Origin of the sequence: Curtobacterium sp. MCLR17_007, from assembly GCF_003234655.2 — a bacterium.
GTDB lineage: Bacteria > Actinomycetota > Actinomycetes > Actinomycetales > Microbacteriaceae > Curtobacterium.
Genome location: NZ_CP126271.1, coordinates 899893 through 955846 on the forward strand (window position 1 = coordinate 899893; position 55954 = coordinate 955846).

Annotated in this window: 58 protein-coding genes and 1 riboswitch (2 of these 59 running past the window's edge); of the genes, 35 read left to right on the top strand and 23 right to left on the bottom strand. The window is 69.5% G+C overall.

Translation table 11 applies throughout. The annotated features are described in order from the left end of the window. The 5 genes from DEJ13_RS04395 to DEJ13_RS04415 form a co-directional block, all read left to right on the top strand. A protein-coding gene (locus DEJ13_RS04395) for a Gfo/Idh/MocA family protein (protein WP_111107263.1) crosses the window boundary here: on the top strand, positions 1-575 show its 3' portion. Its footprint begins 478 nt before the window's first position; only the last 575 of its 1053 coding nucleotides appear in the window; the start codon falls outside the window, past its left edge; it ends in the stop codon at positions 573-575. A gap of 3 nt (positions 576-578) precedes the next feature. Next, positions 579-1448, top strand: a complete 870-nt coding sequence (locus tag DEJ13_RS04400; protein WP_111107264.1) for a sugar phosphate isomerase/epimerase family protein — start codon at positions 579-581, stop codon at positions 1446-1448. After that, positions 1445-2605, top strand: a complete 1161-nt coding sequence (locus DEJ13_RS04405; protein WP_258374124.1) for a transaldolase family protein — start codon at positions 1445-1447, stop codon at positions 2603-2605. The genes DEJ13_RS04400 and DEJ13_RS04405 overlap by 4 nt, the downstream gene beginning before the upstream one ends. Further along, a complete protein-coding gene (locus DEJ13_RS04410) occupies positions 2602-3813 on the top strand; it encodes a Gfo/Idh/MocA family protein (protein WP_111107265.1) in 1212 nt (403 codons plus the stop codon). Before DEJ13_RS04405 ends, DEJ13_RS04410 begins: the two co-directional genes overlap by 4 nt. Positions 3814-3941: 128 nt before the next feature. Further along, positions 3942-4349, top strand: coding sequence for a tautomerase family protein (locus DEJ13_RS04415; protein WP_111107266.1), 408 nt, complete (start codon positions 3942-3944; stop codon positions 4347-4349). A gap of 27 nt (positions 4350-4376) precedes the next feature. On the opposite strand, the gene DEJ13_RS04420 is transcribed toward DEJ13_RS04415, so the two are convergent. The 4 genes from DEJ13_RS04420 to DEJ13_RS04435 all read right to left on the bottom strand — a co-directional run bounded on the left by DEJ13_RS04420 (position 4377) and on the right by DEJ13_RS04435 (position 6909). Further along, entirely contained in the window at positions 4377-5135 is a 759-nt protein-coding gene (locus DEJ13_RS04420; RefSeq protein ID WP_056122312.1) for a GntR family transcriptional regulator, read from the bottom strand. Positions 5136-5244: 109 nt separating this feature from the next. Beyond that, positions 5245-5703, bottom strand: a complete 459-nt coding sequence (locus DEJ13_RS04425) for an SRPBCC family protein (RefSeq protein ID WP_111107267.1) — start codon at positions 5701-5703, stop codon at positions 5245-5247. Positions 5704-5741: 38 nt separating this feature from the next. Next, positions 5742-6377, bottom strand: a complete 636-nt coding sequence (locus tag DEJ13_RS04430) for an exonuclease domain-containing protein (RefSeq protein ID WP_056122307.1) — start codon at positions 6375-6377, stop codon at positions 5742-5744. Between the two features lie 70 nt (positions 6378-6447). After that, positions 6448-6909, bottom strand: a complete 462-nt coding sequence (locus DEJ13_RS04435) for a hypothetical protein (RefSeq protein WP_111107268.1) — start codon at positions 6907-6909, stop codon at positions 6448-6450. A 134-nt stretch (positions 6910-7043) separates the two neighbouring features. Between DEJ13_RS04435 and ychF the strand changes: the two genes are divergently transcribed. From ychF to DEJ13_RS04450, 3 genes are all read left to right on the top strand, one after another. Then, positions 7044-8117: a redox-regulated ATPase YchF gene (gene ychF, locus DEJ13_RS04440; RefSeq protein WP_111107269.1), complete on the top strand. Its 1074-nt coding sequence runs from the start codon at positions 7044-7046 to the stop codon at positions 8115-8117. A 72-nt stretch (positions 8118-8189) separates the two neighbouring features. After that, positions 8190-8786 carry an LON peptidase substrate-binding domain-containing protein gene (locus DEJ13_RS04445; RefSeq protein WP_056123845.1) on the top strand — a complete coding sequence of 199 codons (597 nt, stop codon included), beginning with the start codon at positions 8190-8192 and terminating at the stop codon, positions 8784-8786. A 295-nt stretch (positions 8787-9081) separates the two neighbouring features. Beyond that, positions 9082-9543 (top strand): DUF8821 family protein, encoded by a 462-nt coding sequence (locus tag DEJ13_RS04450; protein WP_111107270.1) that lies wholly within the window; start codon positions 9082-9084, stop codon positions 9541-9543. A 3-nt stretch (positions 9544-9546) separates the two neighbouring features. Here DEJ13_RS04450 and map read toward each other — a convergent pair whose 3' ends face one another. After that, a complete protein-coding gene (map, locus tag DEJ13_RS04455) occupies positions 9547-10317 on the bottom strand; it encodes a type I methionyl aminopeptidase (RefSeq protein ID WP_111107271.1) in 771 nt (256 codons plus the stop codon). Positions 10318-10350: 33 nt separating this feature from the next. Between map and DEJ13_RS04460 the strand changes: the two genes are divergently transcribed. Then, positions 10351-10617 carry a helix-turn-helix transcriptional regulator gene (locus DEJ13_RS04460; protein WP_111107272.1) on the top strand — a complete coding sequence of 89 codons (267 nt, stop codon included), beginning with the start codon at positions 10351-10353 and terminating at the stop codon, positions 10615-10617. Here the strand turns inward: DEJ13_RS04460 and DEJ13_RS04465 are convergent. Both DEJ13_RS04465 and DEJ13_RS04470 read right to left on the bottom strand, forming a co-directional pair. Beyond that, positions 10601-10984 carry a HepT-like ribonuclease domain-containing protein gene (locus DEJ13_RS04465; RefSeq protein WP_056122290.1) on the bottom strand — a complete coding sequence of 128 codons (384 nt, stop codon included), beginning with the start codon at positions 10982-10984 and terminating at the stop codon, positions 10601-10603. The two genes, DEJ13_RS04460 and DEJ13_RS04465, sit on opposite strands and share 17 nt — an antisense overlap. A gap of 9 nt (positions 10985-10993) precedes the next feature. Further along, entirely contained in the window at positions 10994-11458 is a 465-nt protein-coding gene (locus DEJ13_RS04470; protein WP_082518019.1) for a helix-turn-helix domain-containing protein, read from the bottom strand. Between the two features lie 108 nt (positions 11459-11566). On the opposite strand from DEJ13_RS04470, the gene DEJ13_RS04475 reads away from it, so the two are divergent. Further along, positions 11567-11896: a hypothetical protein gene (locus DEJ13_RS04475; RefSeq protein ID WP_111107273.1), complete on the top strand. Its 330-nt coding sequence runs from the start codon at positions 11567-11569 to the stop codon at positions 11894-11896. A 114-nt stretch (positions 11897-12010) separates the two neighbouring features. Here the strand turns inward: DEJ13_RS04475 and DEJ13_RS04480 are convergent, their stop codons facing one another. Beyond that, on the bottom strand, positions 12011-12298 hold the full coding sequence (locus DEJ13_RS04480) for a hypothetical protein (RefSeq protein WP_056122284.1): 288 nt from the start codon (positions 12296-12298) through the stop codon (positions 12011-12013). Positions 12299-12635: 337 nt separating this feature from the next. Further along, the gene (locus DEJ13_RS04485; RefSeq protein ID WP_056122279.1) at positions 12636-13412 is read right to left on the bottom strand and encodes an isocitrate lyase/PEP mutase family protein; all 777 of its coding nucleotides are present in this window, start codon (positions 13410-13412) and stop codon (positions 12636-12638) included. Between the two features lie 110 nt (positions 13413-13522). On the opposite strand from DEJ13_RS04485, the gene DEJ13_RS04490 reads away from it, so the two are divergent. After that, positions 13523-14710, top strand: a complete 1188-nt coding sequence (locus tag DEJ13_RS04490) for a MalY/PatB family protein (protein ID WP_111107274.1) — start codon at positions 13523-13525, stop codon at positions 14708-14710. A gap of 4 nt (positions 14711-14714) precedes the next feature. On the opposite strand, the gene DEJ13_RS04495 is transcribed toward DEJ13_RS04490, so the two are convergent. Next, positions 14715-14918, bottom strand: coding sequence for a hypothetical protein (locus DEJ13_RS04495; protein ID WP_146245259.1), 204 nt, complete (start codon positions 14916-14918; stop codon positions 14715-14717). 293 nt (positions 14919-15211) lie between these two features. Here DEJ13_RS04495 and DEJ13_RS04500 point away from each other — a divergent pair, with 293 nt between their 5' ends. From DEJ13_RS04500 to DEJ13_RS04510, 3 genes are read left to right on the top strand one after another with little or no spacing between them, the layout of a single operon-like run. Beyond that, on the top strand, positions 15212-16984 hold the full coding sequence (locus DEJ13_RS04500) for a YcaO-like family protein (protein ID WP_111107276.1): 1773 nt from the start codon (positions 15212-15214) through the stop codon (positions 16982-16984). 6 nt (positions 16985-16990) lie between these two features. Then, positions 16991-18115: an MFS transporter gene (locus tag DEJ13_RS04505; protein WP_111107277.1), complete on the top strand. Its 1125-nt coding sequence runs from the start codon at positions 16991-16993 to the stop codon at positions 18113-18115. A gap of 29 nt (positions 18116-18144) precedes the next feature. Beyond that, positions 18145-18678 (top strand): DUF2087 domain-containing protein, encoded by a 534-nt coding sequence (locus tag DEJ13_RS04510; protein WP_111107278.1) that lies wholly within the window; start codon positions 18145-18147, stop codon positions 18676-18678. Positions 18679-18728: 50 nt separating this feature from the next. Here DEJ13_RS04510 and DEJ13_RS04515 read toward each other — a convergent pair whose 3' ends face one another. Then, positions 18729-19211 (bottom strand): GNAT family N-acetyltransferase, encoded by a 483-nt coding sequence (locus DEJ13_RS04515; protein WP_111107279.1) that lies wholly within the window; start codon positions 19209-19211, stop codon positions 18729-18731. A 68-nt stretch (positions 19212-19279) separates the two neighbouring features. Here DEJ13_RS04515 and DEJ13_RS04520 point away from each other — a divergent pair, with 68 nt between their 5' ends. Further along, entirely contained in the window at positions 19280-20161 is an 882-nt protein-coding gene (locus tag DEJ13_RS04520; RefSeq protein ID WP_111107280.1) for a LysR substrate-binding domain-containing protein, read from the top strand. Positions 20162-20188: 27 nt separating this feature from the next. Here DEJ13_RS04520 and DEJ13_RS04525 read toward each other — a convergent pair whose 3' ends face one another. From DEJ13_RS04525 to DEJ13_RS04540, 4 genes are read right to left on the bottom strand one after another with little or no spacing between them, the layout of a single operon-like run. Further along, positions 20189-20446 (bottom strand): hypothetical protein, encoded by a 258-nt coding sequence (locus DEJ13_RS04525; RefSeq protein ID WP_111107281.1) that lies wholly within the window; start codon positions 20444-20446, stop codon positions 20189-20191. Beyond that, entirely contained in the window at positions 20443-20925 is a 483-nt protein-coding gene (locus DEJ13_RS04530; protein ID WP_056122264.1) for an FBP domain-containing protein, read from the bottom strand. The genes DEJ13_RS04525 and DEJ13_RS04530 overlap by 4 nt, the downstream gene beginning before the upstream one ends. A 55-nt stretch (positions 20926-20980) precedes the next feature. Continuing rightward, positions 20981-21724 (bottom strand): M56 family metallopeptidase, encoded by a 744-nt coding sequence (locus tag DEJ13_RS04535; protein ID WP_111107283.1) that lies wholly within the window; start codon positions 21722-21724, stop codon positions 20981-20983. A 25-nt stretch (positions 21725-21749) separates the two neighbouring features. After that, positions 21750-22124 carry a BlaI/MecI/CopY family transcriptional regulator gene (locus DEJ13_RS04540; protein WP_056123839.1) on the bottom strand — a complete coding sequence of 125 codons (375 nt, stop codon included), beginning with the start codon at positions 22122-22124 and terminating at the stop codon, positions 21750-21752. Positions 22125-22240: 116 nt separating this feature from the next. Further along, a riboswitch (glycine riboswitch) is annotated at positions 22241-22344 on the top strand. A gap of 168 nt (positions 22345-22512) precedes the next feature. Here DEJ13_RS04540 and gcvT point away from each other — a divergent pair. From gcvT to DEJ13_RS04580, 8 genes are all read left to right on the top strand, one after another. Beyond that, entirely contained in the window at positions 22513-23628 is a 1116-nt protein-coding gene (gene gcvT / locus DEJ13_RS04545; RefSeq protein ID WP_111107284.1) for a glycine cleavage system aminomethyltransferase GcvT, read from the top strand. 4 nt (positions 23629-23632) lie between these two features. Next, the gene (gcvH, locus tag DEJ13_RS04550) at positions 23633-24010 is read left to right on the top strand and encodes a glycine cleavage system protein GcvH (protein WP_111107285.1); all 378 of its coding nucleotides are present in this window, start codon (positions 23633-23635) and stop codon (positions 24008-24010) included. Beyond that, entirely contained in the window at positions 24007-26961 is a 2955-nt protein-coding gene (gcvP, locus tag DEJ13_RS04555; protein ID WP_111107286.1) for an aminomethyl-transferring glycine dehydrogenase, read from the top strand. The genes gcvH and gcvP overlap by 4 nt, the downstream gene beginning before the upstream one ends. A gap of 463 nt (positions 26962-27424) precedes the next feature. Continuing rightward, positions 27425-29059 carry a peptide ABC transporter substrate-binding protein gene (locus tag DEJ13_RS04560; RefSeq protein WP_056122250.1) on the top strand — a complete coding sequence of 545 codons (1635 nt, stop codon included), beginning with the start codon at positions 27425-27427 and terminating at the stop codon, positions 29057-29059. Positions 29060-29269: 210 nt separating this feature from the next. Further along, entirely contained in the window at positions 29270-30199 is a 930-nt protein-coding gene (locus DEJ13_RS04565; RefSeq protein WP_056122248.1) for an ABC transporter permease, read from the top strand. Further along, entirely contained in the window at positions 30189-31139 is a 951-nt protein-coding gene (locus DEJ13_RS04570; RefSeq protein WP_056122246.1) for an ABC transporter permease, read from the top strand. The genes DEJ13_RS04565 and DEJ13_RS04570 overlap by 11 nt, the downstream gene beginning before the upstream one ends. After that, positions 31136-32878 carry a dipeptide ABC transporter ATP-binding protein gene (locus DEJ13_RS04575; protein ID WP_111107288.1) on the top strand — a complete coding sequence of 581 codons (1743 nt, stop codon included), beginning with the start codon at positions 31136-31138 and terminating at the stop codon, positions 32876-32878. Before DEJ13_RS04570 ends, DEJ13_RS04575 begins: the two co-directional genes overlap by 4 nt. A gap of 62 nt (positions 32879-32940) precedes the next feature. Continuing rightward, on the top strand, positions 32941-33435 hold the full coding sequence (locus DEJ13_RS04580) for a PH domain-containing protein (RefSeq protein ID WP_056122240.1): 495 nt from the start codon (positions 32941-32943) through the stop codon (positions 33433-33435). Positions 33436-33524: 89 nt separating this feature from the next. Here the strand turns inward: DEJ13_RS04580 and DEJ13_RS04585 are convergent, their stop codons facing one another. From DEJ13_RS04585 to DEJ13_RS04595, 3 genes are read right to left on the bottom strand one after another with little or no spacing between them, the layout of a single operon-like run. Next, positions 33525-35672 carry a dipeptide ABC transporter ATP-binding protein gene (locus DEJ13_RS04585; protein ID WP_111107289.1) on the bottom strand — a complete coding sequence of 716 codons (2148 nt, stop codon included), beginning with the start codon at positions 35670-35672 and terminating at the stop codon, positions 33525-33527. Continuing rightward, positions 35665-36603 (bottom strand): ABC transporter permease, encoded by a 939-nt coding sequence (locus DEJ13_RS04590; protein ID WP_082517893.1) that lies wholly within the window; start codon positions 36601-36603, stop codon positions 35665-35667. The genes DEJ13_RS04585 and DEJ13_RS04590 overlap by 8 nt, the downstream gene beginning before the upstream one ends. 3 nt (positions 36604-36606) lie before the next feature. Beyond that, positions 36607-37590 (bottom strand): ABC transporter permease, encoded by a 984-nt coding sequence (locus DEJ13_RS04595; protein ID WP_056122234.1) that lies wholly within the window; start codon positions 37588-37590, stop codon positions 36607-36609. A gap of 259 nt (positions 37591-37849) precedes the next feature. Between DEJ13_RS04595 and DEJ13_RS04600 the strand changes: the two genes are divergently transcribed. Next, the gene (locus DEJ13_RS04600; protein ID WP_181437065.1) at positions 37850-39565 is read left to right on the top strand and encodes an ABC transporter family substrate-binding protein; all 1716 of its coding nucleotides are present in this window, start codon (positions 37850-37852) and stop codon (positions 39563-39565) included. A 63-nt stretch (positions 39566-39628) separates the two neighbouring features. Here DEJ13_RS04600 and DEJ13_RS04605 read toward each other — a convergent pair whose 3' ends face one another. Continuing rightward, positions 39629-40198, bottom strand: coding sequence for a PH domain-containing protein (locus DEJ13_RS04605; protein WP_111107291.1), 570 nt, complete (start codon positions 40196-40198; stop codon positions 39629-39631). A gap of 242 nt (positions 40199-40440) precedes the next feature. Next, positions 40441-41190 (bottom strand): CPBP family intramembrane glutamic endopeptidase, encoded by a 750-nt coding sequence (locus tag DEJ13_RS04610; protein ID WP_111107292.1) that lies wholly within the window; start codon positions 41188-41190, stop codon positions 40441-40443. A gap of 139 nt (positions 41191-41329) precedes the next feature. Between DEJ13_RS04610 and typA the strand changes: the two genes are divergently transcribed. The 7 genes from typA to DEJ13_RS04645 all read left to right on the top strand — a co-directional run bounded on the left by typA (position 41330) and on the right by DEJ13_RS04645 (position 49450). Next, a complete protein-coding gene (typA, locus tag DEJ13_RS04615) occupies positions 41330-43252 on the top strand; it encodes a translational GTPase TypA (RefSeq protein WP_056122222.1) in 1923 nt (640 codons plus the stop codon). Between the two features lie 136 nt (positions 43253-43388). After that, positions 43389-44579, top strand: a complete 1191-nt coding sequence (locus tag DEJ13_RS04620; protein ID WP_181437066.1) for an amidohydrolase — start codon at positions 43389-43391, stop codon at positions 44577-44579. 101 nt (positions 44580-44680) lie between these two features. Beyond that, positions 44681-45226, top strand: coding sequence for a hypothetical protein (locus DEJ13_RS04625; RefSeq protein ID WP_111107294.1), 546 nt, complete (start codon positions 44681-44683; stop codon positions 45224-45226). Between the two features lie 19 nt (positions 45227-45245). Further along, positions 45246-46508: a PIG-L family deacetylase gene (locus DEJ13_RS04630; RefSeq protein ID WP_111107295.1), complete on the top strand. Its 1263-nt coding sequence runs from the start codon at positions 45246-45248 to the stop codon at positions 46506-46508. A gap of 37 nt (positions 46509-46545) precedes the next feature. Beyond that, a complete protein-coding gene (gene fdxA / locus DEJ13_RS04635; protein WP_056122211.1) occupies positions 46546-46863 on the top strand; it encodes a ferredoxin in 318 nt (105 codons plus the stop codon). Between the two features lie 13 nt (positions 46864-46876). After that, on the top strand, positions 46877-47995 hold the full coding sequence (gene dapC, locus DEJ13_RS04640) for a succinyldiaminopimelate transaminase (RefSeq protein ID WP_111107296.1): 1119 nt from the start codon (positions 46877-46879) through the stop codon (positions 47993-47995). A gap of 159 nt (positions 47996-48154) precedes the next feature. Next, positions 48155-49450, top strand: a complete 1296-nt coding sequence (locus DEJ13_RS04645; RefSeq protein WP_111107297.1) for a citrate synthase — start codon at positions 48155-48157, stop codon at positions 49448-49450. 201 nt (positions 49451-49651) lie between these two features. Here DEJ13_RS04645 and dapD read toward each other — a convergent pair whose 3' ends face one another. Further along, positions 49652-50620 (bottom strand): 2,3,4,5-tetrahydropyridine-2,6-dicarboxylate N-succinyltransferase, encoded by a 969-nt coding sequence (gene dapD, locus DEJ13_RS04650; RefSeq protein ID WP_258374125.1) that lies wholly within the window; start codon positions 50618-50620, stop codon positions 49652-49654. A gap of 121 nt (positions 50621-50741) precedes the next feature. On the opposite strand from dapD, the gene dapE reads away from it, so the two are divergent. Next, positions 50742-51824: a succinyl-diaminopimelate desuccinylase gene (gene dapE, locus DEJ13_RS04655; protein WP_111107316.1), complete on the top strand. Its 1083-nt coding sequence runs from the start codon at positions 50742-50744 to the stop codon at positions 51822-51824. Beyond that, positions 51809-53059, top strand: a complete 1251-nt coding sequence (locus DEJ13_RS04660; RefSeq protein ID WP_258374126.1) for a putative hexosyltransferase — start codon at positions 51809-51811, stop codon at positions 53057-53059. Before dapE ends, DEJ13_RS04660 begins: the two co-directional genes overlap by 16 nt. On the opposite strand, the gene DEJ13_RS04665 is transcribed toward DEJ13_RS04660, so the two are convergent. Next, a complete protein-coding gene (locus DEJ13_RS04665) occupies positions 53038-54195 on the bottom strand; it encodes an AI-2E family transporter (RefSeq protein WP_111107298.1) in 1158 nt (385 codons plus the stop codon). The two genes, DEJ13_RS04660 and DEJ13_RS04665, sit on opposite strands and share 22 nt — an antisense overlap. A gap of 127 nt (positions 54196-54322) precedes the next feature. On the opposite strand from DEJ13_RS04665, the gene DEJ13_RS04670 reads away from it, so the two are divergent. Together DEJ13_RS04670 and DEJ13_RS04675 are read left to right on the top strand one after the other, a co-directional pair. Then, the gene (locus DEJ13_RS04670) at positions 54323-54493 is read left to right on the top strand and encodes a DUF3117 domain-containing protein (protein ID WP_017887054.1); all 171 of its coding nucleotides are present in this window, start codon (positions 54323-54325) and stop codon (positions 54491-54493) included. Positions 54494-54576: 83 nt separating this feature from the next. Continuing rightward, the gene (locus DEJ13_RS04675) at positions 54577-55326 is read left to right on the top strand and encodes an AAA family ATPase (protein ID WP_111107318.1); all 750 of its coding nucleotides are present in this window, start codon (positions 54577-54579) and stop codon (positions 55324-55326) included. A gap of 36 nt (positions 55327-55362) precedes the next feature. On the opposite strand, the gene DEJ13_RS04680 is transcribed toward DEJ13_RS04675, so the two are convergent. After that, positions 55363-55954: the 3' portion of an O-methyltransferase gene (locus tag DEJ13_RS04680; RefSeq protein WP_056123827.1), read on the bottom strand. It continues 41 nt past the right edge of the window; the window shows 592 of its 633 coding nt (coding positions 42-633); the start codon falls outside the window, past its right edge; its stop codon occupies positions 55363-55365.

The following is a 55954-nucleotide window of genomic DNA, read 5'->3' on the forward strand; positions in this document are numbered from 1 at the left end:
GCAACCCGACCACGCCGCCGAACTTCAGCGAGTCGATGCTCATCCACGACTCGGTGATCCACGAGATCGACATCATCCCGTTCATCACGGGCGAGGCGATCACGAGCGTCGAGGTGAAGAAGCCGCGCCGGAACTCCCTGGCGCCGGCGGACCTGCCCGAGCCGCAGTTCGTCCTGTTCACCACCCAGTCCGGCACCATGGCGATCGTCGAGATCAACGTGAACGCGCAGTTCGGGTACCAGGTGACGACCGATGCCGTGTTCGAGTCCGGCGTCGCCTACATCGGGCGTGAGACGTCGCTCAACCTCGTGTCGCAGGGCGTCTCCGGACAAGGCGTCACGCCGTCCTTCGTCGAGCGCTTCGGGGCCGCCTACGACGAAGAGGTCCAGCGCTGGGTGAACGCCGCGCGCAGCGGTGGCATCGACGGCCCCAGCGCCTGGGACGGTTACACGGCGTCGGTCGTGGCCGAGGTCGCGGTCCGCGCGCAGCAGACCGGCGCACTCGAGACGGTCACCTACGCCACGGCGAAGCCGGCGTTCTACGACACCGCCGACACGGCGCCGCAGGGGGCGTAGCCCGTGCCGAAGATCGCCCTCGACCCCACGCCGTTCCACCACGACCTGTCGCTGCTCGAGTTCCCGCAGAAGGTGGCCGACCTGGGGTACGAGTACCTGCAGCTGACCCCGCACCGTGACTTCATCCCGTTCTTCCGGCACCCCAAGGCCGACGACGACCTGGTCGACGCGTTCGCCGCCGCGTGCGCGGACGCCGGGGTGCAGGTGGCCAGTGTGCTGCCGGTCCTGCGCTGGTCGGGCCCGGACCGCGAGACCCGCGAGACCGCGGTCAAGCAGTGGAAGCGGGTGATCGAGATCACCAAGCGCCTGGGCGTCGACACCATCAACACCGAGTTCTCCGGCCGTCCCGAGCGCGCAGAGGAGTCCGAAGCACAGTTCTACTGGGCGATGGAGGAACTCCTGCCGATCATCGAGGACGCCGACCTGCGCGTGCTCATCGATCCGCATCCCGACGACTTCGTCGAGGACGGGCTCGAGGCACTCCGGGTCATCCGCGGCCTGAACTCGAAGCACGTCGGGTTCGTCTACGTGGCCTGCCACACGTTCCACTACGGCGGGGACATGGACGCCGTCATCGACGCCGCGGGGGACTCCCTGGGGCTGGTGCACGTGGCCGATGCCTTCGACCACCGCCGGTCACACGGGCTCCGCTACATCACGAACCCGCCGGGCAACGCCGTGCGCGTCCACCAGCATCTGCCGGTCGGACAGGGCGACGTCGACTTCGACCGGTTCTGGGCAGCGCTCGACCGCGTCGGGTTCTCGGCACGCCCGGACACCGTCGCGGTGTCGAGTGTCTTCGCCGAGGACGAGAACGCCGACCAGGTCTCCCGCGCGCAACTCGACACGATCACGAAGGGACTGCATCGATGACGACGGCACCCACGACCGCACCCACGGCGGCAACCGCGGCAACCGCACCGACGGCGGACACCCGCGCCGCGACGGCGACCACCGACCCCCGTCCCGTCACGCTGCAGGCCGCCGAGCAGACGCCGACCGCCCTGTGGAACGACTCCGCCGACCCGCGCGAGCTGTCCACCGCCATCCACCGGTACGGCGCCGTCGGGGCCACGTGCAACCCGGTCATCGCCTACACCTGCATCAAGCAGGACCCCGACACGTGGGTGCCGCGCATCCGGCAGATCGCGGCGGAGCACCCGACCGCGGGGGAGTCCTGGATCGGCTGGAAGGCTGTGGAGGAGCTCTCGATCGCGGCGGCCGCGCAGCTCCTGCCAGCGTTCGAGGCCTCCGGCGGGCGCAACGGCCGCCTGTCGATGCAGACCGATCCGCGCCTGCACCGCGACCAGGACGCCCTGGTCGAGCAGGCCGTGCGGTTCTCCGGCCTCGCGCCGAACATCATCGTGAAGATCCCCGCGACGAAGACCGGGATCGCCGCGATCGAGGAAGCCGCCTACCGCGGGGTCTCGATCAACGCAACGGTGTCGTTCACGGTGGCCCAGGTCGTCGCCGTGGGCGAGGCCATCGAGCGTGCCCTCGACCGACGTGCTGCCGACGGACTCCCCGAGCAGGAGTTCGGCCACGTCGTCACGCTCATGGCCGGGCGCCTGGACGACTGGCTGAAGACCGCCATCAAGCGCGACCACGTGCTGATCGACCCCGGGTACCTGGAGTGGGCCGGTGTCGCCGCGGTGAAGCACGCGTACCGGGTCTTCCAGCAGCGCGAGTTCCGCTCGCGGGTGCTCGTCGCTGCGTTCCGGAACGCGCTGCAGTGGTCCGAGTTCCAGGGCGGCGACCTGGTCGTCTCCCCGCCGTTCCAGTGGTCCGAGGACATCAACGACAACGCGGTCCCGTTCCGCCCGGACGCCATCGACGACGAGGTCCCCGCCCACGTGCTCGACGCCCTGCGTGCGGCGACGCCCGAGTTCGCCCGCGGGTACGACGTCGACGGCATGACGATCGACGAGTTCGACCGGTTCGGCGCCACGGTGACGACCCTGCGCCAGTTCCTGGACGCCGACGCGCAGCTCGACGCCCTGGTCCGCGACGTGCTCATCCCGGCGGCATGAACCCGACGAGCGGCCCGACGACGATCGGCGTCGGCCTGATCTCCGTCGGCTGGATGGGGCGGCTGCACTCGCGGGCGTACCGGGCGCTGCCCGACCACTTCCCGGAACTCGGCGTGCAGCCGCGGCTCGTGCTGGCGGCCGACCCCGTTCCCGAGGCTCGCCACCAGGCCGTCGACCGTCTCGGCTACGAGAGCGCCGTCGCCGACTACCACGAGGTGCTCGCCGACCCCGAGGTCGACGTCGTCTCGATCTGCTCGCCGAACTTCCTGCACCGCGAGATGGCGGTCGCCGCGGCGGCAGCCGGCAAGCCGTTCTGGATCGAGAAGCCGATGGGCCGGTACGCCAGCGACTCGCGTGCGATCCACGACGCCGTCCAGCGCGCCGGGGTCATCACGAGCGTCGGGTTCAACTACCGGCACGCCCCCGCGATCGAACGCGCACGCGAACTCGTCCGGAGTGGTCGACTCGGCCGGATCACGAACGTCCGCGGGTCGCTCCTGGCGGACTACTCCTCCGACCCCGACGCACCGCTGACCTGGCGCTTCGAGCGCGAGCGCGCGGGCTCGGGCGTGCTCGGCGACCTGCTCTCACACGGTCTCGACCTGGCGCAGTACGTCGTGGGGCGGATCGCGAGCGTCACGGCCCTGGCCGAGACCGTGATCACGGACCGGCCGGTACCCGGTGCCGGGATCGTCGATCGGTCTGCTGCCGCCACGGGGGAGCGCAAGCCCGTCGAGAACGAGGACTACGCCGCCCTGCTCTTCCGCTTCGCCGACGGTGCCGTCGGCACGATGGACTCCAGTCGGGTGATGCACGGGCCGCACGCCGAGTACACGTTCGAGGTGTACGGCACCCGCGGCTCGGTGCGCTGGGACTTCCAGCGCCTCAACGAACTGCAGGTCGCCCTCGACGGGCAGGACGTCGACGGGTACGTCACGCACTTCGTCGCACCCGGCGACGGCGACTTCGCGCGGTTCCAGCCCGGAGCCGGCACCGCGATGGGCTACGACGACCTGAAGACCATCGAGGCGGCGCAGTTCATCGCGAGCGTCCGTCGCGGGGAGCAGCTCGCGCCGTCGGTCGCCGACGGCCTCTCGGCCGCGTCGATCGTCGAGGCGGCTGAAGCCTCGCTCGTGGACGGCGCCTGGCACGACGTCGCGCAGGTCGACGGAGCACTCACCTACGCGGCGGCGACCCCGGTGATCTAGACGCACCGCCACGACGGACGGGAGGCCCGGTGCCAGCTGGTACCGGGCCTCCCGTCCGTCATCGCGATCACCGGGCCACCCGACCGTGGTACTTTGTCAGGACAAAGTCCCGAACCGCAGGAGGCACCATGCCGCTCGTCCGCATCGACCTGACCACCGGCCGCACCCCCGAAGCCGTCCGTGGGATCGCCGACGCGATCCACACGGCCATCGTCGACGTGTACGGCATCCCGCCCCGCGACCGGTTCCAGGTCATCACGGAGCACCCGGCCCAGCAGATCATCGCCGAGGATGCCGGACTGGGCTTCGAGCGCACCGAGGGCGTCGTCATGATCCAGGTCTTCACGCAGCGCGGGCGCAGCGACGACGCCAAGCAGGAGCTGTACCGGGCGATCCACGATCGTCTGGCCGCGGCCGGGGTCGTCTCCGAGGACGTGTTCATCGGCTACGTCGAGAACGGTCCCCAGGACTGGTCCTTCGGGTTCGGTCGGGCGCAGTACGTCACCGGCGAGCTCGGGGTGCCCGCCTCGGCGTGACGGCGGCCCGAGCCGGCCGCTGCCGGCTCACTTGTCGACGAGGGTGACCTCGAACGAGTACCGGTCGGGGCGGTAGCAGTGCACGCCGTACTCGACCGCTCGACCCGAGGCGTCGTACGCGGTGCGGCTCATCGTCAGGACGGGGTCGCCGTCCTCGATCTCGAGCAGGCCGGCTTCGTCACCGGTGACCGCGCGGGCCCCGATCCGCTGCTTGGCCACGCGCATCGTGACGCCCCGGCCGCGCAGCAGCTGGTACAGCCCGTGCGTCTGCAGGTCCTCGTCGGTGATCTCGAGGAACTCCGGTGGCAGGTAGTTCTCGAGGATCGCCATCGGGACGTCCTCGGCGAAGCGCACGCGGCGGATGTGCGCGACGAGCGTGCCGGGATCGACACCGAGGGCCTCGGCGACGATGTCCGACGCGGGGACGTCGTCACGGGTCAGGAGCTTCGTTGCAGGCTGCTGGGACCCCTGCGCCAGGTCGTCGTACAGGCTCGTGAGCTCGACCTTGCGCGTGACGGGACCGTGGACGACCTGCGTGCCGATGCCACGACGGCGTACCAGCAGCCCCTTGTCGACGAGGTCCTGGATCGCTCGACGGATCGTGGGGCGCGACAGGCCGAGGCGCTCCCCGAGGGCGATCTCGTTCTCGAGCCGCGCGCCGGGGGGCATCGCGCCGGAGCGGATCGACTCCTCGATGCGCGAGGCGACCTGGAAGTACAGGGGCATCGGACCCGACCGGTCCAGGTCCATGAACAGGTCGGACGGCAGCTGGCCTTCGTTGGTCATCGCGGTCCTTCAGGGAGTGCGTGGTGCAGACGGGAGCACGCGGCATCGGCGCCGCGGACATTGTCGTGACAATACCACCGGGCCTCGGCACGGCCGGGTGCTGCACCCGTCAGTGCTCGACGGCGGCCTTGAGCTTCGCGAGTCCCCGGTCGAAGTCGCCCCCGAGGAGCTTGTCCATGTCGATGAAGACACCCATGACCCGGGACATCAGGTTCGTCGGGCTCGTCATCGTCCAGACCACCCGGGTGCCGCTGTCGACCTCGTGCAGTCGGAAGGCGGCAGCGCTGGTCGAGCGGAACGGGGCCGTGAACCGCAGGTCGACGTCGATCTCGGTGGGAGCGGTCCGTGTGAGTTCCATGGTGCCGGCGCCGGCTTTCCGGTTCCCCTTCCAGGCGTAGGACGACCCGACCGCACCGGGTGTGCCGCTGTACGTGCGCTGCAGCGCCGGATCCTGGCCTTCCCACGGAGACCACTGCACCCAGCGGTGGAAGTCCGCCAGGTACGGCGCGATCTCCGCCGGGCGAGCGGCGATGACGGTCTCGCGGGTGATCGTGCTGGTCTCGGCCATGGGCAGAGGGTAGCGGCGGCGCGTCCGCAGCGGGAGGGTCAGTCGGCGAAGATCATCGGGCGGTTCGACAGCCGCACCTGGTTCGCCGGACGGGGCTTCTCGGCCCGCACCCGCACGGGGTCGATCGTCACACGGGTGGCTGCGCCGAGCGCTTCGACGGTGTCGGCGTCGTGCCGGCCGGCGGCGTGCACGACGATGGCGGCGCAGGCCTCGGCGTCAGCGGCTGCGTCGTGGTGCTGGAACCCCTCGAAACCGGCGGCCATCGCGGCGACCGGCAGCCGGTAGGAGTCGAGCGTGTAGGTCTTGCGCGCGACCTGCAGCGAGCACAGGGAGTGGTGCTCGCCGAGTTCGATGCCCGTTGCCGAACACCCGCCCGCGATCACGCCCATGTCGAACCGCGCGTTGTGCGCCACCAGCACGTCACCGGCGGCGAACGCCACGATGTCCGGGTACTGCTGCTCCCAGGTCTTGGCGCGGACGACGTCCTCGGCGACGATGCCGTGGATGCGTGTGTTCCACTCGAGGAAGGCGTCGTGCCCGAACGGCGGCCGGATGAACCACGACGCCCGCTCGACGACCCGACCCGACCGGACCTTGACGAGGCCGACGGAACAGGCGCTTGCGGGCGAGCTGTTGGCGGTCTCGAAGTCGATCGCGGTGAAGTCCAGTGACACGTTCCGATGGTCGCACGGGGTTCCGACATCGCTCGAACCGACTGCGGCGTTGCGTCAGGCGACCGGTCGGTCAGCGTCGTCGGGCTCGTCGCGTCCCACGTCGACGGCGGGCTGTCGTCCGCCAGGTCGCCGCCCGCCGTGCCCGTTGCGCCGCCCACCACGGGTCGAGGATCGTCCCCACCAGCTCGAACGCCACCGCCGCTGCGTCCAGACGCCACCGCGGATCAAGCTGCTGCACGTGCGCCGTGAACGCCGGGGCGAAGTCGTCCGTCACCGCGGGGAACGCCATCTCGGCCGGCGGGGTCGCTGCCCGCCAGCGGTCCTCCGCCGCGTGGTCGATCGCCGCGTCGTCCGGGTCGTACTCCACCAGGACGTCGGCCTCGAGCTCGGCCAGCGCGTCGTGCAGCGCCTCGAGCTCCCGCGGCGGCAGCGACTCCAGCGCCGTCACCGTCTCCGGGGCGAAGTACCGCCGTTGCTCCCGTGCGTCGAGTCCCACCGAGTGGACCCCCAGCCCGTCGCGTTCGAACCACATGACCGTCCTCCGTCCGTTCGTCCCCGCGACCAGGCTGGCACGTCGGGCGCGGACCTGTGTGCCAGCAGCGCGGTTCCGGACGGACTGGAGGCCCGGTCGGCTCCGGCGGGCAGCCGCCGGTAGGCTCTTCTTCCGTGGCTCTCACCATCGGAATCGTCGGTCTCCCGAACGTCGGCAAGTCGACCCTGTTCAACGCCCTCACCAAGAACCAGGTCCTGGCGGCGAACTACCCGTTCGCCACCATCGAGCCGAACGTCGGCGTGGTGAACCTGCCGGACGCGCGGCTCGACCGGCTGGCCGAGCTGTTCCACTCCGACAAGACGGTGCCCGCGCCGGTGTCGTTCGTCGACATCGCCGGCATCGTCAAGGGCGCCAGCGAGGGCGAGGGCCTGGGCAACAAGTTCCTGGCCAACATCCGCGAGGCCGACGCCATCGCCCAGGTGGTCCGTGGCTTCGCCGACGACGACGTCGTGCACGTCGCGAACAAGGTCTCCCCGAAGGACGACCTCGAGGTCATCAACACCGAGCTGATCCTGGCTGACATCGAGACCATCGACAAGGCGCTCCCGCGCTACGAGAAGATGCTCAAGCTCAAGCAGGCCGAGCCGATCGTCCTCGAGACGGCGAAGGAAGCCCGCGCCGCGCTCGAGCAGGGCACGCTGCTGTCCGCGACCTCGATCGACCTCGAGCCGATCAAGGAGCTCGGGCTGCTCAGCGCCAAGCCCTTCATCTTCGTGTTCAACGTGGACGAGGCGATCCTGACCGACCAGTCCCGCAAGGACGAGCTCTCCGCGCTCGTCGCCCCGGCCCAGGCCGTGTTCCTCGACGCCCAGGTCGAGTCCGAGCTCATCGACCTCGACCCGGCCGACGCCGCCGAGCTGCTCGAGTCCACCGGCCAGACCGAGTCGGGGCTCGACCAGCTCGCCCGCATCGGTTTCGACACCCTCGGGCTCCAGACCTACCTGACCGCCGGGCCCAAGGAGTCGCGGGCCTGGACGATCGGCAAGGGGTGGAAGGCCCCTCAGGCTGCCGGCGTGATCCACACCGACTTCGAGAAGGGCTTCATCAAGGCCGAGGTCATCTCGTACGAGGACCTCATCGAGACGGGCTCCATCGCCGAGGCTCGCTCCGCCGGCAAGGCCCGCATCGAGGGCAAGGACTACGTCATGCAGGACGGCGACGTCGTGGAGTTCCGCTTCAACAACTAGGCGTTCTTCGCGGTGTGCACGAGCGCTCTCTGGGCACCTGTGAACTTTTTGTCGTCGGTGCTTCACTGGGTTATGGCCGTCTCACCGATGTTCCCGCTGGGATCAGTGCTGTTCCCATTCGTGCCCATCCAGCTGCGGATCTTCGAGCCTCGGTATCTCACGCTGGTCGGCCGCTTGCTCGACGAGGATGAACCCGAGTTCGGCGTCGTCCTCATCGAGCGCGGATCAGAAGCCGGGGGTGGCGACCAGCGCGCCTCGGTCGGGACGATGGCGCGTCTCGTGAGCGCCGCCGCGGGCGCCGACGACCTGTTCATCGTCGGCCTGGGGACCCGGCGGTTCACGGTCGAACGTTGGGTCGACGAGGATCCGTTCCCGCGGGCCGAGCTTTCGATCCTGCCGGATCTCGAATGGTCCGAGACGCTCGCACCCCTGCGGGACCAGGCAGAAGCAGCTGTTCGCCGCTTGATCGTTCGCGCCGCGGGGGCCCAGTCGGATGACGACATCGAGCTGTCGGACGATCCAGTCGCAGCCGTCTGGCAACTGGCGGCGATCGCCCCGCTGGGTGATTACGACAATTACACCCTGTTGAGGTCGACGACCTTGGGTGGTCTCCTGCGTCAACTGATCGATCTGGTCCTCGAGGCCGAGGAGCTCTGGTCCGCCGAGTGAGGCTTCTCACCACCGTTCACCACCTCTGGGGTTCCGCGGCAACTCATGCTGGTCGGCCCAGGTGTCTCTGCTTCGCATGGACATGCAAAGGTCATGCTTCGGATGGTCGGAACTCGGTGGAGTTCCGCTGCAACAACGAGGGCTGTCCCGGTGTCAGGAGCCGGAGACCGCTCCGTCGTCCCCTACGGAAGTTCGTTCTGCGTTCTGACGAATCCGGTTCGCTGCGCTCGGCGTCCGCGGACCGGATTCGTCACCGCGCATCTGCAACTGCCGTCCGCAGCGGTACGGTGACGCCATGACGTACACCGTGGACTTCGTCGACGTCTCCACCACGGGCCTCGAGACCTCGCCGGTCGCCGACGCCCTTGCCGGTCTCCGCGCCAACGAGGCCCGGTACTACAAGAACAAGTACGACCACGTGTTCGTCACCAGCACGGTTGACGAAGCCCCCGAGGTCCTGGCGTACATCGAGAAGGTGCTCAAGGACGAGCGGGACATCGTGATCGGGTCGCCCGCGCTCGAGGTGTCGGCCTTCGAGGTCGGCGGGCTGCGCATGGCCTACGTCTTCTACGAGTCCGGCCTGGCCATCAACGTGATGTACGCGATCGAGGACGGCGGCAAACGTGCGGTCGGGTTCAAACTCTCGATGGGGATGGAGGTCCCCGAGGAGCTCAGCTCGTTCAAGTTCGCCCGGCAGCGGTCGAAGCTGGCGGGGGAGATCCGCGGGTCGTACTTCGTCGTCAAGGGTCAGTACTGACACTCAGCCCCGCAGTGTCAGGACCTCGGCGCCGTCCTCGGTGATGGCGATGGTGTGCTCGCTGTGCGCGGTGCGTGCCCCGGTGGCACTCCGCAGCGTCCATCCATCGTCGTCCGTGACGAGCTCGTCGGTGTCGGCCATGACCCAGGGCTCCAGCGCCAGCAGCAGTCCCGGCCGGAGCGTGTAGCCGCGCCCGGCTCGGCCGTCGTTCGCGATGTGCGGGTCGCCGTGCATCGTGGAGCCGACCCCGTGTCCGCCGAACTGCAGGTTGATCGGGTAGCCGGCGTCCTGCAGGACCGATCCGATCGCGTGGGACAGGTCGCCGATCTTCGAACCGGGCACCGCGGCGGCGATGCCGGCGGCCAGGGCGCGCTCGGTCGTCTCGATCATCGCCAGGTCGGACGGGTCGGCACCCGTGCCGACGACGAAGCTCACCGCGGAGTCCGCGACGACGCCGTCGAGCGAGACGGCCAGGTCGAGCGTCAGCAGGTCGCCGTCGCGCAGCACCTGGTCGCGAGGGAGCCCGTGCAGCACCGCGTCGTTGACCGAGGTGCAGATGTAGTGCGCGAACGGCCCTCGGCCGAAGGACGGTGCGTAGTCGACGTAGCAGGACTCGGCACCGGCATCGAGGATCATCGCCTTCGTCCACGCGTCGATCTCGAGCAGGTTCGTCCCGACCCGGACGCGTCCCTGCAGCGTGTGCAGGATGTGTCCCACGAGGGCGCCGACCGCACGAGCACGGGGGAGTTCGGATGGGGCGAAGATCTCGATCATGCCGACAACTGTACCGGTATTGTTGTCGGCACCATGGTCCGTCTCCCGCTCACCCCAGCCGACCTCGAACGCGGGCGGCGACTCGGCGCGCTGCTCCGCCGCGCACGAGGCGAGCGGTCGATGCTCGCGATCGCGCTGCAGGCCGGCGTCTCCCCGGAGACCCTCCGCAAGATCGAGACCGGGCGGGTCGCGACGCCGGCGTTCCCCACGATCGCCGCCATCGCCGGCGTGCTCGGCCTCTCGCTCGACGCGGTGTGGTCCGAGATCTGCGCGGAGACGCCGGTCAGCCGATCAGCGTGACGATCACCTGCGGGATCCGCTGCTCGATGACGTCCCACACGATGTCCTTCCGGGCCGCGCGGTAGTCGTGCGACAGGATGTTCCGGGTCCGACGGACGGCCGCCAGCGACAGGTCGGACGGCAGCCGAGCGATGCGGTCTGCGGGGAGCCGCCCGAGCAGATCGTCGAAGTGGATGACGACCGCTTCGGCTGCACGGTACGTCAGGCTGCGAGGCTGTCCGAATGCATCGCGACCGAGTTCGACGATCTGCGAGCACTCCGAGAGCAGGTCGAGCAGGCCAGACTCGAGCGCCGGCCAACGATCGACACCACCGTCCTTGGCCGTCGGGTCGACACGGGGCCTCGGGGTGAACGACTCACGCTCCACGGCACTGCCTCACAGCGGCACCGCCTGCTCGAGCACATGGGCGAAGTGGTCGTCCTGTACCTGGTCGTCCGTCAGCAGGTCCACCGCGAAGCCCGTCATCTGTTCGACGGCGTCCGCGAAACCGCCGAGGTCGAACAACGATGCGTCGGCGCCGACCGTCACCAGCAGATCGATGTCACTGTGCTCGGTGTCCTCGCCGCGGACGGCTGACCCGAACACCCGGACGTTCGACAGGTGGAAGTCGTCAGCAGCGGCCCGGATGGCGTCTGCACGGAGCGCGAGCGGGATGCTCGGCCGCATCCGGGCAGCGGCCAGGACGCGGGCCAAGGACTCGGCCCGAGGCTGCTTGCGGCCGCTCTCGTAGGCCGAGATCGTCGGTTGTTGCATGCCGGCTGCGCGCGCGAGTTCCGTCTGGGACATGCCGACGTCTTCGCGGGCAGCGCGGATGAGCTCATTCGACCGGTCGAGCAGCACGGGCACCTCCCATAGCCCTCGACTATACCTGCGCGCCCTCAGCCACGGAACGCCGCCCCTGGGGGTGCACGCATCGACGATCTCTAGCGTCAACGGCGGAGGTGGAACGTGAAGTACATCAACTACGACGGCAGCGTCATCATGACGGGTGACCGCATCGCCGAAGCGCTCGCTGACTATGCGGCTGTGCTCGGTGCGAACGGGAAGACGGACACGGTCCATGTCCCGACGGTCGGCTCGGACGGATCGGTCGAGACAGCGACGGTGCTGGTCGGACCGGCGAGCGAACTCGTGCTGACGCCGGCGCCCGACGACGAGCTCGACATCGAGGACCCGGAGTTCATCCGGCGGCTCCGTGACGCTGCTGCGCTGGCGGGACCGGATCGCCCGCTCAACGCCGACGGTCGCACGCCGTTCGCCGGCGCCGACGGCCCCTGACCAGGCGCAAGCCGCACGCACGACGAGACGCCGCACGAACGACGAGACGCCGCCCAGCCGGGCGGCGTCTCGTGTGTGCAGCGGCGTCTCGCGGTGCGAGGACGGCTCGCCGGGTCAGGCTGCGAGCGCGAGCTCCGAGCGGCGGATGGTGACCGCCTGCAGGAGGGTCCGGCTCGACTCGCCGAGCCAGGGCCGCCCGGGGACGGTCCAGCCGGCCTCGCCGTCCACCGCGACACGGGTGCCGGGGGTGACGAAGACGTCGAGCGTGTCGACGGGCACGCGCACGAGGAACTCGCGCTGGGTGCGATCGTCGCGGACGGGGAACTCCGCGATGCGGTCGGGGGTGATGACGGGAGCCGACGTGGCGGTCCCGGAGATGGTGATGCGTTCGTTGCTGGTCATGGTGCTGTTCTTCCTGGTCTGCTGTCCTGCCGCGGTGCGGTCCGGTGGACGTCTCAGTCACATCGGTCGCTGTTGCGGTGGTGTGCACGTCGGAGATCGACGTGCTGCTCGGCCTGGCCCAACAAGTGGACGTGCGGCGGAGCGGTGGTCCCGTGGGAATGCGACTCGGGTGAATCGGGCCGGGACGGTTCGGTGTGCGCGAGTCAGATGGGTTCGCTGCAATGCACCAAGGAAGAACGGTACATGAAAGCCGGGCCGGAGTCCAGGACAGGTCCGGAGGGCGGCAGACGGGAGGCCCGTGGCGATGCCGCCACGGGCCTCCCGTCCGTCTCGGACGTCAGTTCAGGGCCGGCGTGTCCTCCGGCACGACACCACCGCCGTAGAGGTCGGTGGCCAGGTCACGCAGCGCGCGCAGCGCGACGCGCTGGGTGAGCGGGCCGTAGGAGATGCGGGCGACGCCGAGCTCCTGGTACTCGGCGGCGGGCAGGGCTCCGGGGAGACCGATGACGCTGAGCTTGCCGCGACCGAGACCCTCGACGAGCCGTTCCACGACGTCGCGCTGGATCGCTCCCGGGACGAACACGAGCGGGGCACCCGCGTCGAGGAAGGCCTTGCCGCGGGCGATCGCGTCGGCGATGCTCTCGTCGAGCGGACGGTCGCCGCCCCGCGCGATGGCGTCCGTGCGGGCGTTGAGCTGGAACGCGACGCCTTCCTGTTCTGCTGCCTCCATGATGGCGGCGACACGGGCGACGGCCTCGTCGAAGGGCCGCAGGCGGTCCTCGACGTTCGCGCCGACGATGCCGAAGCCGATCGCGCGGCGGATGGTCTCGGCCGGGTCCTCGTACCCGTCGTCGAGGTCGGCGGTGACGGGCAGGTCGACGGCCTCGGCCACGACCCGCGCGCCCTGCAGCGCCAGGTCGAGGGACATGCCGCCGTCCTCGTACCCGTACGACGCGGCGATGGAGTGTCCGGCGGTGGCGATCGCGCGGGTCTCGGGCAGGGCTGCGACGGTCTTGGCGCTGATCGCGTCCCAGACGTTCACGACACGCAGGATCTCGGGGGCTTCGTGCAGGTCCTTGAGGGCTGACGCCTTGTCGGCGGTGCTGGTGCTCATGGCATCGACAGTATGCCGGGGTCGTGTCGCTCGCCCCAGCTGGTCCGGAGACGACGCGAGATGACGTGCGGACTCGCACCGGGCCTCCACTGCGGTGCATCCTGGGACGCATGGCGCACGACGAGCAAGACCCGGTCGGCACGCTCCGTGGGGTCCGCACCAGCATCAAGTGGACGCGCTACGCGCCGGACGTGCTGCCCCTGTTCGTCGCCGAGATGGACCACGAGGTCGCGCCCGAGATCCGACAGGCGCTGGTGGAGCGGGTGCAGCAGTCGGACCTCGGGTACCTGGACGGTCCGGGTCCGCTCGCGCCGGCGTTCGCCCGGTTCGCCGCCGACCGGTGGGGCTGGGAGCTCGACCCGGCGCGCGTGCACCTGGCGACCGACGTCAGCGTGGGGATCGTCGAGACGCTCCGACTCGCGCTGCCGGACGGCGGGCGGGTCGCGATCACGCCGCCGGTGTACCCGCCGTTCTTCGAGCTGATCGACGAGGCCCGATGTCAGGTGGAAGAGGTCCCCCTCACCGAGCGGTGGGGCGTCTACCGGCTCGACCTCGCCGGCCTGGAGCGGGTTTTTGCCGACGGGGTGCGCGTGTTCCTGCTCTGCAACCCGCACAACCCGATCGGGCTCGTGCACGACCGAGCCGACCTCGAGGCGCTGGCAGTGCTCGCCGCGCGGTACGACGTGCTGGTCGTCTCGGACGAGATCCACGCGCCGCTGACGCACCCCGGTGTGCAGTTCACCCCGTTCGCCGCGATCGCCGAGCCGCTTGGTGCACGCAGCGTCTGCGTGACGTCGGCGAGCAAGGGCTGGAACCTCGCCGGGGTCAAGTGCTCGGTGATCGTCGCCGGTGACGCCCGCACCGCCGAGCTCCTCGACACCCTGTGGGACGAGGTCGCCTGTCGGACGAGCATCCTCGGGCTGCACGCCAACCTGGCGGCGTTCTCGCTGGCGGTCGAGTGGCTCGACGACGTCATCGACCGGATCGTGGCGAACGACCGGCTGCTCGCGAAGCTGCTCGCCGAGCACCTGCCCGGGGTGGTCTACGCCAGGCCGCGTGCCGGGTACCTGGCGTGGCTGGACTTCCGCGGGCTCGGGCTGGGGGACGACCCGGCCGTGCAGCTCCGTGAGCACGCGTACGTCGCCCTGAACTCGGGCATGCCCTTCGGCACCGAGGGGCGTGGCTTCGCGCGGATCAACCTGGCGTGTTCGCCGGACACCCTGCGCGAGGCAGTGCTGCGGATCGCCGCCGCCTACCCGTCAGGGGCGCAGGAGGCCCTGGTCTGGCACACGGTCTGACGGGTCAGCCGTCGATGTAGTGGTTCTTGCCGACCACGCGGACGTGCACGTGTACCTCGCTGGACGGCAGTTCCTCGGTCATCGCGACCCACTCGCGGGCGACGAAGGCGACGGACGACCACCGCGGGACCTCGGTCACCAGGAACCCGTCGATGAACACCTGCCACATGCCCTGTTCGCGGACGGCCTGGACCTCGTGCGTCGCCATGCCGCGATCGTAGCGTTCGCCACGACGTGCAGCCATGTTGGACGTCCGTGATCGCGGTTCATTGGCACGAGCATGTGCCCGGTCGACCAGCACGAATCCAAGCAGTTGTGATTCTAATATACGAAGTGTTGACATTCTAAATGGAGTTCTCCAGACTGACGGGGCGGGAAGAACTCGCGCAACGAAGGGAAAGGGGACCTCCATGAAGTCGAGCCTTCTGGCACCGAAGAGCAACGCCGTGTTCGCCGGCCGTCAGGCCAAGAACAGCTACGGCCCATCGCAGTGATTCGGAGATGAAGTTCAAGCGGGCGCGCCGCGCGGCGCGCCCGCTCAGCAAGGGGGCAAGAGCATTGATGGACCAAACGACAGAGGAAGCAATCCGCGACATCCTCGCCGAACTCAACATTGCGCTTGAGCCGATCGAGGAGGACCTCGACCTGCCGGTTGAGGAGACAGACGTGAACCGGGCGATGGCGCACCATGGGCTCAAGGATGTCGTTCTCACCGTCAGATCGATGAGCGGTCTTGCGACCGTCGGCCTCATCGAGAAGTCCTGGCTGAGCGGATGCCCCAGGTGCTTGCAGTCCCGTCAGCACGGAATTGAGCATTTCTACGACGGGCTCGCATCGACTGCATTCGACCTTCAGTTCGCTCAGGACCTCGTGAAAGCGATGCATAGTCGCTACGGGGTTGCGATCGCCGTGACGGAAGCGTACGACCCTCAGAACTGGTCGGTGATCGCGCCCGTACCGTTCTGCTCGGTCTGCTCCGACATCGAACGTGAGTTCGACGATGCGCGGGTCTGGAATGCTCCATCGATGAGCTCGGCCGCGGAGCAGCAGATCATCACGACAGCGGGCTTCCGAGTGATTCCTCCCGAAGTCTTCGTCAGTAGGAATCGGGCGACGGTGGGATTCGCAGCGCTGATCGGCAATCCGGTCGTTGTCGAGCAATCCCGTGCGTGCTCGCTCGTCAACGGCCCGATCATCATGGCCGACGACCCGGCCGAACACGAGGTTGCGGGCGGCAAGGGGTGGCTCGTTGAACAGAGCCTGGCGAGCTGTGTCGGAGAGGGGCTCGAGCGTTACTTCACCGCGCGCCCGTTCCGCCGTCGGGGGATGGTGGCAGCGCGAGACGAACTCGGTCCCACTGTCGTCGACTTGCTGTCCGACTTCGGGTTTCCGGCCCGGGACAACACCCCGGGGATCGAGCAGTACCGCGACGACTTGCCAATCGAGTGGTTTCTCGCCGACGACCTCGTGAACGAGCAGGCGACGTGGTTTCCGGCCAACCTCATGTTCTGCCCGTACCTGCCGCCCACGGGTGCCTCAGTCATCTCTGCTGGCAGCACCAACGGTGCAGCGTGCGGTGCAACCCGGCAGGACGCGACCTTGCAGGCGTTGCTCGAGTTGATCGAACGGGACGCGTTCTGGTACTACTCCCGGACTGGGGCGAACCCGCAAGCCGTTCCGTGGTCTTTGGTGCCAGCGGACATCATCAGCGCGATGCGATCCTACGGAGGCTCGTTTCGAGTCCAGCTGCTCCAAAGCCCATTTGATCTGCCAGTTGTCCAAGTGACGTACGACTCCGACGGCGGAGAAGCAGCGTCGACAGCCCGTGGTACAGGAGCGACCGATTCCTTGGGGAGCAGTGTTCGGCGTGCGTTCACAGAGTGCATCCAGATGTTGGAGTCGCTGTCCAGTGGGCAAGCGGTTGAGGAATGCGCGACCGACATGCGGAGACTGTGGTACACAGGTCAGTCCCGCAGCGTCTTCCCGAACTTCTTCCGGGAGACAACCGTGATGACTGAGGAAGCTCCTTGGCATTTCCCTGACGCGCAGAGCCTGTTCAAGCACATAGTTGCCGCAGCGGTCCGGCAAGAACTGGGCGTGTACCGGATCGTCATCGCGGAAACCCAGAACTTTGCGGTGGTGCGCGCCGCCATGTCCTCAATCTCGGTGATGGACGGCACCTACTTCATGAACAACGATCGGATTGCGCGTTTCGCGGAGATTGTTGATCAGGCGCCGAGCACGGTGAACTACAGCGGTTCGCTGTTCATGTAGGGCACAGTGAAGCGCGCATACCTCTTCATCGTTCTGTCCGCAGCTGGGGTTGCGAGTTTCGGTGTCGTCGACATCGTGTACTTTCAAACGGTCGGGTACGCTCTGGCCTTCGTCGGTCTCATGACGGCCGCTTTCAACGTTGCGGTGTCAGCTGCGGAACTCCCGTTCGCGGTCCTCTTCGATCGGTACTCGAACAAGTTGGCACTTCAGGTCGGAAATGCTCTGCGCGTGATCGCCTTCCTGCTCTTTTTCCTTGACCTCGGCCCAGATTCGCTTCTGCTTGCGCAGGTCATCGCGGGGTTCGGTGTGGCAGCTTCGAGCGGAACCTCGAATGCCCTGGTGATGAAGCAAGTTCAGTCCTCGCAACCCGATCGCCTGTCGCGAGCCTTCGGCAGGATCACGTACTTCAGTGCTGCGGCGAGTGTGGCGGGCGGGCTTGTCGGCAGTGCCGTGTACGTCGTGGCCCCTCGGGACATCTGGCTCGTGGCCGTCGTGTTCTGTTTGACCGCTGGCCTGATCATCTTCGGCTTCTCTGACACGAAGACGAGTAATGTGCGGACTCCTTGGCCAGCTTACGCACGTGACGTATGCGCAATTGCTCGAAAGCGATCGACCATTGCCCTTGTCCTCGTGAACGCCAGCGCTGTGGCTCCCTTTCTTCTCTGGCAATTGAAGTTCGACATGGTATCCCTCGCGTTCCTGGTCTTTGGCTTCTTGCTCATGAATACCGCAAAAGTCGCGAGTCCACTGTTGATGGGCAGGCTGAGCCTCCGGACGGCGCACATCCCTCGGGTGACGATCGCGAATGTCGTCGCCGCGGCACTCTTCGGGGTGTCCGATGCCCCTTGGGCCGTCGCTGCAAGCTTCTTCCTACACGTACTTCTCCACACGCTGCTACTCGTGCTCGTTTCCGGAGTGTTCCATGCGTCTGTCACGGATGACATCCGGGCAACGGCAGGCTCGATCGTGTCGCTGTTCGACTCGTTGGTCGTGGCGATCGTCGCCCCGGTCGTGGCCTGGACCGGTCAGGTCCTCGGCTTCGGGGCGGCAGTAGCCATCTCCTGTGTGCTCTACGCGTCCGTCGCGGCTGTCACCCGTCATCCACCGGGCGTGATGAGTATGGAGAACTGAGCGGTTGAAGTCGTCGAGAGGTACTGAAGATGCGTGAACTCCCCGCAACTGATTGGCGGACTGTCTTCGCCGCCCTGGCCAATGAGGAAGTACGTGCTGTCTACGCGCAGGTGGTCCTCGGCGTGCAACCGCTGAACGGTCAGACTGGACGGACCGCGGCACGCACTCGCAGGAGCCTCGGCATCCTCGTGAGGGCGAATCTCATCGCTCAGGAGAATGACACCTGCACGGCCGTGGCCGAGGTGTTCTCTGCCGTGCTCGCGTCTCAGTCGGTCGTCAGGAAGGACGGGGTCGATCGTTTCCTGCGCCACGGACGCATCGTTCAGTTCCCGGCGACCCCGTCAGCACGCGAGGAGCTTCTGAGGTGGGTCGCCGGGCAGGTGCTGCGCGCGGGTGAGATCATCTCCGAGCGCCAGATGAACGAACGACTCTCGGCGCTCCATGCCGATGTGGCACTGCTCCGCCGAGGTCTCGTGGACCTCGCGATCGTCGAGCGATCCAGGAGTGGGAGCGACTACTGGCTGAAGCAGACGGAAACACGTCGACGCCGCGATCACGGATGACAGGAAGGCAGCCCCGGCGGATCGGGGCTGCATGGGGGCCTCGGCCTCGGTCAGAGGTCGAGCACCATCGCGACGTCGGCCCGCACGTAGGGGCTGGGGTGCCGTTCCTCGGGGCCGAGGTGCCGGAAGCCCGACGTCTCGTACAGGTGCACCGCGCTGGCCAACGTGGCGTTCGTCTCCAGCGTGACCCGGTGCGCACCGAGCTCCCGTGCACGGTCGACGGCGGCGCGGATCAGACGTCGTCCGGTGCCGTGCCCCTGGTGGTCCGGCGCGACGGCCATCTTCACCAGCTCGAAGACCCCGTCACCCTCGGGTGCGATGCCGACACAGCCGACGACGTCGTCCCCGAGGCGGGCGACGAACACGGCGCCGCCGGGCTCGATGATCTGCCCGACCGGGTCGCCGAGGAGCTTGCGGTCCTCGTCCTCGAGCGTGAAGAAGCGGGAGATCCACGCCTCGTTGAGCGTGCGGAAGGCCTCGGCGTCGGCGGGGGAGGCGAGGTCGGCGATGGTGACGGAGGCGGTGTCGGGCATGCCCCCATCCTGTGGTGGCGGGGGAGTCACGTCCAATACTCGTTCACGCTCATCGATACGCTGCGTGCATGGATCATCTCGACGTGGACCTCCGGCAGCTCCGCGCGTTCCTGGCCGTCGCCGACGCGCTGCACTTCGGGCGCGCGGCCGAGCGACTGCACATGGCGCAGCCTGCGCTCTCGCAGCAGATCCGACGCACGGAGCGGGCCCTCGGGGTCGACCTGTTCGTCCGGACGTCCCGCAGTGTCGCCCTGACGCCCGCCGGCCGGGTGCTGCAGGGGCGGGCGCGCTCGCTGCTGGCCCAGGCCGAGCGTGACCTCGACGAGGCGGTACGGGTCGGTCGCGGCGAGGTCGGGCGGCTCGACGTCGGGTTCGTCGTCTCCGCGCTGCCGCTCGGCCCGATCGAGCGTGTGCAGCGCTTCCGGGAGCGCCACCCGCTCGTCCGCGTCGAGCTCACCGAGGGCTACACGTCGCGGCTGCTCGCCCGGGTCGTCCGCGGGGAGCTGGACCTGGCCGTCGTGCGCGACCCCGACCCGACGGACGGTGTGCGGCTCACCCCGTTCCGCAGTGAGCGCTTCGTCGCGGCGGTCCCACGGGGTCACCGATTCGCCGACCGACCGTCGATCGCCGGCAGCGAGCTCGTCGACGACCCGTTCGTGTTCTTCCCCGCCGAGGCCGGGGCGCTGGCGACCGAGCGGAACCTCGCACCGGTGCTGTCCGGCGGACGGCGACCCGTGGTCGTGCAGGAGGCGACGACCTGGGCGACCGTCCTGCACCTGGTCGGGGCGGGTCTCGGGGTCACGGTGGCGCCGGCGAGTGCGACGCTCGCGGCTCCGGACACGGTCGTGCTGCTGCCGCTGACCGGCTCACACGAGAGCGAGCTGTGCTGGGCGACCCGCGTGGACGACGACCGCCCGGTCCTGCGCGCGTTCATCGCCGGAGCGGACTGAGCCGGAGCCGAAGCCCGTCGGCCGGTCTCAGCGGAGCGGCAGCACCGGCGCCCGGTGCGCGCCGAGCTCGTCGTCCCGCCACGGCCGCGACCCGCGCAACGCCAGACCGACCTGGGTGAGCACGAACGTCACTTGCGGCTCGACGTCGGGGTCCCACGGTCCCTCGACGCCCAGGCCGAACGAGCCGAGCTCGTCGTCCGCCTCGTCGGTGACGGCCATGCGCCAGCGGCCCTCGCCGAGGTCCTCGACGACGACCCAGCGTGCGGTCGCGAAGCGTCCGGTCACGCCGACTTCATGATGTCGGCCGTGAAGTTCTGCACCCGCTGCAGCAGCGCCGTCCCGCGCATGGCGATCGTCGCCGGCGGGTTCAGGTGCGGAGGGGCGGTGCGGATCAGGAGCGGGCAGCCGAGGTCCTCGCAGATGTACGTGCCGATCGTGTTGCCGTTCCGCCCGGACTCACCAGCGCGTGGCGCCGAGAACAGGCGCACCTGCGTGGCCGGCTGCGGGGAGTGGCAGAACGAGCACATCGCGGCGATGCCCGGTCGCAGGGAGCCGCCGGCGGACCGGACCACGATGCCGACGGCGCGGTCGTCGATCCAGGACACGATGTAGCCGCGACGGGCCGCCTGCGGGTCGCGCCAGCCGAGGAACTCGCGGTCGTCCCAGAGCATCTCGTGCAGTCCGGGGATCGGGAGCTGGGCGAGTTCGTCCGGGCTGGCGTTCACGAACGACGAACGGATGTCTGCTTCGGTCAGTGGCTTCACGGTGACAACACCATATGCCTCGGCCCCGACACGTGTCCTCACCCCGCCGGTGGGCTCAGTCGGTGGACAGCCGGGAGGCCCGGATCACCGCGAGCGCACTCGTCGCGTCCGCCGTCAGCACGGCTCGCCGCACCGCATCCCGCCCGACGCGGCGCGCGGCCGCGTCGTCGGCCGCGAACTCGACGAGCACGCGGGTCGAACGCGCCATGGCGCGCGCGCCCGGGATCCACGGGACCGCACGCTCGATGGACTCGGCGACGGCGACGACGGCCGTGTGGTGCTGTCGCAGGTGCGCGCGTTCGTGGGCGACCACGGCCTCCAGTTCGTCGGTGCGCAACCGGTCTGCCAGACCGGAGCTGACGAGCACCCCGCCGCTGCGTCCGGGGACCGCGCAGGCGAGTGCGTGGTCGGCCTCGACGACCGCCACCAGCGTGCCGTCGATCTCGCGGTGCGGCGCGCTGCCGGAACGCATCGCGTCCCGGACGGCCCGGTGCTCGGAGCCGGGCCGGACCCGGACGGCGATCACGAACGCGATGACCGCGAGCACCGCGACGCCGACGTTCAGGCCGTGCGTGGGGGAGTCGCCGATCGCGAACGGGTCGGTGAGGGGACGGTCGGCCAACGCGACGAACCCCACGCCCACCACGAAGCCGACCGCGCCGAGCAGGACCGCGAGCGACCAGGCGACCAGCGCCGTCCGCGGACGGTCGATCGTCCACGCGGACCGGGTCAGGACGCGCGGCGCCACCACGACGACGACCAGCGCGAGGACGACCAGGACGATCCCGGTGACCACCACGCTGTCCGCTCCCGTCGTCGAGCCGTCAGGAGCGGGCGCGGGCGTCGAGCGCGCGGCGCAGTGCCTGCAGGTCGTCGGACGCCAGCGAACCCGTGAACTGCAGGAGCGCTGCCTCGCGGTCGGACGACGCGGCGAGGGCGTTCGACATGAGCGACGCGGTCTGTTCCTCACGCGAGTGCGTGGCGCGGAACGTCAGCGGGGCGTCGGCGTGCTGCTCGCGTTCGACGGTGCCCTTGCGGCCGAGACGGTCGAGGACGGTCAGCACCGTCGTGAGCGCCGGGCGGGGCTCCGGGAAGGCGTCGAGGACCTGGCGCGCGGTGAGCCCGCCGTCCGCCGACCAGAGCGCGTCGAGCACCGCCTGTTCGAGCTGCCCGCGGGGGCGCTGCCGTTGTCCTGCCACAGAGGTCACTCTACGAGATGTCGAAGGCCCGGGACCCGTGCGTCCTCGCCGAGATCCGTCACATGCCGGAAACGCGACCTCGGTAGACTCCAGGTGCAACAGAACATCGAGGCCGATCACCCGCCGCGGGAGACGCCGTACGCCACCGCTCGTCGGTGTGTCCGGCACCGAAGGAGCAACCTCCCCGCCAATCTCTCAGGTCCAACACCGCAGCGGACAGGCCACTCTGAAAAGCAGACACGGTGCCCCCGTCGGGCGCTCCGGTGTCTCGCCCACGGTGAAAGCCGCCGGACCTCACGGGCCGCGGTGAAACTCTCAGGCCCATGACAGAGGGGGAGTTCACGTCCGACGACGGTCGTCGGGCCCTGCCCGCCAGGAGAACTCCGCCATGTCCACATCCCTCCGCTCGTCCCCGCTCGAAGCGGCACACGAAGCCGCCGGTGCCGCGTTCACCGACTTCGCCGGTCACCGCATGCCCGTGCGATACTCCTCCGACCTCGCCGAACACCACGCCGTGCGACAGGCCGCCGGCGTGTTCGACCTCTCGCACATGGCCGAGATCGGCGTGACCGGTGCCCAGGCCGTCCCGTTCCTCGACCACGCGCTCGCCGGGTCGTTCGGCGCGATGACCGTCGGTCGGGCCAAGTACTCGCTGTTGCTCGGCGAGGACGGCGGCATCCTCGACGACCTGGTGGTGTACCGGATCGACGACGACTCGTACCTGGTCGTCGCCAACGCCGCCAACCGCGACGTGGCGGTGTCGGCGCTCCAGGCCCGTGCCGAGGGCTTCGACGTCGCTGTGTCCGACGACTCGGACACCACGGCCCTCGTCGCGATCCAGGGGCCGGCCGCCGCGGGCACGCTCGACGACCTCGTCGTCCAGGACCGCCTGCAGCCGGAGACCCCGCTCGACGACCTGCGCTACTACCGGGTGCTGCACGCGATGTTCGACGGGTCCGAGGTCCTCGTCGCCCGCACCGGGTACACCGGCGAGGACGGCTTCGAGATCTACAGCGCCCCGGACGTCGCCCCCGCGATCTGGGACGCCCTGCTCGAGACGGGTGCCACGCGCGGGGTCGTGCCCGCCGGGCTCGCCGCGCGGGACACCCTGCGGCTCGAGGCGGGCATGCCGCTGTACGGGCACGAACTCACGACGACGACCCGCCCCGCCCAGGCCGGGCTCGGCCGGGTGGTCGCCACCACCGGTGAGTTCGTCGGGTCGTCCGGCGTGCAGCCGCCGGACGACGCACCCGTGCTCGTCGGCCTCGTGATGGAGGGGCGCCGCGCTGCACGTGCCGGCTACCCGGTCCTGCACGACGGCACGGTCGTCGGCACGGTCACGTCCGGCGCACTGTCACCGACCCTCGGCCACCCGGTCGCGATGGCGTTCGTCGCGCCGTCCGCTGCCGCCGAGGGACAACTCCTCCACATCGACGTCCGCGGTACGGCCATCCCCGCAACGGTCTCCGCGTTCCCCTTCTACCGCCGCGCACCGAAAGGCTGAGGTCATGACCGACCAGACCGCACTGCAGTACACCAAGGACCACGAGTGGCTGCTCGTCGAGGGCGACGTCGTCACCGTCGGCATCACGGACCACGCCGCCGAACAGCTCGGCGACGTCGTCTACGTCGATCTCCCGGCCGTGGGCACCGCGGCCACCGCCGGCGACCAGCTCGGCGAGATCGAGTCCACCAAGAGCGTCGGTGAGCTCTTCGCGCCGATCGAGGGCGAAGTCGTCGCGATCAACGACGCCGTGGTGGACACCCCCGACACCGTCAACCAGGACCCCTTCGGTGCCGGCTGGCTCGTGAAGATCAAGGTCGAGGGCACCGACTTCCCCGGCGACCTGATGGACCACGACGCGTACCGGGCGTTCGTCGCATGACCGACCTGCGGAGCACCCACGCGGGCACGGACCACGACCTGAACCTGCAGACCACCTTCGCCGACCGGCACATCGGCACCACCCCGGCCGACCAGCGCACCATGCTCCAGACCATCGGTCGGCAGTCCCTCGACGAGCTCGTCCGCGCGGCGATCCCGGCGTCGATCCACGCCGAACCCGTCGCCTCCTCGACCATCCCGACCGCGGTCGGCGAGACCGAGGCGCTCGCCGAACTCCGCGCGATGGCGTCGCAGAACACCGTCCGTCGCGCCATGATCGGCCTGGGGTACCACGGCACGCACACGCCCGCCGTGATCCAGCGCAACGTGCTCGAGAACCCGAGCTGGTACACGGCCTACACGCCGTACCAGCCCGAGATCTCACAGGGGCGCCTCGAAGCGCTCATCAACTTCCAGACGATGGTCGCCGACCTGACCGGGATGGCGACCGCGGGCGCCTCCATGCTCGACGAGGGCACGGCCGTGGTCGAGGGCATGCTGCTCGCCCGTCGTGCGTCCAAGGTCACGGGCGACGCGTTCCTGGTCGACGCCGACCTGCTGCCGCAGACCCGCGCCCTGCTCGACCACCGTGCCGACGCCGTGGGGATCACCCTGCGCGCGTTCGACGCCGCGTCCGGTCCGAGCGACGACCAGTTCGACGGCGTCTTCGGCGTGATCGTGCAGTACCCGGGATCGTCCGGGCGGATCGTGGACCCGTCGTCCGTGATCGAGCGGGTGCACGCCGGTGGCGGGATCGCCGTCGTCGCGGCCGACCTGCTCGCGATGACGCTCCTGGCCTCGCCGGGCGACCTCGGCGCGGACGTCGCGGTCGGCACCTCCCAGCGCTTCGGTGTCCCGCTCGGCTTCGGTGGCCCGCACGCCGGGTACCTCGCCGTGCGCGCGGGCCTCGAGCGCCAGCTGCCCGGTCGCCTGGTCGGGGTGTCCTTCGACGCCGACGGCGGGCTCGCGTACCGCCTCAGCCTGCAGACGCGCGAACAGCACATCCGTCGCGAGAAGGCGACGAGCAACATCTGCACCGCGCAGGTGCTGCTCGCCGTGATGGCCTCGATGTACGCGGTCTACCACGGCCCCGAGGGACTGCGCTTCATCGCCTCCCGGGTCGCCCGGACCACCACGGCGCTCGCCGAGGCCGTCACCGGCGCCGGACTGGTCGTCGTGCACGAGCAGTACTTCGACACGCTGACCGTGCGCGCCGAGGGGCGGGCGGCCGGCATCGTCGACGACGCCCGTGCCGCCGGGTACCTGCTGCACCAGGTCGACGCGGACACGTTCCAGCTGTCCGTCGACGAGACGACCACGCCCGACGACCTCCGCGTGCTCACGGGCGTGTTCGCCGGCGCGGAGCCCGACCAGCGAGCGGTCGAGACGGCCGTGGCGGACGCCGCCCCGAGCCTGGCGTCCGCGCTGCTGCGTCAGAGCGAGTACCTGACCCACCCGGTCTTCAGCGCACACCGCAGCGAGACGCGGATGATGCGGTACCTGAAGCACCTGTCGGACAAGGACTACGCGCTCGACCGCGGCATGATCCCGCTCGGCAGCTGCACCATGAAGCTCAACGCGGCGACCGAGATGGCCGCGGTCACGTGGCCGGAGTTCGCGAACGTGCACCCGTTCGCCCCCGCCGAGGACGTCACCGGCTACCTCGGCATGATCGGCGACCTCGAGACCTGGCTCGCCGAGGTCACCGGGTACGACACCGTGTCGCTGCAACCGAACGCGGGCAGCCAGGGCGAACTGGCCGGGCTGCTGGCGATCCGCGGGTTCCACCGGTCCCGCGGTGACGAGCAGCGCACCGTGTGCCTGATCCCGTCCAGCGCCCACGGCACCAACGCCGCGTCCGCCGTGCTGGCCGGGATGCGCGTGGTCGTCGTCGCGTGCGACGAGAACGGCAACGTCGACCTCGCCGACCTCAGCGCCAAGACGACCGAGCACGCCGACACGCTCGCGGCCCTGATGATCACCTACCCGTCGACCCACGGCGTGTACGAGCACGACATCCGCGCCATCTGCGACGCCGTGCACGACGCCGGCGGGCAGGTGTACGTCGACGGCGCCAACCTGAACGCGCTGCTCGGGCACGCGCGCTTCGGCGACTTCGGCGGCGACGTCTCGCACCTGAACCTGCACAAGACCTTCTGCATCCCGCACGGCGGCGGCGGACCCGGCGTCGGGCCCGTCGCGGCCAAGGCGCACCTCGCGCCGTTCCTGCCCGCGCACCCCATGGCGCAGCAGGCTGACCGCCGTCCGGGGTCGACGTCGTCGTCCGCCGACGACGACCGGCTGGCGCACGCCGGTGGCCCGGTGAGCGCGGCGCCGTACGGCAGCCCGAGCATCCTGCCGATCACGTGGGCGTACGTCCGCATGATGGGGCTCGAGGGCCTGACCCGCGCGACCGAGGCAGCGGTGCTCGGGGCGAACTACATCGCGGCACGTCTGCGCGACGCGTTCCCGGTGCTCTACACGGGCGAGTCCGGGCTCGTCGCGCACGAGTGCATCCTCGACCTGCGGCCGCTCCGCGACAGCACGGGGATCACGGTGGACGACGTCGCGAAGCGTCTGGTCGACTACGGGTTCCACGCGCCGACCATGTCGTTCCCGGTCGCGGGGACGCTCATGGTCGAGCCGACCGAGAGCGAGGACCTGGCCGAGATCGACCGGTTCGTCGACGCGATGCTCGCGATCCGCGCCGAGGCCTCCGCCGTCGAGCGCGGGGAGTGGCCGGCGGAGGACAACCCGCTCGTCGGGGCTCCGCACACCGCCGCCTCGGTGATCTCGGGCGAGTGGACGCACGCGTACACGCGCGAACAGGCCGTGTACCCGCTGCCGGGCATCGTGGAGCGCAAGTACTGGCCGCCGGTGCGACGCATCGACCAGGCGTACGGCGACCGCAACCTGGTGTGCGCCTGCCCGCCGGTCGAGGCCTTCGCGTAGGCACACGCAACCGCACCGCAGAACGGCTCGGAGACCGCAGGTCCCGGGCCGTTCTGCTGTCTCCGACCCCTACACCATGTCGATCCCGGAGTGGAGCGGTCCTTCCGGCGATGGTGTGGATTGTTGCATCGAGGCATCGTCCAGCAGGCTCATGGCGGACCGTGGGCGACACCCGCAGCACCGCGGACATCGGGGGCGTGACACGACCCCGCACCGAGTGGCACACTGCGAGGACCTGTTCCGAACTGCAACGATGATGATGCAGATGCAACAATCCGGCTTGTTGCGCCGCGGAACGCCCGGTTCTTGCATGCATTCGCAAGGATCCTGCAAGTTGGTTACCAGTGTGTAACCGATCGTTCCAGGGTTTGGTGGGTGCTGGTCGCCTTGCCTACAGTGCAGAGGTCACACGCGCCCGGCGACACCTCTGTGCCTGGCGCGTCCCATGCACCAGGAGGAACACTTGATCAAGAAGCGCGCTGGGCTCGCAGCCCTCGCCGTGCTCGGGGCCACAGCAATCGCCCTGGCCGGCTGCTCCAGCAATGGTGGCGGCAGCGGGAACGACTCGAGCTCCGGCTCGACGAACTCCTCCGGCATCGTCACCACGAACGGCAGCGAGCCCCAGAACCCGCTCATCCCGTCGAACACCACCGAGACCGGTGGTGGCAAGATCATCAACTCGATCTTCGAGGGCCTCCGGTCCTACGACGCCGACGGCAAGCCGGTCAACGAGGTCGCCAAGAGCATCACCACCGATGACTCCAAGGTCTTCGACATCACGCTGAACTCCGGCTGGACCTTCACCAACGGTGAGAAGATCACGGCCGAGTCGTTCACGAAGGCGTGGAACTGGGCGGCGCAGAAGTCGAACGCCCAGGGCGCGAGCTACTACTTCGCGAACATCGAGGGCTACGACGCCGACAAGGACTCGGACCTCACCGGTCTCAAGGTCAAGAGCGACACCGAGTTCACGGTGACGCTCAAGGCCGCGCAGTCGGACTTCCCGCTGTCGCTCGGCTACTCGGCCTTCGTCCCGCTGCCGTCGTCGTTCTACGACGACCCCAAGGCATTCGGTGAGGACCCGATCGGCAATGGTCCGTACAAGCTCGCCAGCAAGGACGCCTGGACGCACAACACGGACATCAAGCTCGTCACCAACAAGGACTACGAGGGCAAGCGCAAGCCGAAGAACGGTGGTCTGACGATCACGTTCTACACCTCGCAGGACACCGCGTACTCCGACGCGCAGGGTGGCAACCTCGACATCCTCGACGCCGTCCCGGACAGCGCGTTCGCGAACTACAAGTCGGACTTCCCCGACTCGAACGTGAACCAGCCGGCCGCGATCTTCCAGGGGATCTACCTGCCCTACTACCTCGACCACTGGAAGGGCGAAGAGGGCAAGCTCCGTCGCGAGGCGGTCTCGATGTCGATCAACCGCAAGCAGATCACCTCGAAGATCTTCGACGGCACCCGCACGCCGGCCAGCGACTTCACCTCGCCGGTCATCGACGGCTGGTCGAAGAACCTCGACGGCTCCGACGTCCTCGACTACAACAAGTCCGAGGCGAAGAAGCTGTGGGCCGAGGCCGACAAGATCTCGCCGTACAACGACACCCTCACCATCTCGTACAACGCCGACGGCGGGCACGAGGCATGGGTGACCGCGGTCTCGAACAGCATCGCGAACACGCTGGGCATCAAGGCCGAGGGCAAGGCGTACCCGACGTTCCAGGAAGCCCTGGACGTCCAGACGAACGACAAGCTCACGGGCGGCAGCCGCACCGGTTGGCAGGCCGACTACCCGTCGCTGTACAACTTCCTCGGCCCGACCATGGGTGAGGGCTCGTCGAACAACTACTCGCGCTACGACTCCAGCGAGTACAACGACCTGCTCAAGCAGGGCCAGTCGGCCGACTCGGTCGAGGCCGGCAACAAGTACTTCGACCAGGCCCAGGAGCTCCTGCTCAAGGACCTGCCGGAGATCCCGCTCTGGTACTCGAACGTGACCGGTGTCTGGTCCGCTGACAACGTGTCGAACGTCAAGTTCGGCTGGGACTCGGTGCCGCTGTACTACGACGTCGAGGTCAAGAAGTAACCCACTGAGTGCAGGTATCCTGCCTCAGCAGCACCACCGGACGGGGGTTCGGGAGCCACTGGTTCCCGAACCCCCGTACCGCGGCGGCACACCTTCCCCCACCACAGCGGGCGCCGCCCCCGCGTCGGGCACCCGTGTCACCACACGGACCGTCCACCCTGACGAAATGACTGTGATCCACATGCTCGCTCCGACCCAGGCGGAGATCTGATGCTCTGGTACCTCGGGAAGCGCCTCCTGCAGCTGATCCCCGTGTTCTTCGGTGCCACGTTCCTCATCTACTACATGGTGTTCTCCCTTCCGGGCGACCCCATCGCCGCGCTCTTCGGCGACCACCAGCCGTCGCCGCAGGTGATCGAACAGATCCGCGCGCAGTACAACCTCGACAAGCCCTTCTTCGTGCAGTACCTGCTCTGGATCGGTGGCCTCTTCCGGGGCGACCTCGGGCAGACGTACTCGGGCATCCCCGTGACCGAGCAGCTCGCCCAGGCCTTCCCGATCACCGCACGCCTGGCGATCCTCGCCCTGGTGTTCGAGTCGGTCGCCGGCATCGTCGTCGGCGTCATCGCCGGTCTGCGCAAGGGCAAGCTCTTCGACGCCACGGCGCTCGTCGTGAGCCTGCTGCTCATCTCGATCCCGGTGTTCGTCACCGGCTTCATCCTGCAGTACGGCCTCGGCATCAAGTTGGCGCTGTTCCGCGCGACGGTCTCCGGCGAGGCACCGTGGTCGGAGCTCGTGCTCCCCGCGATCGTGCTCGCGACGGGGTCGTTCGCCTACATCGTCCGGCTCACCCGCGCCAGCGTCGCCGAGAACATGAGTGCCGACTTCGTCCGCACCGCCACGGCGAAGGGCCTGCCGCGTCGCCGGGTCATCGGCGTGCACATCTTCCGGAACTCGCTGATCCCGGTCGTGACGTACCTCGGCATCGACATCGGCAACCTGATGGTCGGCGCGATCGTCACCGAGGGCATCTTCAACATCCACGGTGTCGGCGGGACCGTGTACCAGGCCATCAAGCTCGGCCAGGGACCCACCGTCGTGTCCTTCGTCGCCGTGATGGTCATCATCTTCATGCTCGCCAACCTCCTGGTCGACCTGCTGTACGCCGTCCTGGACCCGAGGATCCGCTATGCCAAGTAACACGGAATCGCGATCGGCCACGCACTACGTCGCGCCGATCGAGGAGACGCCGCTCCAGGCGATCGACAACGTCAACGAGGACGAGAAGACCCGTTCCCTCTGGACGGACGCGTGGGACTCCATGCGCGTCCGCCCGATCTTCTGGGTGTCGAGCGTCCTGATCGTCCTGATCATCGCCGTCGCGCTGATGCCCGGCGTGTTCGCGCACGCCGACCCCCGCGCGTGCAACCTCGCCAACTCCGGCGAGAGCGGCCGTGCCGGGCACATCCTCGGCTACACACGCCAGGGCTGCGACGTGTACTCGCGCGTCATCTACGGCACGCAGAACTCGCTGCTGGTGGGCCTCGTCGCGACGATCCTCGTGGTCGTCGTCGGTGTGGTCATCGGCTCGCTCGCGGGCTTCTACGGCGGTGCGCTCGACTCGGTCGTCTCCCGCATCGGCGACATCTTCTTCTCGATCCCGACCGTCCTCGGCGCGATCGTGATCATGTCGACGATCCCGCAGCGCAGCCCCTGGACGGTGGCGCTCGTGCTGGCGGCCTTCGCCTGGCCGCAGATCGCCCGCATCATGCGCGGTGCCGTGCTGTCGGCGAAGAACGCGGACTACGTCACCGCCTCGGCGGCGCTCGGCGTCAGCCGGTTCCGCACGCTCGTGCGCCACGTCATCCCGAACTCGATCGCCCCGGTGATCGTGGTCGCGACCGTGTCGCTCGGCACGTTCATCGTCGCCGAGTCGACCCTGTCGTTCCTCGGCATCGGTCTGCCGCCGTCGTCCCTCAGCTGGGGCTACGACATCAACGCGGCCCAGGCCTCGCTGCGCACGAACCCGTCGACGATCTTCTGGCCGTCGCTCGCCCTGTCCATCACCGTGCTCGCGTTCCTCCTCCTCGGTGACGTGGTCCGCGACGCACTCGACCCGAAGGCGAGGGCCCGCCGATGAGCGAGACACTGACCGACCCCACGGCCCGCCGCACCGGCACCGACGCGGCACCGCTGCTCGAGGTCTCCGGACTCGAGATCGGCTTCAAGACCCAGAGCGGCTTCGTGCAGGCCGTCCGCGGTGTCGACTTCACCCTCGAGCAGGGCGAGCGCCTGGCGATCGTCGGCGAGTCGGGCTCCGGCAAGTCGACCAGCGCCCAGGCCATCATCAAGCTGCTCCCGGGCGCCGGGCAGGTGACGGGCGGGTCGATCAAGTTCAACGGTCGTGAGCTCGTCGGCCTCTCCGACAAGGAGATGTCCGAGATCCGCGGCAGCGAGATCGGCTACGTGCCGCAGGACCCGATGTCGAACCTCAACCCCCTGTGGACCATCGGGTTCCAGGTCGAAGAGGCGATCCGCGCGAACAACATGGCAACCGGCAAGAAGGCCGTCCGCGAGCGCGCGATCGAGGTCCTGAAGGAAGCGGGCCTCGGCGACGCCGCGAACCGTCTCAAGCAGTACCCGCACGAGTTCTCCGGCGGCATGCGCCAGCGCGTGCTCATCGGCATCGGGCTGTCGAGCCACCCGAAGCTGCTCATCGCCGACGAGCCGACCAGCGCCCTCGACGTCACCGTCCAGCGCGTCATCCTCGACCACCTCGAGACCCTGACCCGCGACTACGGCACGAGCGTGCTCTTCATCACGCACGACCTCGGCCTCGCCGCCGAGCGTGCCGAGAAGCTCGTCGTCATGTACAAGGGCCAGGTCGTCGAAGCGGGTCCCTCGAAGGAGATCCTCGGCAACCCGCAGCACCCGTACACGCAGCGTCTGGTGGCGGCAGCGCCGTCGCTGGCGAGCCGTCGCATCCAGTCGAAGGTCGAGCACCACTCGATCGACATCGCGGACGCCGGCAGCGACGACGCCGAGCTGATCGCCCGCGCCCAGCAGCGTGAGCACCGGCCAGCCGAGGACCTCATCGTCGTCAAGAACCTGCAGAAGATCTACAAGCTGCGGGGGAAGAGCCTCGCCACGCGCGAGCTGAAGGCCGTCGACGACGTGTCGTTCTCGATCCCGAAGGGCACCACCACGGCGCTCGTCGGTGAGTCCGGGTCCGGCAAGTCCACCGTCGCCAAGCTCGTCCTGCAGCTCGAGTCGATCACGAGCGGCACCGTGCAGTTCGACGGCACCGACATCGGCGCGCTGAAGGGCAAGGAGCTCTTCGACTTCCGTCGTCGCGTGCAGCCCGTGTTCCAGGACCCGTACGGGTCGCTCGACCCGATGTACAACGTCGGCAACACGATCGCCGAGCCCCTGATCACCCACGGCGTGGGCGACAAGGCATCGCGGCGTGAGCGGGTGCGCGAGCTCCTCGAACAGGTCGCGCTGCCGTCGTCGATGGTCAACCGCTACCCGAACGAGCTCTCCGGCGGGCAGCGGCAGCGCATCGCCGTCGCCCGGGCGCTCGCGCTCAAGCCCGAGGTCATCGTGCTCGACGAGGCGGTCTCCGCGCTCGACGTGCTCGTGCAGGGCCAGATCCTCGAGCTCCTCACCGAGCTGCAGTCGGAGCTCGGCCTGACCTACCTGTTCATCACGCACGACCTGGCGGTCGTCCGTCTGGTCGCGGACAACGTGTGCGTGATGCGCCGGGGCCAGATCGTCGAGAAGGCGACGACCGACGAGGTCTTCGCCAACCCGCAGCAGGAGTACACGCGCGACCTGCTCGCCGCCATCCCCGGCGCGAGCTTCGAGTTCGGGCGCTGAGCGACCTGACGAAGGACGAGGCCGGACGACCGATCGTCCTCCGCGGCGGCCGCGGGGGACTGGTGTCGTCCGGCCTCGTCGTCGCGCTCGGGCTGGCGCTGCTGGTCGACGCCGCGGTGCGGGGCCGGTGGGACGTCGTCCTGCAGGCGCTCGGACCGATCGCGGTCGTCGTCTGGGCGGTCTGGGTGCTCATGGTCCGACCGACCGTCGTGGTGCGGCCGGACCGGCTGACGGTCACGAACCCGCTGCGGGTCGTCGAGCTGCCGTGGGGGGCGGTCGCGGACGTCCGGATGCGGTACCAGATCGTCGTCGAGGCGACCGACACGCGCAGGGTGACCTGCTGGGGCGGCCCGACACTGCCGCGCCCGAAGCCCGCGCGGCGCGGTGAGCGGCCCGTCATGCCGACCTCCCCGGAGCTCTCCGTCGTCCTCGACGCGTGGGCGGTCGCGCGCGACCGCGGACTGGACGGCGGCACGGTGACGCGTCGGTGGGACCGACCGGCGCTCGTCGTCGGAGCGGTCGCCGTGGTGCTGCTGGTGGTCTCGCTCCTCGTCTGAGCGGGTCCGGACCGACCAACGGCGGACGGGAGGCTCCCCACCGGTCCGGTGGGGAGCCTCCCGTCCGTCGTCGGGGGACGCGACCGCCCCTAGACCGCCGCCACCGCGCGCTGCGTGAGCAGGTCGTTCTGGTCGGTCTGGATGCAGGCGACGCCGCGCCCGTGCACGTCCCGCAGGGCGGGGTCGACCGTGCGGCACTGTTCCTTGCGGCGGTCGTCCAGCAGCTGGTACAGCGGGCACCGCGTACGGAACCGGCAGCCGTCGACCCGTTCGGTGGGCGACGGCAGGTCGCCGTCGAGCAGGATCCGGCCGCGCGCCGCCTCGGCGGACGGGTCGGGCACCGGCACTGCGGACAGCAGCGCCCGCGTGTACGGGTGCTGCGGGTCGTCGAAGACCGCGTCACCGCTGCCGTACTCGACGATGCGACCGAGGTACATCACCGCGACGTCGTCCGCGATGTGCCGGACGACGGACAGGTCGTGCGCGACGAACAGGTACGACAGGCCGAGTCGGTGCTTGAGGTCCTCGAGCAGGTTGATGACACCGGCCTGCACCGAGACGTCGAGGGCCGAGACGGGCTCGTCCAGCACCAGGATCGCGGGCTCGACGATCAGCGCACGGGCGATCCCGATCCGCTGGCGTTGGCCGCCGGAGAACTCGTGCGGGAACCGGTCGATGTAGCTCGGCTCGAGGCCCACGAGCGCCAGGGAGTCCTGCACCCGTCGCCGGATCTCGTCCTTCGGCACGCCCTGCACCGTCAGGGGCTCCCCGATGACCGAGCCGATGTCGAGCCGAGGGTCCAGCGACGCCATCGGGTCCTGGAAGACGACCTGGATGTTGCTCCGGAGCGCCAGCCGGTCCTTCTTGCTCAGCGTCGCGGTGTCGACGCCGTTCACCGCGATGGTGCCCTGCTGCGCGCCCGCGAGTTCGAGGATCTCCATGATGGTCGTCGTCTTGCCGCAGCCGGACTCGCCGACCAGGCCGAGGACCCTGCCGCGCTTGAGCTCGAGGGAGATCCCGTCGACCGCGTGGACCTCGCCGATCCGCCGGCGGAACACCGCGCCCTTGGTGAGCGGGAAGGTCTTCACGACGTCGTCGAGGCGCAGGACCACGTCGTCGCCGTGGTCGGTCGCCGCTTCTTCGATCTCCTCGGGACGGGGGAAGATCTCGGACCGTCCGAGCGTGCCGGCGGCGATCTCGTCGCGGCGGATGCAGGCGGCGGTGTGGTCCTCGAGCACGGCGGGGGCGGAGACCATCGCGCCGGTCGGCAGGTCGGCGATGCTGCCGGCGCCCGCGTTGGTGATGCTCGGCGACAGCAGCGCGGGCTCGCCGTCGCGGCAGGCGTCGATCACCGCGGGGCACCGGTCCGCGAAGGGGCAGCCGGTGGGCTTCTGGGTGAGCAGGGGCGGTCGGCCCTCGAGCGGGACGAGGCGTTCGGTGCGCGGTGCCGTCATGTTCGGCATCGACCGGAGCAGGCCGATCGTGTACGGCATCACCGGCTCGCGGAAGAGCGTGTGCACCGGCGCGTTCTCGACGATGCGTCCGGCGTACATCACCGCGACGCGGTCGACGTTGCCGGCGACGACACCCAGGTCGTGGGTGATGAGCACGACGGCGGCCCCGGTCATCTCCTTCGCCGTCTGCAGCACGTCGAGGATCTGCGCCTGGATCGTCACGTCGAGCGCGGTCGTCGGCTCGTCGGCGATGATGAGCTTCGGGTCGTTGGCGATGGCGATCGCGATCATGGCCCGCTGCCGCATGCCACCGGAGAACTCGTGCGGGAACGCGTCCAGCCGTCGTGCCGGGTTCGGGATGCCGACCACCCGCAGGAGCTCCTCGGCCCGGGCGCGGGCGGCGTGCGCGGTAAGCGACCGGTCGTGCAGTCGCAGGCCCTCGACGATCTGCTGGCCGATCGTGTACACGGGCGTCAGGGCCGACAGCGGGTCCTGGAACACCATCGCGATGTCGCGGCCGCGCAGGCGTGACATCTCGCGGTCGTTCATGCCGACGAGCTCCTGGCCGTCGTACTTGATGCTGCCGCCGACCTGGGCCGACGAGGGCAGCAGGCCCATGACGGCCATCGAGGAGACCGACTTGCCGGATCCGGACTCGCCGACGATCCCGAGGAACTCGCCCTGGCGGACCTCGTAGTCGACGCCACGGACCGCGTAGACCGGCCTGGTCTTCGCGTTGAAGGTGACCGAGAGGTCCGAGACGGAGAGCAGGGGGTCAGTCACGGTTGGCTCCGGAGGTCGGGTCGATGGCGTCGCGCAGGGCGTCGCCGAGCAGGCTCGTGGACAGGACGGTCGCGACGAGGGTGGCAGCGGGCAGGACGAACAGCCATGGACGGGTGACCGCGGACTGGCTGCCCGCGGCGAGCAGGGTGCCGAGTGACACGTCGGGCACCTGGATGCCGAACCCGAAGAAGCTCAGGGTGCTCTCCGCCAGGATCATCGCGCCGACGCCCAGCGTGGCGTCGATGATCAGCAGCGACGCGACGTTCGGCAGGATGTGCCGACGGATGATCGTACGGGCCGGGACGCCCATGAACCGCGCTGCCTTGACGTAGTCGCGCTCGCGCAGGGACATCGTCTGCCCGCGGATCACCCGCGCCATGATCATCCAGTTGAAGATGGCGAGCCCGATGATCAGTGCCACCCAGGTCAGGTTCTTGAACACCGGGCTGAGCAGCACCAGCGCGTAGAACGAGGGGATCACGAGCAGCAGGTCGATCGCCCAGACGATCGCCCGGTCGGCGAACCCGCCGAAGTACCCGGCGATCGCGCCGATGACACCGGCGATGAGGGTCGACCCGGGACCGGCGATGAGCCCGATCAGCAGCGACTTCTGCAGGCCGACGAGCGTCTGCGCGTAGATGTCCTGGCCGATGTCGTTCGTGCCGAACCAGTGCGACGCGCTCGGCCCCATGCCGAACGCGAGTCCGTCCGAGTCCACCGCGTTCCAGTGGTAGAGCAGCGGGCCGACGAAGGCCCACAGGATGATCAGCAGCAGCGCCGTGGCACCGATCCGCGCGCGCCAGGTGCCGAGCACCTTGCGCCAGAACGGGACGCGCCGGCTGGTGGCGTCGACGACGTGCGCGGGCACACCGGCGTTGCCGTCACCCGGGTCGCCGGCGGTGGTCGTGGTGGTGGGGTCGAGAACGGACACGGGTCACACCCTCACTCGCGGGTCGAGCGCCGCGTACAGGAGATCGGCCAGCGTCCCGGCGATGAGCACCAGGATGGCCGTGAACAGGATGGTCCCGGCCGCTGCGTTGACGTCGTTGTTGGTGATGCTGGTGACGAAGTACTCGCCCATCCCGTGCCAGCTGAACACGAGCTCGGTCACGCTCGCGCCGGTCAGGATCAGGCCGAACGAGTACGCGAAGAACGTCGACATCGGGATGAGTGCCACCCGGACGCCGTGTCGCATGATCGCCGAACCGCGCGTGCGGCCCTTCGACCGCGCGGTGCGGATGAAGTCGTTCGACAGCACGTCGAGCATCGCCGAGCGCTGGTACCGCGAGTAGCTCGCGACGGCACCGATCGTCAGCGAGATCGTCGGCAGCAGCAGGTGCACCAGCCGGTCGCCGAGGTTCGCGAAGAACCCACCGCCGTAGCCGGGTGTGTACTCGCCCGTGAAGCGGATCACCTGCGTCCCCACGGCGCTGTTCAGCCCGGTCGCCAGGATCATGAGCACGACCGCGATGACGAACACCGGCGTCGCGAGGACCGCGAACGACAGGTAGGTCGAGACCTGGTCGGAGGTCCGGTACTGCCGGACCGCGTTCCAGACGCCGAGCAGCACACCGAGGACCGCGCCCAGCAACGCGCCGATCACCAGCAGCCGCAGACTCGTGCCGGATCGCGAGACGATGTCGGCCGTCACCTCGGTGCTGCGCGTGCTGATGCCGAGCGAGCCCCGCGTGACCAGATCGACCCACCAGTTCCAGGTGCGCACCAGGACGGGGACGTTGGGGTCCGCTCCGAGCTTGGCGAGCGCCGCGTCGATCGTCCCCTGCGGCACGGGCGGGTTCTTGCCGTAGAACCGGGCCGCCGGGTTGAGCGTGGTGCTGGCGAGGATGTATCCGAGCGTCGTCGCGACGATCGTCAGGATCACGTAGTTGACGATCCGTTTCGCGATGAATGCGAGCATTGGCGGTTCCCAGGGGTCGATTGACCGTCCGGCCGGACGGCGCTGTCGGTGGGGACAGCGTAGTCGCCCGACGGCGTGGGCCAGGACGACTTGCGCAACGCTAGACAACGACTGTTACGGCCTTGTTTCGATTCGGTACTGCTGTTCCCCGTGGCGCGCGGCATGTGGCTAGGGTCGACTCCCAACAGCCACGGCGGCGGGGGTCGCCGTGTTCGGCGCGATGTGCGCGACACAACGAAAGGGAATCCTCGCGATGCGAATGAGGATGAAGGCAACGGCCGTACTGGCCCTCGCGGCGGCGTCCGCCGTCGTGCTCGCCGGTTGCTCCGGCGGCGGTGGAACGGCAGGCAACGACAGCTCGGCGGTCGCCTCGTCGTCGCTGAAGTCGACCGGCTGGACCACGGCCGACCGCGACTCGATCAAGGACGGGGGCTCGATCACCCTCCCCATCGACTCCGCTCCCGCCAACTGGCAGCTGGCCAACCTGGACTCCGGGACGGTCGACGACAACACGATCTCCGGCACCTACCTGCCGGGCTTCATCCAGTTCAAGGAGAACGGGGAGTGGGAGCCGAACAAGGACTACGTCGACTCGATCAAGCTGACGAAGGAGTCGCCCCAGACCGTCGAGATCAAGATCAACCCCAAGGCGGTCTGGTCCGACGGCACCCCCATCACCGAGAAGGACGTCGAGGCGAACTGGAAGGCGCTCAACGGCAAGGACGCCGCGTTCGCCCCGCTCGCTACGAACGTCTGGGAGGACGTCGACTCGGTCACGCAGGGCTCCAGCGCCCAGGACGTCATCGTCACCTTCTCGAAGGTGAACGCGGACTGGCCGTCGGTCTTCACGGCGATCTACCCCTACTGGGCAGTGGACACCCCCGACCACTTCAACAAGGCGTGGGCCAAGGGTCCGTACGCGGCTGACGGCACGACGTACGTGTCGGGCGGCCCGTACATCCTGAAGTCCTTCGACACCAACGGCGGTGTCGTGACCTTCGAGAAGAACTCCAAGTGGTGGGGTGACGCACCGAAGCTCGACACGATCATCTTCAAGACGGTGTCCCGCGACGGCGTCTCGCAGGCGTACGCCAACAAGGAGCTCGACGCCTTCAACCTGAACGGCAGCGCGGACAACTACAAGACCGCCAACTCGCGCTCGGACTCCAAGATCGAGCGTTCGCTCGGCACCACGCAGCGGCAGATCACCCTGAACGGCACCGCCGACGTCTTCAAGGACGCCGAGGTCCGTCAGGCCTTCGCCCAGTCGATCAACCGCAAGGTCCTGGCCCAGGCGATCCTGTCGCCGGTCAAGAGCCCCGGTGGGGTGCTCAACAGCCTGGTGTACCTGCCCGGTCAGAAGGGCTACACCGACCACGTCTCGAGCGTGTACGGCTACGACGCCGCGAAGGCGAAGTCCAAGGTCGAGGACGCGGGCTGGAAGATCGGTTCGGACGGCTACGCGACCAAGGGCGGCAAGACGCTCGAGGTCCGGTTCGTGATCCCGTCGGACAACCCGAACTCGGCGAACGTGGCGCAGCTGGTCCAGCAGCAGACCAAGGCCGCCGGCTTCAAGGTGACGATCGACACCGTCCCGACCGATGACTTCTTCACGAAGTACATCACCACGGACGGCCGCGACTTCGACGCGACGTACTTCGCCTGGCAGGGCACGCCGTTCCCGGTGTCCTCGCTCAAGTCGATCTACTACCCGGCCGACGCCGGCCAGAACTACACCGGCGTGACGGACTCGTCGCTCGGTGCGGCCTGGGACAAGGCGAACGCCGAACTCGACGCGTCCAAGCGCATCGACGACGCCAACGCGATCGACAAGAAGATCGTCAAGGTCGCCGGCACCATCCCGCTGTTCGCCGAGCCCTACGCCTGGGGTGTGCGCAAGGACCTGGTGAACTACGGTCCGGCACAGTTCCAGCAGTCCTCGGTCAAGTGGCAGGACGTGGGCTACAAGCAGTAGGCACGACCGGAACGGGGCGCGTCACCGACGGTGGCGCGCCCCGTTCGTCGTTCTCCGGTCGCGTCAGAGCCGCGCGGCCGCCAGTGACGCCGCGACACCGAGGACGACCATCGCCAGGATCGACCAGCCGTGGACCCGGTGCACGATCGGCAGCGCGGCGACGGTTGCCGGGGGCGGGCCGTCCTGCACTGCCACCACGGGGACCCGGGCGAGCACCTCGGCGGCAGCGGTCTCGACGGTTGCCGGCACCGAGCCTCCTGGTCGGTCGATGCGCAGGCGCGCCGTCGGGCGCGGCGCGATCCAGGTGCGTCGGTCAGGTTCGGTGGACTTGACCTCGATGCCGTACTTGGTCCGGATCCCGGTGACGCGGGGCCAGGCGTAGGTCGAGGTCCGGCGGACGTCGACGACGACGAGCGCGTCGGGAGTGAGCTCGAGGCGGGGACGCCACAGCACCGCCCACGCGACGAACGCGACGCACAGGCTCGGGACGGGCACGAGCCACGCCGGGCTCGTGCCCCGGACGACGAAGCCCAGGACGAACAGCACCGCGGCGACGACCCACAGCGCGACGGCGAGCGTCCGCATGCCGGGGGCGACGATCCGCACGACGTCGGGGGCGGGGGAGTCGCTCATCCTGCAATCGTAGGAGGGCGTCCATGAGGACACCTCCCCGGGGACGCCTGCTGAGCGGACGTGAAACGCCTTGCGCGTACCAGCTGGCGACCCGATTCCCCGGGGAGGCAAGTCCGTGGTGGACCTCTCGTACCGACGATGGTGCGCGCCCCCAGAAGTGGTGTCAATACCCCGATCCGAAACGATCCCGGGAGGACACGCCGTCGTTGCGGCGATCGGCCACTCGCTCATCGCGGCAGGGGTCAGGAGAAGAGCTGCGGGAACGCGTGCGCGACGAACGGGTACCCGACGAACACCGCGGCGTCGAGCAGACAGTGCGTGACGATGAGCGGCATGAGCCGCCCCCACCGCGTGTAGATCCAGCCGAACACGATGCCCATCACGGCGTTCCCCACGAAGGCGCCGAACCCCTGGTACAGGTGGTAGCTGCCCCGCAGCAGCGCCGTGGACAGGATGACCTGCCAGCGTCCCCAGCCGAGCTCGCCCAGACGCCGGTACAGGTACCCGATGACGATGACCTCCTCCTGCAGCCCCGACCGGACGGCGGACAGCAGGAGGACGGGGACGGTCCACCAGTACGAGCCGAGGGCAGCCGGGTCGACGTCGACCGTGAAGCCGAGCGCGCGGCCCGTGAAGTACAGCGCCAGCCCGGGGATCCCGATGCCGAGCGCGATGAGCACGGGCAGGCCCAGGTCGGGCTTGAGGCGGAACCGGTCGATCCCGAGCGCGGACAGGTGCGGGCGGGTGCTGCGCCAGAGCAGGAAGCACACGAGCGCGACCGGGGCCAGGTCGACCGCGATGCCCACGAGCTGCCGCGCCAGGTCGACGTACTGCACGGTCGTGGTCGACGTGTTCAGCGCCGTGGACTGCTGGCCGAGGGGGGTCGTCTGCGACAGGTCGTCGATGATCTGCAGGATCGAGTAGAGCGCGCTGCCGCCCAGCGAGAGCAGCAGGACGATCGCGATCTCGGACCACGTTCGCCGTCGGCTCATTCGCTGTACTCCTGTCGGTTGCGCACTACCGGTAGACTGGTGTGTCGGGCGTTCTGCCCGCGGGTGCGGTGCCGTCGACGGCAACTGTGTTGATCGACTACTGGCCCGACACTCTCCCAGAAACTGAAGGATGTCCTGTATGGCGCTCGCCACCCGGTCCGACCTGCGCAACGTCGCCATCGTGGCACACGTCGACCACGGCAAGACCACCCTCGTCGACGCGATGCTCACGCAGACCAACTCGTTCGACGCCCACTTCGAGGGCGAAGACCGCATGATGGACTCGAACGACCTCGAGCGCGAGAAGGGCATCACGATCCTCGCGAAGAACACGTCGGTGCTCTACAACGGCAAGCACGCGACCGAGTTCGGCGCCGACGGCCCCATCACGATCAACGTCATCGACACCCCGGGTCACGCTGACTTCGGTGGGGAAGTCGAGCGCGGCCTGTCCATGGTCGACGGTGTCGTGCTGCTCGTCGACGCGTCCGAGGGCCCCCTGCCCCAGACCCGCTTCGTGCTCCGCAAGGCCCTCGCCGCCAAGCTCCCGGTGATCCTGCTCGTCAACAAGACGGACCGCCCCGACTCCCGCATCGACGAGGTCGTCTCCGAGTCCCAGGACCTGCTCCTCGGCCTCGCCTCCGACCTGTCGGACGAGGTCGACGACCTCGACCTCGACGCCATCCTCGACGTCCCCGTGGTCTACGCCTCTGGTCGCAACGGTGCCGCGAGCCGCAACAAGCCGAACGACGGCGAACTGCCCGACAACGACGACCTCGAGCCGCTGTTCGAGGCGATCCTGCAGCACGTCCCGGCCCCGAAGTACGACGACGAGCACCCGCTGCAGGCACACGTCACGAACCTCGACGCCTCGCCGTTCCTCGGTCGCCTCGCGCTGCTGCGCATCTTCCACGGCACCATGAAGAAGGGCCAGACGGTCGCGTGGGTCAAGCACGACGGCACCGTCGTCAACGCCCGCATCACCGAGCTCCTCATCACGAAGGCGCTCGACCGCTACCCGGCCGAGTCCGCGGGCCCCGGTGACATCGTCGCCGTCGCCGGCTTCGACACGATCACCATCGGTGAGACCCTGACCGACCCCGAGGACGTCCGGCCGCTGCCGACCATCACGGTCGACGACCCGGCGATCTCGATGACGATCGGCACGAACACCAGCCCGCTCGTCGGCAAGGTCAAGGGCCACAAGCTCACCGCCCGCATGGTCAAGGAGCGCCTCGACCGCGAGCTCGTCGGCAACGTCTCGCTCAAGGTTCTCGACATCGGCCGCCCCGACGCGTGGGAGGTCCAGGGCCGTGGTGAGCTCGCGCTCGCCATCCTGGTCGAGCAGATGCGTCGCGAGGGCTTCGAGCTCACCGTCGGCAAGCCGCAGGTCGTCACCAAGCGTGACGAGAACGGCAAGCTCCAGGAGCCGTTCGAGCACATGACGATCGACACCCCCGAGGAGTACCTCGGCGCGATCACGCAGCTCATGGCTGCTCGCAAGGGCCGCATGGAGAACATGACGAACCACGGCACCGGCTGGGTGCGCATGGAGTTCATCGTCCCGTCGCGCGGCCTGATCGGCTTCCGCACGTCGTTCCTCACGGAGACCCGCGGCACCGGCATCGCCAACGCGATCTTCCACGGCTACGACGACTGGGCCGGCGCGATCCAGACGCGCATCAACGGCTCGATCGTCTCCGACCGCTCCGGTGTGGTCACGCCCTTCGCCATCACGAACCTGCAGGAGCGCATGTCGTTCTTCGTGAACCCGACCGAAGAGGTCTACGAGGGCATGGTCATCGGCGAGAACTCGCGCGCCGACGACATGGACGTGAACATCACCAAGGAGAAGAAGCTCACGAACATGCGTTCGGCGAACGCGGACACCTTCGAGTCGATGACGCCGTCGCGGCAGCTGTCGCTCGAGGAGTGCCTCGAGTTCGCGCGTGAGGACGAGTGCGTCGAGGTCACCCCCGCCGCAGTCCGCATCCGCAAGGTCGAGCTCGACGCGTCGGCCCGCCAGCGTTCCTACGCGCGCCTCAAGCGCCAGGACGCGTAGCCGGACAGCACCCCCCCCAGGAGGCCCCGCCTCCGTCCGACGGCCCGGTCACCGCTCCAGGTGGCCGGGCCGTCGGCATGTCCGCCACGTCGTCGACGTGGCCGCCGCGTCGGTGTCGAGGGATACGGTGGATGCCGTGACCCTCGACCTCCTCGCGCTGTACCAGGACCTGCACGCCCACCCGGAACTCGGCTTCCAGGAGCACCGGACGGCCGGCATCGTCGCCGACCGGCTCGCCGACCTGGGCATCGACACGACCACCGGTGTCGGCGGGACGGGCGTCGTCGGGGTCCTGACGAACGGCGACGGCCCCGTGGTGTGGCTCCGCGCCGACATGGACGGCCTGCCGGTCGAGGAACAGACGGGCCTGCCGTACGCCAGCACCCACCGCGGCACGGACGAGACCGGGCGCGAGGTCCCCACCATGCACGCCTGCGGCCACGACATCCACGTGACGTGGCTGCTCGGCACGCTCGAGCGTCTGGTCGCCACGACGGCCGACTGGCACGGCACGGTCGTCGCCGTCTTCCAGCCCGCCGAAGAGGTCATCTCCGGCGCCCGCGCGATGATCGAGGACGGCCTCGTCGACCGGTTCCCCACGCCCGACGTGGTCCTGGGGCAGCACTCGGCTCCGGCGCCGGTCGGCACGGTCGCCGTCGGTTCGGGTCCCGTGATGGCCTCGAGCGACCGCTTCACGGTGACGTTCAACGGACGGGGTGCACACGGGTCCGCCCCGCAGGCCTCGCTCGACCCGATCGTCACCGCGGCGTCGGCGGTCGTCCGGTTGCAGACCGTCGTGTCGCGCGAGGTCGGCCCCAGCGACGCCGGCGTCGTGACCGTGGGCACGTTCCACGCCGGCACCCGGCCGAACATCATCCCGGACACGGCGGTCATCGAGATCTCCACGCGCGCCCGCAACGAGGACACCCGCGCCCGCATCGTCGCGTCCATCGAGCGCATCGTCCGCGCCGAGAGCGACGCGGGCGGGCTCTCGGCCCCGACCATCGAGCGCGCTCCGGGTGCCGACGTGCTCGTGAACGACCCGACGCACGCGGCGCGGGTGCTCGACGCGATCCGCCCGGTCGTCCCGAAGGCGGTCGATCTGGAATCCGGGCTCGCCATGGCGTCCGAGGACGTCGGGCAGCTCGCCACCGCGGCCGGCGTGCCGATCGTCTACTGGTTCACCGGGATCACCGACCCGGAGCTGTTCCGCACCGGTGCTGACATCCCGAGCAACCACTCGCCGTTCTACGCGCCGCAGGCCGACACGGCCATCCCGGTGGGCGTCGACGCGCTCGTCGCGGCGGTCGGCGCGTACCTGCGCTGACGCGCCGGGACGGACAGGAGGCCCTGGTCGCGCCCGACGCACAGGTGACCTTCTCAGGGAACTCAGGCCCGGCCTCCCGGGCAGTCGGTTACGGTCGGCGCATGCGTTCCTCCCTCCGCACCCCGATCGTCGCCGCCGTCGCCGCCGGCATCGCCCTGGCCGGCCTGACCGGTTGCTCGAGTGAGTCGGTCAAGCAGGCCACCGACCTCGGCTCCTCCGTGGCGTCGAGCGTCAGCGACGGCGTGCGGAACATCGACGGCAAGGCCATCGAGCAGGGCATGGCCAACGTCGCCGGCGGCATCGACGGTGCGCTCGACACCGCGCTCAAGGGTGCCGACGTGACGAGCGACGGCCAGGTCCCCGACGGGTTCCCGACCGCGGCCGTCCCGCTGGTGGACGGCACGGTCAAGGGCGGTGGGACCGGCCCGAACGACTCCGGGTGGGTCGTGCAGGTGCAGGCATCGTCCGTCGACGACTTCGCCGCCGCGGCGCAGCAGCTCACCGACGCCGGGTTCACCGAGTCGGCCAAGCGCGCGGACTCCTCGAGCGCGTTCGGGATCTTCCGGAGCGACGACCACCGCGTGGTGCTCACCTTCTCGAAGGGCGACGGCGGCGCGACGGCGACCTACATCGTGACCCCGCGCTAGGCGAAGTACCCTGGGCGTGATGTCCAAGGCCTCCGCGACGCGCCCCGAGCGCGTGCTCCTCGTCCACGCCCACCCCGACGACGAGACCCTGTCGTCCGGCGGGACGATCGCGACCCTGCTCGAACTCGGTGCGCACGTGACCGTCCTGACGGCGACCCGCGGTGAGCGCGGCGAGATGCTGACCGCGTCGCTCGCACCGCTCGCCGGCGACGGACCGCGCGTGGCGGCGCACCGCGAGACCGAGATCCGCGCGGCACTCGCTGCCCTCGGCGGACCCGACCACCTGTGGCTCGGGGGACCGGGCGCTCGCCCGACCGATCTGCCCGAACGGCGCTACACGGACTCCGGCATGCAGTGGGGGCCGGACGGGCGTGCTCAGGCCGCGGACGACGCTCCGGCCGACTCCCTGACGGCTGCCGACCTGGGCGAGGTCGTCGACGACGTCCGTGCCGCGATCCGCTCGACGATGGCGGACGCCGTCGTCAGCTACGCCGACGACGGCGGCTACGGACACCCCGACCACGTGCGGGTGCACCACGCTGCCCGCTACGCCGCCCGTGCCGAGGACGTCCCGTTCTCGATGATCGTCGCCCCCGACGACGCCGCGGGGACCGACCTGACCGTCGACGTCCTGCCCGTCCGGGCGAAGGTCCGTGCGGCGATCGAGCAGTACCGCTCGCAGGTGACCGTCGACCCGGCCGACCCCGCCGACCCGACCGCGCTGTCGTGGGTGATGCCGCACGGCGTCCGGCAGCACGCCCCCGCGGTCGAGGCGTTCCGGCACGACGCACCGGCGGCCGAGCCCGCACCGGAGACGTTCGCCGACATGACCCCGGCGGGCAAGGTGACCTCGGTCGTCGTCGCCGGTGTGCTCGGGGTGCTCGCCGGTGGCCTGGGGACGATCACCCACCAGCAGACGCTCGGCGCGTTCCCGGTCGGCATCGTGCTGACGACGCTCATCGCGGTCGGTCTGACGGTCGGCGTGCGGCTGCTCTACCGGTCCCGTGCGATGGTCGCCGCGGTCGGGATCGGGATCATCGTCGCGACCCAGGTGCTGGTGGCCGTCGGCGGGCAGAGCTCACCGCTCGTGCTGGCGAACGCCGCTGGGTACGTCTGGACCTTCGGACCGGCCGTCATCGCGATGCTGGCGCTCGCGTGGCCGGACCTGTCCGGGTTGCGGGCAGCGCGCTCGGACGCCGGTTCCACGACGTCGACACGCTCGGGCGACGGGTCTGCGACAGGTGTCGCCGCGCGGTCAGGCTCCGCCGCGTCGCACGAGTAGACTCGCAACCGCTCAGTTCGAAGGGAGCACCCCAGCCGTGACCTACGTGATCGCCCAGCCCTGTGTCGACGTCAAGGACCGTGCGTGCATCGACGAATGCCCCGTCGACTGCATCTACGAAGGCGACCGGTCGCTGTACATCCACCCGGACGAGTGCGTCGACTGCGGGGCCTGCGAACCGGTCTGCCCGGTCGAGGCCATCTACTACGAGGACGACCTGCCCGACCAGTGGGCCGACTACTACAAGGCGAACGTCGAGTTCTTCGAGGAAGTCGGTTCCCCGGGCGGTGCCGCCAAGGTCGGCGTGATCCACAAGGACCACCCGGTCGTCATGGCCGAACCGCCGCGCGGCTGAGCCGGACCGTCCCGTGGCGCTCGACCTCCCCGACTTCCCCTGGGACCAGCTCGTCCCCTACAAGACGCGCGCCGCCGGACACGAGGGCGGCATCGTCGACCTGAGCGTCGGTTCGCCGGTCGACCCGACACCCGCCGTGGTGCGCACGGCCCTCGCCGAGGCCACCGACGCGCACGCCTACCCGCAGGTGGCGGGGACCCCGGCGCTGCGTCAGGCGATCGCCGACTGGTACGGCCGCCGTCACGGCGTCACCCTGACCGAGGAGCAGACGCTGCCGACGATCGGCTCGAAGGAGTTCATCGCGGGCTTGGCGCTGTGGCTCGGCATCGGCCGCGGTGACACCGTCGTGTTCCCGGCCGCCGCGTACCCGACCTACGAGCTCGGTGCTGCGCTCGTCGGTGCCACCGCCCTGGCGTCGGACGACCCCGCCGCGTGGCCGGTCGGCACGAAGCTCGTGTGGCTGAACTCCCCGGGCAACCCCGACGGTCGCGTCCTGTCCATCGAGGAACTCCGGGTCGCCGTGGCCCGTGCGCGCGAACTCGGCGCCGTCATCGTCGGCGACGAGTGCTACGCCGAACTCGGCTGGGAACCGCCCTACGACACGCAGCCGACACCGACCATCCTCGACGCCCGCGTGGTGGGGGACTCGGTCGACGGGGTCCTCAGCGTGTACTCCCTCTCCAAGCAGTCGAACCTGGCCGGGTACCGCGCCGCGTTCGTCGCCGGTGACGCCGCGGTCCTGGCCGACGTGCTGGCCGTCCGCAAGCACACCGGCATGATGCCGCCGCTGCCGGTGCAGCAGGCGATGGTGGTCGCCCTCGCCGACACCGCGCACGTCCAACAGCAGAAGGCCAGGTACCGTGCCCGACGCGGCATGCTCCGTCGCGCGCTCGAGGGCGCCGGCTTCCGCGTCGACCACAGCGAAGCCGGGTTGTACCTCTGGGCGACCCGCGGCGAACCGGCGCTCGACACCGTCGCGTGGCTGGCGGACCGGGGCATCCTCGTGGCCCCGGGGACCTTCTACGGCGCGGCCGGCGGCCAGCACGTGCGGGTCGCGCTGACGGCCACCGACGAGCGGATCGCCGCGGCCGCGCAGCGCCTGACGAGCGGCCGTCGGCTCGCCGGCGACTGAACCGCCTGCTCGACGGGGCGTCCGCCAGTGGCGAGTCCCACCAAGTTCCCACCGCCCGGGTGTGCACGAGCGACAGAGCGCACGATTAGGCTGTCCGGTGTGACTGACACTGCCAACGATGCTCAGAAGACGGCCACACCGCCAACGACGCCCGTCCCCGTGAGTCCCGCCGCCGAAGCGACCGAGACCGCGACGCTGACGTTCCCGGGCGGCCAGGCGGAGTTCCCGATCCTGCCGAGCGTCGACGGCGCGTCCACGGTGGACATCTCGACCTTCAAGAAGCAGACGGGGATGAACACCCTCGACTACGGCTTCGTGAACACCGGTTCGACCAAGAGCGCGATCACGTACATCGACGGCGACCAGGGGATCCTGCGCTACCGCGGGTACCCGATCGACCAGATCGCGTCGAACTGCACCTTCCTCGAGGTCGCCTGGCTGCTCATCTACGGTGAGCTGCCCTCCGCGGCGGAGCTCGAGGGCTTCGACGCGCGGATCCGCCGCCACACGCTGCTGCACGAGGACCTCCGCCGCCTGTTCGACGCGCTGCCGCACTCGGCGCACCCGATGTCGGTGCTGTCCAGCGCGGTGAGCGCCCTGTCCACGTACTACGAGGACGACATGGACGTCGACGACCCCGAGAAGGTCGAGCTGCAGACGGTCCGGCTGCTCGCCAAGCTCCCGGTCATCGCCGCCTACGCGCACAAGAAGGCGATCGGCCAGGCGTTCCTGTACCCGGACAACTCGCTGTCGTTCGTCGACAACTTCCTGCGCCTGAACTTCGGCACCATGGCCGAGACCTACCAGCCGAACCCCGTGCTGTCCCGGGCGCTCGAGCGCCTGCTCATCCTGCACGAGGACCACGAGCAGAACGCCTCGACCGCCACGGTCCGTCTGGTGGGCTCGACCAAGGCGAACATGTTCGCGTCGATCTCCGCCGGCATCAACGCCCTGTACGGCCCGCTGCACGGCGGTGCGAACGAGGCCGTCCTCGAGATGCTCCAGCAGATCAAGGACTCCGGCGAGCCCGTGCAGCGCTTCGTCGAGCGCGTGAAGAACAAGGAGCGCGGCGTCAAGCTCATGGGCTTCGGGCACCGCGTCTACAAGAACTACGACCCGCGCGCCAAGCTCGTCAAGGAGAGCGCGGACGAGGTCCTCGAGTCCCTCGGCGTGCAGGACGACCTGCTCGACATCGCGAAGGAGCTGGAGCAGATCGCGCTGTCGGACCAGTACTTCATCGACCGCAAGCTGTACCCGAACGTCGACTTCTACACCGGCATCATCTACAAGGCGATGGGCTTCCCGCCCCGCATGTTCACGGTGCTGTTCGCGATCGGGCGCCTGCCCGGCTGGATCGCTCAGTGGCGCGAACTCAACAACGACCCGCTCAACAAGATCGGTCGCCCCCAGCAGCTGTACGTGGGCGCGCCGAAGCGGGACCTGCCCGGACGCTGACGCGTCGCACCCCGCCACGCCCAGGAGGCCCGGTGCCGGTCCGTGAGACCGGCACCGGGCCTCCAGTCGGTCGGCTCCGCTTGCGGAGGATGCCCGAGGTCGCGCAACGCGCCGCTCAGGTCCGCCGAGAGGTCACGAAGCGTCGCCGCCGGGGCTGCCGAGCGACAGTCTGCGCGACCTCGCCAGACCCGAGCGGCGCGGTCAGGCGTGCAGCGCCGTGTTCAGCTGGATGCCCTCGCCGCGGCGCTGCAGCGCCTCGACCGCACCGGTCAGGCTGTTGCGGCGGAACAGCACGTTCGGCGTGCCGGACAGCTCGGCGGCCTTGATCGTCTTGGGAGTGCCGTCCGGGTTCGGGGCCGCGCCGACCAGGACGACCTTCGTGCCGGCCGTCACGTAGAGACCAGCCTCGACCACCGAGTCGTCGCCGAGTGAGATGCCGAGGCCCGCGTTCGCGCCGAGCAGGGCGCGTTCGCCGAGGGACACCCGGTGCGTGCCGCCGCCGGACAGCGTGCCCATGATCGACGCGCCGCCCCCGACGTCCGTGCCGTTCCCGACGACGACGCCCTGCGAGACACGGCCCTCGATCATCGCGTCGCCGAGGGTGCCCGCGTTGAAGTTCACGAAGCCCTCGTGCATGACCGTGGTACCCGGCGCCAGGTGCGCCCCGAGCCGGACCCGGTTCGCGTCCGCGATGCGGACCCGGTCGGGCGTCACGTAGTCGAGCAGGCGCGGGAACTTGTCGATGGCGTGCACGGCGATGCCGGCGCGCTGGAGCGACGGCCGCAGCCGCGTCAGGTCGGCGGGCAGCACCGGACCGGCGTTCGTCCACGCGACGATCGGCAGGTGCCCGAAGACGCCGTCGAGGTTGATCGTGTTCGGCTGCACGTGCAGGTGGCTGAGCAGGTGCAGCCGCAGGTACGCGTCCGGGGTGCTCGCGGGGGCGGCGGCGAGGTCGATCTCGACGGTCACCGCCTCGATGCGGACGTTCCGGCGTTCGTTCGGACCGATGTGGTCCTGCAGCGCGAGCGGGAACACGGCGTCGGCGGGGAGCGCCCCGAGGTGGGTCTCGGGGAACCAGGTGTCGAGCTCGGTGCCGTCGGCGGCGACGGTCGCCAGTCCGTGGCCCCAGGCGGAGCGCGGGTGGGCGGAGGCTGCGGTCGTGTCGGTCACCGCACCAGGGTAGCGAGGGGGTGGACCCGGCCACCCGTCCGGCTGGACGGGTGCTGCCCGCGTGACCCGAGCCTCCCGGTCGGAGCAGCCGGTCGCCAGGGGCTGCCGATACAGTGACCGCATGCCGGAGCAGCTCGACCTCACCGCCTCGTCCATCGACATCACCCGTGCCATCTGCGACATCGAGTCGGTGTCCGGCAATGAGCAGTCGCTCGCCGACGCGATCGAGGCGACACTGGCGCCGCTCGCACACCTCGAGGTGATCCGCGACGGCGACGCGATCGTGGCGCGGACGAACCTGGGACGGGACCGACGGGTCGTCATCGCCGGGCACATCGACACCGTGCCGTTGAACCACAACCTGCCCACCGAGTTCCGCACCGCCGACGACGGCACCGAGATCCTGTGGGGCCGCGGGACCGTCGACATGAAGGCGGGCTGCGCCGTGCAGCTCAAGCTGGCGTACGACCTGACATCGCCGAGTGTGGACGTGACCTGGGTCTGGTATGACCACGAAGAGGTCTCCGACGCGCTGAACGGCCTCGGCCGCCTGGCCCGCACGCGCCCCGAGCTGCTCGTCGGCGACTTCGCGATCCTCGGGGAGCCCTCGGGCGCGCAGATCGAGGGCGGCTGCAACGGCAACCTCCGCGCTGAGATCCGCGCGTACGGCAAGCGCTCGCACAGTGCCCGCAGCTGGATCGGCGACAACGCGATCCACAAGGCCGCGCCGATCCTGGCCACCCTGGCGGCGTACGAGCCCCGCACGGTCGAGGTCGACGGGCTCGAGTACCGCGAGGGTCTGAACGCCGTCGGCGTCACCGGCGGCATCGCGGGCAACATCATCCCCGACGAGGTCATGGTCCACGTCAACTACCGGTTCGCCCCCTCGCGCTCCGCTGAGGAGGCCGTGGCGCACATCCGCGAGTTGTTCGACGGCTACCAGGTGGACATCGTCGACCTGGCCGCCGGCGCGCGCCCCGGGCTCGACGCCCCGCTCGCGCAGGACTTCGTCGCCGCCGTCGGTGGTCCCGAGCCACGCCCGAAGTACGGCTGGACCGACGTCGCCCGGTTCTCGGCGCTCGGGGTGCCCGCGGTGAACTACGGCCCCGGTGAGCCGGTGTTCGCGCACCACGACGACGAGCAGGTCCCCGTGGCGCAGATCACCGCGGTCGAGGACGGTCTGCGTCGGTGGCTGACGGCCTGAGGACCGGCGCGGTGCCCGTGCACCGTCCGCACGCCCGGACGGTGTGGTGGCGGGCGCGGTACCGGGTCGTGCCGTGGTGGCTGCGCATCACGGTGGTCTACGTGCTCGCCCGGATCGTCACCGGCGCGCTGCTCATGGGGTTCGCGAGCATCCAGGCCGCGAACTCCTTCACGCTGCAACACCCGAAGTACCTGTCCTTCGCCTCGATCTGGGACGGTGCCTGGTACCGCGTGATCGCGACGTCCGGGTACCCGTCGACGCTGCCGATCGACGCGGCCGGACACGTCACCGAGAACGCGTGGGCGTTCATGCCCGCCTACCCGTTCCTGGTCCGGGGGCTCATGCTGCTGACGGGCGGGTCCTTCGAGCTCGTCGCGGTGTCGGTGTCGCTGCTGACCGGCTGGGGCGCTGCACTGGTGTTCCGCCGGCTGATGGGCCGTTTCCTCGACCCGGCACGGGCCACCTTCGCCACCGTGCTGTTCTGCGTCGCACCCGTGTCGGTCATGTTCCAGGTCGCCTACGCCGAGGCGATGGGGCTCTTCCTGCTCCTCGTCGCGCTGCTGCTGCTCGTCCAGCGACGCTTCTGGACGATGCTGCCCGTCGTGCTGCTGCTCGGGATGACCCGACCGACCGGGCTCGCGTTCGCGCTGCTCATGGTGCTGTTCGTCGCGGTCTGGGTCGTGCGCCCGGCGTGGGTGCGGGAACCCGCCGCACCGACGCTCCGTCAGCTGGTCCCGCCCGCCGTGGTCGCCGTGGTGTCGGGGGTGGTCGGGCTGGCGTGGCCGGCCATCGCGTGGGCGATGACCGGCGTGCCGCGCGCGTACACCGACACCGAGCTCGCGTGGCGGTCGTCCTACATCGGGTGGAAGGACCTCGTGCCGTTCGCCCCGTGGGTCCAGGGCTTCGGCTGGTGGTTCCGGCAGCCCGCCGGCACCGTGCTGCTCGTGGTCGTGCTGGTCGGTTTCGCGTTCTTCGTCGCGATGCCCGCGGCACGGCGGATCAACCTGGAGCTCCGGCTGTGGTCGGTCGCCTACCTCGTGTACCTGCTCGCCGTGTTCTTCCCGCAGTCGAGCACGTGGCGCATCCTGCTGCCGATCGCGCCGCTGCTCGGCATCGTGGCACTCCCACGGTCACGCCTGTACCGCGTGGTCGTCGTGGTGCTGTGCGTCGTGCTGCAGTGGGTGTGGCTGTACTACTGCTGGTGGGTCGACGGCTACGACTGGACCCCGCCGTGATCGGGGTCGGCGGGCGCTGACCCCGTGCCGCTCGCCGCCACCGCGTCGTCCGGCCGCCACGCCGCGGCCGCCGTGACCATCGCGTTGACGGTGGCGATGAACGGCACCGCGAAGAAGGCCCCGACGACGCCGGCGATCGTCGTCCCCGCCGTCACGCCGAGCACGACGCCGAGCGGGTGCACCTTGACGGCCGTGCCGGTCAGGAACGGGTGCAGGACGTGGCTCTCGAGCTGCTGGACCAGGACGACGACCCCCAGCATGAACAGTGCGGCGACCCAGCCGTTGAACACGAGTGCGATGACCACCGCGACGGACCCGGCCACGATGGCGCCGACGACGGGGACGAACGCGCCGAGGAACACGATCACACCGATCGGGATGGCCAGCGGGACCTGCAGGATGAGCGCACCGATCACGACACCGAGCGCGTCCGTGACCGCGACCACGAGCTGCACGCGGATGAAGCTCGTCAGGGTGTGCCACCCGGCGTCACCGGCGGCCTCGATGCGGGGCCGCGCCCGACGGGGGAACAGCCGCACGACCCAGCCCCAGATCCGTCGCCCGTCGATCAGCACGAAGATGGTGGTGAACACCACGATGAACAGGCCCTCGAGGGCGTGCACGGCGCCGCTGCCGGCTTCCTGGAACCCGGACGCGATGGACGACGCGTGGGACTGCAGGTAGGCGGAGCCCGTGGACACCCAGTGGTTCACGTCCTTGATCGTGATGCCGAACGGCTCGCTGTCGAGCAGTGCCTGCAGCGACAGCACCGTCTTGTGCAGGCGGTGCTCCAGCGACGGCAGGTCGTAGCGGATCTGCGCGGTCACGATGAGGGCCAGCGTGCCGATCACGAGCACGACGACGACCAGGCTCGACAGCACCGCGAGCCACTTCGGCCACCGGTGGCGCTGCAGGAACGCCGACATCGGGGCGAGCAGCGCGCAGAGCAGCAGCGCGATGAGGAACGGCACCACGATGTCCTGCAGGAGCACGACGAGCGCGACGACGAGGGCCAGTGCCGCGACGACGATCAGGATGCGCCACGAGAAGGCCGCCCCGATGCGCAGACCGGCCGGGACGGCATCGACAGCGGGGTCCACCGGGTTCGGACGTCGCTTGGAGGGGATGATCGGCACACGTACAGCGTAGGAATCCGAGCCGCGAGAACGTCCCGATCAGGACCCCCCAACCTGGGCGGTTTCGCAGTTCGCCCCTCCGTACGGGATAATGGCGTCGCATGTACTGCGCGAAAGGGGACATCTGATGGCAGCAATGAAGCCGAGGACCGGTGACGGGCCGATGGAGGCTGTCAAGGAGGGTCGACTCATCATCGTGCGGGTTCCGCTCGAAGGTGGAGGCCGCCTGGTGGTCTCGGTCAACGACGCCGAGGCCAAGGAACTCCACGACGCACTGGCCGAGGTCGTCTCGGCCTAGGACGTCGAAGCACCACCAACACGCACCACGCACAGGGCCCGGGACACGTCGTCCCGGGCCCTGTGTCGTGCGTCCTCGGCAAGATGGTCCCCGTGCCCCGCTCCCGTCGTCCCGTCCGCCGCGTCGAGGAGCACCACGCCGACCCGATGCGGCGCGACGTCTGGCCGGCCACGCTCGCCCCGGTCCGGCAGCTGCTCGACCACGGCCTCGACCTCGACCCCGTCACGGTGCTGGTGGGCGAGAACGGCGCGGGCAAGTCGACCCTGGTCGAGGCGGTGGCCCTGGCCTTCGGCATGGGTCCCGAGGGCGGGTCGACGAACTCCGGGCACAGCACCCGTCCCAGTGAGTCGTCGCTGTGGGAGCACCTCGCGCTGCACCGCGAACCGGGTGCGCCGAAGAGCGGGTTCTTCCTCCGGGCGGAGACCATGCACGGGTTCTTCACGTACCTCGAGCAACACCCCGGTCATCGACCCGAGCCGGTGTTCCACGAGCGCAGCCACGGGGAGTCGTTCCTCGACTTCGTGATCGACCGCTCCGAGTGGCCGGGACTCTGGGTGCTCGACGAGCCCGAGTCGGCGCTGTCGTTCCAGGGCTGCCTGGCGTTGATCGGCCTGCTGCAGTCGATCGTGGACGACGGCCTCGGGCAGGTGCTGCTCTCGACGCATTCGCCCGTGTTGGCGGCCTTCCCGGGGGCGACGATCCACGAGGTCGGCGAGTGGGGTCTGCGGCGCAGCGCCTGGGCCGACCTGGACCTGGTGCGGCAACAGCGGTCGTTCCTGGCCTCGCCCGAGCGGTACCTGCGGCACCTGGACGACGAACGCGGAGGACCGTGACGACCGCACCAGAGCACGCTGGCGAGTGCGGACGCGCTACGCGGTGACCTTCGTCATCTGCAGCAGCCCGTCCCCGGCCGGCGACAGTGCACTGATGACGGCACCCGAGGTCGACACCTCGGTCAGCAGCAACCGGAAGTCGGTCGTCGCCCGGTCGCGCTTGACCGGGTCCGCGACGCGGCCCCGCCAGAGTGCGTGCGGCACCAGGACGGTCCCGCCCAGTCGCGCCAGGCGCAGACCGTGCTCGACGTACTCGATGACGTGCTCGGGGTCCGCGTCGACCAGGACCACGTCGTAGGATGCCTCGTTCATGCGGGGGAGCACCTGGTTGGCCCGACCCGGGATCAGCCGGACGCGTGCGGGAGCGGTGCCGGCGGCGATGTAGGCGTCACGGGCGTACTGCTGGTGGTCCACCTCGACGTCGATCGTGGTGAGCGTGGCGTCCGGGGCGCCGCCGAGCAGGTACAGCCCGGAGACACCCAGACCGGTCCCGATCTCGATGATCGCCGTGGCTCGCGACGCTGCGGCGACCACACCGATCTGCGCGCCGATCGCGGGCGAGATCGCCTCGACGCCGAGCTCGAGCGAGTGCTCACGCGCGCGGGAGATCACCTCGGACTCGGAGACG

What these genes read in the sequence shown, in the direction of transcription:
- DEJ13_RS04570 (WP_056122246.1), top strand. Translation starts at nt 30,189, where the DNA reads ATGCCAAGTAACACGGAATCGCGATCGGCCACGCACTACGTCGCGCCG.
- dapE (WP_111107316.1), top strand. Translation starts at nt 50,742, where the DNA reads ATGCCGGAGCAGCTCGACCTCACCGCCTCGTCCATCGACATCACCCGT.
- DEJ13_RS04405 (WP_258374124.1), top strand. Translation starts at nt 1,445, where the DNA reads ATGACGACGGCACCCACGACCGCACCCACGGCGGCAACCGCGGCAACC.
- DEJ13_RS04480 (WP_056122284.1), bottom strand. Translation starts at nt 12,298, where the DNA reads ATGACCAGCAACGAACGCATCACCATCTCCGGGACCGCCACGTCGGCT.
- map (WP_111107271.1), bottom strand. Translation starts at nt 10,317, where the DNA reads ATGATCGAGATCTTCGCCCCATCCGAACTCCCCCGTGCTCGTGCGGTC.
- DEJ13_RS04510 (WP_111107278.1), top strand. Translation starts at nt 18,145, where the DNA reads ATGCGTGAACTCCCCGCAACTGATTGGCGGACTGTCTTCGCCGCCCTG.
- DEJ13_RS04485 (WP_056122279.1), bottom strand. Translation starts at nt 13,412, where the DNA reads ATGAGCACCAGCACCGCCGACAAGGCGTCAGCCCTCAAGGACCTGCAC.
- DEJ13_RS04435 (WP_111107268.1), bottom strand. Translation starts at nt 6,909, where the DNA reads ATGTGGTTCGAACGCGACGGGCTGGGGGTCCACTCGGTGGGACTCGAC.
- gcvH (WP_111107285.1), top strand. Translation starts at nt 23,633, where the DNA reads ATGACCGACCAGACCGCACTGCAGTACACCAAGGACCACGAGTGGCTG.
- DEJ13_RS04670 (WP_017887054.1), top strand. Translation starts at nt 54,323, where the DNA reads ATGGCAGCAATGAAGCCGAGGACCGGTGACGGGCCGATGGAGGCTGTC.
- gcvP (WP_111107286.1), top strand. Translation starts at nt 24,007, where the DNA reads ATGACCGACCTGCGGAGCACCCACGCGGGCACGGACCACGACCTGAAC.
- DEJ13_RS04445 (WP_056123845.1), top strand. Translation starts at nt 8,190, where the DNA reads ATGGCCGTCTCACCGATGTTCCCGCTGGGATCAGTGCTGTTCCCATTC.
- DEJ13_RS04675 (WP_111107318.1), top strand. Translation starts at nt 54,577, where the DNA reads ATGGTCCCCGTGCCCCGCTCCCGTCGTCCCGTCCGCCGCGTCGAGGAG.
- DEJ13_RS04630 (WP_111107295.1), top strand. Translation starts at nt 45,246, where the DNA reads ATGTCCAAGGCCTCCGCGACGCGCCCCGAGCGCGTGCTCCTCGTCCAC.
- DEJ13_RS04575 (WP_111107288.1), top strand. Translation starts at nt 31,136, where the DNA reads ATGAGCGAGACACTGACCGACCCCACGGCCCGCCGCACCGGCACCGAC.
- DEJ13_RS04425 (WP_111107267.1), bottom strand. Translation starts at nt 5,703, where the DNA reads ATGGCCGAGACCAGCACGATCACCCGCGAGACCGTCATCGCCGCTCGC.
- DEJ13_RS04495 (WP_146245259.1), bottom strand. Translation starts at nt 14,918, where the DNA reads ATGGCGACGCACGAGGTCCAGGCCGTCCGCGAACAGGGCATGTGGCAG.
- DEJ13_RS04460 (WP_111107272.1), top strand. Translation starts at nt 10,351, where the DNA reads ATGGTCCGTCTCCCGCTCACCCCAGCCGACCTCGAACGCGGGCGGCGA.
- DEJ13_RS04605 (WP_111107291.1), bottom strand. Translation starts at nt 40,198, where the DNA reads ATGAGCGACTCCCCCGCCCCCGACGTCGTGCGGATCGTCGCCCCCGGC.
- DEJ13_RS04520 (WP_111107280.1), top strand. Translation starts at nt 19,280, where the DNA reads ATGGATCATCTCGACGTGGACCTCCGGCAGCTCCGCGCGTTCCTGGCC.
- DEJ13_RS04490 (WP_111107274.1), top strand. Translation starts at nt 13,523, where the DNA reads ATGGCGCACGACGAGCAAGACCCGGTCGGCACGCTCCGTGGGGTCCGC.
- DEJ13_RS04595 (WP_056122234.1), bottom strand. Translation starts at nt 37,590, where the DNA reads ATGCTCGCATTCATCGCGAAACGGATCGTCAACTACGTGATCCTGACG.
- DEJ13_RS04515 (WP_111107279.1), bottom strand. Translation starts at nt 19,211, where the DNA reads ATGCCCGACACCGCCTCCGTCACCATCGCCGACCTCGCCTCCCCCGCC.
- typA (WP_056122222.1), top strand. Translation starts at nt 41,330, where the DNA reads ATGGCGCTCGCCACCCGGTCCGACCTGCGCAACGTCGCCATCGTGGCA.
- DEJ13_RS04600 (WP_181437065.1), top strand. Translation starts at nt 37,850, where the DNA reads ATGAGGATGAAGGCAACGGCCGTACTGGCCCTCGCGGCGGCGTCCGCC.
- DEJ13_RS04565 (WP_056122248.1), top strand. Translation starts at nt 29,270, where the DNA reads ATGCTCTGGTACCTCGGGAAGCGCCTCCTGCAGCTGATCCCCGTGTTC.
- gcvT (WP_111107284.1), top strand. Translation starts at nt 22,513, where the DNA reads ATGTCCACATCCCTCCGCTCGTCCCCGCTCGAAGCGGCACACGAAGCC.
- DEJ13_RS04450 (WP_111107270.1), top strand. Translation starts at nt 9,082, where the DNA reads ATGACGTACACCGTGGACTTCGTCGACGTCTCCACCACGGGCCTCGAG.
- DEJ13_RS04415 (WP_111107266.1), top strand. Translation starts at nt 3,942, where the DNA reads ATGCCGCTCGTCCGCATCGACCTGACCACCGGCCGCACCCCCGAAGCC.
- DEJ13_RS04410 (WP_111107265.1), top strand. Translation starts at nt 2,602, where the DNA reads ATGAACCCGACGAGCGGCCCGACGACGATCGGCGTCGGCCTGATCTCC.
- DEJ13_RS04500 (WP_111107276.1), top strand. Translation starts at nt 15,212, where the DNA reads ATGAAGTTCAAGCGGGCGCGCCGCGCGGCGCGCCCGCTCAGCAAGGGG.
- DEJ13_RS04625 (WP_111107294.1), top strand. Translation starts at nt 44,681, where the DNA reads ATGCGTTCCTCCCTCCGCACCCCGATCGTCGCCGCCGTCGCCGCCGGC.
- DEJ13_RS04610 (WP_111107292.1), bottom strand. Translation starts at nt 41,190, where the DNA reads ATGAGCCGACGGCGAACGTGGTCCGAGATCGCGATCGTCCTGCTGCTC.
- DEJ13_RS04420 (WP_056122312.1), bottom strand. Translation starts at nt 5,135, where the DNA reads ATGACCAACGAAGGCCAGCTGCCGTCCGACCTGTTCATGGACCTGGAC.